43 protein-coding genes (2 of these 43 cut by a window edge) are annotated in these 57,671 nt (G+C 72.5%); 17 read left to right on the forward strand and 26 right to left on the reverse strand.

Translation table 11 applies throughout. From position 1 onward, the window contains the following. Positions 1-650: the beginning of an acetyl/propionyl/methylcrotonyl-CoA carboxylase subunit alpha gene (locus AW274_RS03120; RefSeq protein ID WP_062429137.1), read on the reverse strand. Its footprint begins 1,153 nt before the window's first position; the window shows 650 of its 1,803 coding nt (coding positions 1-650); it begins with the start codon at positions 648-650; the stop codon falls past the left edge of the window. A 5-nt stretch (positions 651-655) separates the two neighbouring features. Then, positions 656-2,176 carry a carboxyl transferase domain-containing protein gene (locus AW274_RS03125; RefSeq protein WP_232320006.1) on the reverse strand — a complete coding sequence of 507 codons (1,521 nt, stop codon included), beginning with the start codon at positions 2,174-2,176 and terminating at the stop codon, positions 656-658. A gap of 109 nt (positions 2,177-2,285) precedes the next feature. Here AW274_RS03125 and AW274_RS03130 point away from each other — a divergent pair, with 109 nt between their 5' ends. Beyond that, positions 2,286-2,858, forward strand: a complete 573-nt coding sequence (locus AW274_RS03130) for a TetR/AcrR family transcriptional regulator (RefSeq protein ID WP_062429139.1) — start codon at positions 2,286-2,288, stop codon at positions 2,856-2,858. Between the two features lie 36 nt (positions 2,859-2,894). Here AW274_RS03130 and AW274_RS03135 read toward each other — a convergent pair whose 3' ends face one another. The 3 genes from AW274_RS03135 to AW274_RS03150 all read right to left on the reverse strand — a co-directional run bounded on the left by AW274_RS03135 (position 2,895) and on the right by AW274_RS03150 (position 9,694). Then, complete coding sequence (locus AW274_RS03135; protein ID WP_063813059.1) at positions 2,895-6,233, reverse strand: coiled-coil domain-containing protein; 3,339 nt, start codon at positions 6,231-6,233, stop codon at positions 2,895-2,897. A gap of 624 nt (positions 6,234-6,857) precedes the next feature. After that, complete coding sequence (locus tag AW274_RS41720) at positions 6,858-8,009, reverse strand: hypothetical protein (RefSeq protein ID WP_232319953.1); 1,152 nt, start codon at positions 8,007-8,009, stop codon at positions 6,858-6,860. A 497-nt stretch (positions 8,010-8,506) separates the two neighbouring features. Continuing rightward, on the reverse strand, positions 8,507-9,694 hold the full coding sequence (locus AW274_RS03150) for a hypothetical protein (protein WP_232319954.1): 1,188 nt from the start codon (positions 9,692-9,694) through the stop codon (positions 8,507-8,509). Between the two features lie 52 nt (positions 9,695-9,746). Here AW274_RS03150 and AW274_RS03155 point away from each other — a divergent pair, with 52 nt between their 5' ends. Beyond that, positions 9,747-10,667 carry a winged helix DNA-binding domain-containing protein gene (locus tag AW274_RS03155; protein WP_083973795.1) on the forward strand — a complete coding sequence of 307 codons (921 nt, stop codon included), beginning with the start codon at positions 9,747-9,749 and terminating at the stop codon, positions 10,665-10,667. Here the strand turns inward: AW274_RS03155 and AW274_RS03160 are convergent. Beyond that, positions 10,649-11,344: a M50 family metallopeptidase gene (locus AW274_RS03160; protein WP_062429143.1), complete on the reverse strand. Its 696-nt coding sequence runs from the start codon at positions 11,342-11,344 to the stop codon at positions 10,649-10,651. The genes AW274_RS03155 and AW274_RS03160 overlap by 19 nt on opposite strands. A gap of 79 nt (positions 11,345-11,423) precedes the next feature. Here AW274_RS03160 and AW274_RS03165 point away from each other — a divergent pair, with 79 nt between their 5' ends. The 4 genes from AW274_RS03165 to AW274_RS03180 all read left to right on the forward strand — a co-directional run bounded on the left by AW274_RS03165 (position 11,424) and on the right by AW274_RS03180 (position 14,913). After that, positions 11,424-12,536, forward strand: coding sequence for a magnesium and cobalt transport protein CorA (locus AW274_RS03165; protein WP_232319956.1), 1,113 nt, complete (start codon positions 11,424-11,426; stop codon positions 12,534-12,536). A 66-nt stretch (positions 12,537-12,602) separates the two neighbouring features. Continuing rightward, positions 12,603-13,091: a PadR family transcriptional regulator gene (locus AW274_RS03170; protein WP_062429147.1), complete on the forward strand. Its 489-nt coding sequence runs from the start codon at positions 12,603-12,605 to the stop codon at positions 13,089-13,091. Further along, the gene (locus AW274_RS03175) at positions 13,088-14,059 is read left to right on the forward strand and encodes an ATP-binding cassette domain-containing protein (protein ID WP_062429149.1); all 972 of its coding nucleotides are present in this window, start codon (positions 13,088-13,090) and stop codon (positions 14,057-14,059) included. The genes AW274_RS03170 and AW274_RS03175 overlap by 4 nt, the downstream gene beginning before the upstream one ends. Further along, a complete protein-coding gene (locus AW274_RS03180; RefSeq protein WP_062429151.1) occupies positions 14,056-14,913 on the forward strand; it encodes an ABC transporter permease in 858 nt (285 codons plus the stop codon). The genes AW274_RS03175 and AW274_RS03180 overlap by 4 nt, the downstream gene beginning before the upstream one ends. Before the next feature lie 59 nt (positions 14,914-14,972). Here the strand turns inward: AW274_RS03180 and AW274_RS03185 are convergent, their stop codons facing one another. Then, positions 14,973-16,022, reverse strand: coding sequence for a hypothetical protein (locus tag AW274_RS03185; RefSeq protein ID WP_062429153.1), 1,050 nt, complete (start codon positions 16,020-16,022; stop codon positions 14,973-14,975). Positions 16,023-16,339: 317 nt separating this feature from the next. Here AW274_RS03185 and AW274_RS03190 point away from each other — a divergent pair, with 317 nt between their 5' ends. After that, on the forward strand, positions 16,340-18,421 hold the full coding sequence (locus AW274_RS03190) for a thiamine pyrophosphate-dependent enzyme (RefSeq protein ID WP_232319957.1): 2,082 nt from the start codon (positions 16,340-16,342) through the stop codon (positions 18,419-18,421). A gap of 8 nt (positions 18,422-18,429) precedes the next feature. Here AW274_RS03190 and AW274_RS03195 read toward each other — a convergent pair whose 3' ends face one another. Together AW274_RS03195 and AW274_RS03200 are read right to left on the reverse strand one after the other, a co-directional pair. Then, positions 18,430-22,287 carry an AAA family ATPase gene (locus AW274_RS03195; RefSeq protein ID WP_062429158.1) on the reverse strand — a complete coding sequence of 1,286 codons (3,858 nt, stop codon included), beginning with the start codon at positions 22,285-22,287 and terminating at the stop codon, positions 18,430-18,432. Further along, on the reverse strand, positions 22,287-23,378 hold the full coding sequence (locus tag AW274_RS03200) for an exonuclease SbcCD subunit D (RefSeq protein ID WP_062429160.1): 1,092 nt from the start codon (positions 23,376-23,378) through the stop codon (positions 22,287-22,289). Before AW274_RS03200 ends, AW274_RS03195 begins: the two co-directional genes overlap by 1 nt. Positions 23,379-23,524: 146 nt before the next feature. Here AW274_RS03200 and AW274_RS03205 point away from each other — a divergent pair, with 146 nt between their 5' ends. Beyond that, positions 23,525-25,003, forward strand: coding sequence for an alpha/beta hydrolase family protein (locus tag AW274_RS03205; protein WP_062429162.1), 1,479 nt, complete (start codon positions 23,525-23,527; stop codon positions 25,001-25,003). Here AW274_RS03205 and AW274_RS03210 read toward each other — a convergent pair. Continuing rightward, positions 24,923-25,930 carry an alpha/beta hydrolase gene (locus tag AW274_RS03210; protein ID WP_062429164.1) on the reverse strand — a complete coding sequence of 336 codons (1,008 nt, stop codon included), beginning with the start codon at positions 25,928-25,930 and terminating at the stop codon, positions 24,923-24,925. The genes AW274_RS03205 and AW274_RS03210 overlap by 81 nt on opposite strands. Before the next feature lie 162 nt (positions 25,931-26,092). Here AW274_RS03210 and AW274_RS03215 point away from each other — a divergent pair, with 162 nt between their 5' ends. Beyond that, on the forward strand, positions 26,093-27,397 hold the full coding sequence (locus AW274_RS03215) for an LCP family protein (protein WP_062429166.1): 1,305 nt from the start codon (positions 26,093-26,095) through the stop codon (positions 27,395-27,397). Here AW274_RS03215 and AW274_RS03220 read toward each other — a convergent pair. The 7 genes from AW274_RS03220 to AW274_RS03250 all read right to left on the reverse strand — a co-directional run bounded on the left by AW274_RS03220 (position 27,394) and on the right by AW274_RS03250 (position 37,199). Beyond that, positions 27,394-28,395 carry an enolase C-terminal domain-like protein gene (locus tag AW274_RS03220; protein WP_062429168.1) on the reverse strand — a complete coding sequence of 334 codons (1,002 nt, stop codon included), beginning with the start codon at positions 28,393-28,395 and terminating at the stop codon, positions 27,394-27,396. The genes AW274_RS03215 and AW274_RS03220 overlap by 4 nt on opposite strands. A 19-nt stretch (positions 28,396-28,414) precedes the next feature. Next, on the reverse strand, positions 28,415-29,749 hold the full coding sequence (locus AW274_RS03225; RefSeq protein ID WP_232319958.1) for an MFS transporter: 1,335 nt from the start codon (positions 29,747-29,749) through the stop codon (positions 28,415-28,417). Positions 29,750-30,047: 298 nt separating this feature from the next. Next, positions 30,048-31,235 (reverse strand): VWA domain-containing protein, encoded by a 1,188-nt coding sequence (locus AW274_RS03230; protein WP_062429171.1) that lies wholly within the window; start codon positions 31,233-31,235, stop codon positions 30,048-30,050. Then, a complete protein-coding gene (locus AW274_RS03235; RefSeq protein WP_062429173.1) occupies positions 31,235-33,400 on the reverse strand; it encodes a DUF5682 family protein in 2,166 nt (721 codons plus the stop codon). The genes AW274_RS03230 and AW274_RS03235 overlap by 1 nt, the downstream gene beginning before the upstream one ends. A gap of 3 nt (positions 33,401-33,403) precedes the next feature. Further along, positions 33,404-34,489 carry an ATP-binding protein gene (locus tag AW274_RS03240; protein ID WP_062429175.1) on the reverse strand — a complete coding sequence of 362 codons (1,086 nt, stop codon included), beginning with the start codon at positions 34,487-34,489 and terminating at the stop codon, positions 33,404-33,406. Then, positions 34,486-35,883: a DUF5691 domain-containing protein gene (locus AW274_RS03245; protein ID WP_062429177.1), complete on the reverse strand. Its 1,398-nt coding sequence runs from the start codon at positions 35,881-35,883 to the stop codon at positions 34,486-34,488. The genes AW274_RS03240 and AW274_RS03245 overlap by 4 nt, the downstream gene beginning before the upstream one ends. Further along, positions 35,880-37,199: an SWIM zinc finger family protein gene (locus AW274_RS03250; RefSeq protein ID WP_062430101.1), complete on the reverse strand. Its 1,320-nt coding sequence runs from the start codon at positions 37,197-37,199 to the stop codon at positions 35,880-35,882. The genes AW274_RS03245 and AW274_RS03250 overlap by 4 nt, the downstream gene beginning before the upstream one ends. A 91-nt stretch (positions 37,200-37,290) precedes the next feature. Between AW274_RS03250 and AW274_RS03255 the strand changes: the two genes are divergently transcribed. Then, the gene (locus AW274_RS03255) at positions 37,291-40,152 is read left to right on the forward strand and encodes an ATP-binding protein (protein ID WP_062429179.1); all 2,862 of its coding nucleotides are present in this window, start codon (positions 37,291-37,293) and stop codon (positions 40,150-40,152) included. 87 nt (positions 40,153-40,239) lie between these two features. Next, the gene (locus tag AW274_RS03260) at positions 40,240-40,815 is read left to right on the forward strand and encodes a cupin domain-containing protein (RefSeq protein ID WP_198168994.1); all 576 of its coding nucleotides are present in this window, start codon (positions 40,240-40,242) and stop codon (positions 40,813-40,815) included. Positions 40,816-40,850: 35 nt separating this feature from the next. On the opposite strand, the gene AW274_RS03265 is transcribed toward AW274_RS03260, so the two are convergent. After that, on the reverse strand, positions 40,851-41,429 hold the full coding sequence (locus AW274_RS03265; RefSeq protein ID WP_198168995.1) for a GNAT family N-acetyltransferase: 579 nt from the start codon (positions 41,427-41,429) through the stop codon (positions 40,851-40,853). Positions 41,430-41,489: 60 nt separating this feature from the next. On the opposite strand from AW274_RS03265, the gene AW274_RS03270 reads away from it, so the two are divergent. Next, positions 41,490-43,031, forward strand: coding sequence for an aldehyde dehydrogenase family protein (locus AW274_RS03270; RefSeq protein ID WP_062429182.1), 1,542 nt, complete (start codon positions 41,490-41,492; stop codon positions 43,029-43,031). Between the two features lie 364 nt (positions 43,032-43,395). Here AW274_RS03270 and AW274_RS03275 read toward each other — a convergent pair whose 3' ends face one another. The 5 genes from AW274_RS03275 to AW274_RS03295 form a co-directional block, all read right to left on the reverse strand. Continuing rightward, positions 43,396-44,922: a S8 family peptidase gene (locus tag AW274_RS03275; protein ID WP_063813061.1), complete on the reverse strand. Its 1,527-nt coding sequence runs from the start codon at positions 44,920-44,922 to the stop codon at positions 43,396-43,398. Between the two features lie 135 nt (positions 44,923-45,057). Beyond that, positions 45,058-45,486 (reverse strand): hypothetical protein, encoded by a 429-nt coding sequence (locus AW274_RS03280; protein ID WP_063813062.1) that lies wholly within the window; start codon positions 45,484-45,486, stop codon positions 45,058-45,060. A 37-nt stretch (positions 45,487-45,523) separates the two neighbouring features. Beyond that, complete coding sequence (locus AW274_RS03285) at positions 45,524-47,341, reverse strand: M14 family metallopeptidase (protein WP_062429184.1); 1,818 nt, start codon at positions 47,339-47,341, stop codon at positions 45,524-45,526. A gap of 114 nt (positions 47,342-47,455) precedes the next feature. Then, positions 47,456-50,395 carry an AAA family ATPase gene (locus AW274_RS03290; RefSeq protein WP_062429186.1) on the reverse strand — a complete coding sequence of 980 codons (2,940 nt, stop codon included), beginning with the start codon at positions 50,393-50,395 and terminating at the stop codon, positions 47,456-47,458. A gap of 9 nt (positions 50,396-50,404) precedes the next feature. Continuing rightward, positions 50,405-51,109, reverse strand: a complete 705-nt coding sequence (locus tag AW274_RS03295) for a hypothetical protein (protein ID WP_062429188.1) — start codon at positions 51,107-51,109, stop codon at positions 50,405-50,407. A gap of 421 nt (positions 51,110-51,530) precedes the next feature. On the opposite strand from AW274_RS03295, the gene AW274_RS03300 reads away from it, so the two are divergent. Then, positions 51,531-52,304, forward strand: coding sequence for a hypothetical protein (locus tag AW274_RS03300; protein WP_062429190.1), 774 nt, complete (start codon positions 51,531-51,533; stop codon positions 52,302-52,304). Between the two features lie 6 nt (positions 52,305-52,310). On the opposite strand, the gene AW274_RS03305 is transcribed toward AW274_RS03300, so the two are convergent. After that, positions 52,311-52,982 carry an FKBP-type peptidyl-prolyl cis-trans isomerase gene (locus AW274_RS03305; RefSeq protein WP_062429192.1) on the reverse strand — a complete coding sequence of 224 codons (672 nt, stop codon included), beginning with the start codon at positions 52,980-52,982 and terminating at the stop codon, positions 52,311-52,313. 75 nt (positions 52,983-53,057) lie between these two features. Between AW274_RS03305 and AW274_RS03310 the strand changes: the two genes are divergently transcribed. Continuing rightward, positions 53,058-53,816 (forward strand): SDR family NAD(P)-dependent oxidoreductase, encoded by a 759-nt coding sequence (locus AW274_RS03310; RefSeq protein WP_062429194.1) that lies wholly within the window; start codon positions 53,058-53,060, stop codon positions 53,814-53,816. Here the strand turns inward: AW274_RS03310 and AW274_RS03315 are convergent. Together AW274_RS03315 and AW274_RS03320 are read right to left on the reverse strand one after the other, a co-directional pair. Continuing rightward, the gene (locus AW274_RS03315; RefSeq protein WP_157519746.1) at positions 53,809-54,234 is read right to left on the reverse strand and encodes a DUF11 domain-containing protein; all 426 of its coding nucleotides are present in this window, start codon (positions 54,232-54,234) and stop codon (positions 53,809-53,811) included. The genes AW274_RS03310 and AW274_RS03315 overlap by 8 nt on opposite strands. Beyond that, on the reverse strand, positions 54,231-55,280 hold the full coding sequence (locus tag AW274_RS03320; RefSeq protein WP_062429197.1) for a glycosyltransferase: 1,050 nt from the start codon (positions 55,278-55,280) through the stop codon (positions 54,231-54,233). Before AW274_RS03320 ends, AW274_RS03315 begins: the two co-directional genes overlap by 4 nt. Before the next feature lie 308 nt (positions 55,281-55,588). Here AW274_RS03320 and AW274_RS42540 point away from each other — a divergent pair, with 308 nt between their 5' ends. The 3 genes in view from AW274_RS42540 to AW274_RS03335 are tightly spaced (each overlapping or abutting the next) and all read left to right on the forward strand, a layout consistent with a single transcriptional unit that may run on beyond the window. After that, on the forward strand, positions 55,589-56,383 hold the full coding sequence (locus AW274_RS42540) for an NAD-dependent epimerase/dehydratase family protein (protein WP_269750528.1): 795 nt from the start codon (positions 55,589-55,591) through the stop codon (positions 56,381-56,383). After that, positions 56,380-57,372, forward strand: coding sequence for a glycosyltransferase family 4 protein (locus AW274_RS03330; RefSeq protein ID WP_062429200.1), 993 nt, complete (start codon positions 56,380-56,382; stop codon positions 57,370-57,372). The genes AW274_RS42540 and AW274_RS03330 overlap by 4 nt, the downstream gene beginning before the upstream one ends. After that, on the forward strand, positions 57,369-57,671 hold the 5' portion of the coding sequence (locus AW274_RS03335) for a tyrosine-protein kinase domain-containing protein (RefSeq protein WP_083973802.1). Its footprint extends 957 nt past the window's final position; 303 of the gene's 1,260 nt are visible here — the first part of the coding sequence; its start codon is at positions 57,369-57,371; its stop codon lies off the right edge, out of view. The genes AW274_RS03330 and AW274_RS03335 overlap by 4 nt, the downstream gene beginning before the upstream one ends.

A 57,671-nucleotide genomic window follows, 5' to 3' on the forward strand; every position in this document is an offset into this window, starting at 1 on the left:
CGGCGCTGCAGGCTGCACTCGCGTTCGCCCAGGTGGACGATGTTGCCGTGCCCGTCGGCCAATACCTGGATCTCGATGTGGCGGGGGCTCTCGACGTACCGCTCGATGAGAAGGGTGTCGTCGCCGAAGGCGGCCAGCGCGGTGCGCGCGGCCGAGGCCAGGGCCTCGGGCAGCTCCTCCTCGGCGCGCACCAGCACCATGCCCTTGCCGCCGCCCCCGGCCGACGGCTTGATCAGCGCGGGGAAGTCGCGGAAGCTCTCCAGGTCGCTCGACGCGCCCGGCACGACCGGGACGCCCGCGGCGGCGACCGTCTCCTTGGCACGGATCTTGTCGCCCATGGCCTCGATCGCGGCGGCGGGCGGGCCGACGAACACGATGCCGTGGTCGGCGCACAGCTGGGAGAACCGCGTGTTCTCCGACAGGAAGCCGTAGCCGGGGTGGACGGCCTGGGCCCCGGTCCTGCGCGCCGCCTCGACCACCTCGGCGGCGTCGAGATAGCTGCCGATCAGCACCGACAGGTCGGCCTCGTCGGTGTGGGCGGTGTCGCCCTCGGTGTGGACGGCGACCGACCGGATGCCGAGACGGCGCAGCGTCGCGAAGACGCGGATCGCGATCTCGCCCCGGTTGGCGACCAGAACGGTGTCGAACATGGGCCTCACATCCGGAAGACGCCGTAGCCGACCGGCTCCAGCGGCGCGTTCGCGCAGGCCCCGAGGGCCAGGCCGAGGACGGTCCGGGTGTCGGCGGGGTCGATGACGCCGTCGTCCCACAGGCGCGCGGTCGAGTAGTAGGGGTTGCCCTGCGCTTCGTACTGGGCCCGGATCGCCTCCGGATCGGCGTCGCCGACCATCGACAACACGGTCGCGGCCTGCTCGCCGCCCATGACCGAGATGCGGGCGTTCGGCCACATCCACAGGAAACGCGGCGAGTAGGCCCGCCCGGCCATCGCGTAGTTGCCGGCCCCGAACGACCCGCCGACCACCACGGTCAGCTTCGGCACCCGCGCGCAGGCCACGGCGGTGACCATCTTCGCGCCGTGCTTGGCGATGCCGCCCTGCTCGTAAACCTTGCCGACCATGAACCCGCTGATGTTCTGCAGGAACACGAGCGGGATCTCGCGCCGGTCGCAGAGCTCGATGAAGTGGGCGCCCTTCAGCGCCGACTCGGCGAACAGGATGCCGTTGTTGGCGACGATCCCCACCGGATGCCCGTGGATGCGGGCGAACCCGGTCACGAGGGTCGGGCCGTACTCCTGCTTGAACTCCAGGAACCGGCTGCCGTCGGCGATGCGGGCGATGACCTCGCGCACGTCATAAGGGGTGCGCGAGTCGGGCGGCACGAGGCCGTAGAGCTCGCGGGCGTCGTACTTCGGGGCCTCGGTCTCGGTGCGTTGCCACGCCTTCGCCGCCGGGGCGAAGGTCGCCACGATGTCGCGGACGATGCGCAGCGCGTGGGCGTCGTCGTCGGCCAGGTGGTCGGTGACCCCGCTGATCCGCGAGTGCACCTCTCCCCCGCCCAGCTCCTCGGCGGTGACCTCCTCGCCGGTGGCGGCCTTCACCAGGGGCGGCCCGCCGAGGAAGATCGTGCCCTGGTTCCGGACGATCACCGCCTCGTCGCTCATCGCCGGGACGTAGGCGCCGCCGGCCGTACACGACCCGAGCACCGCCGCGACCTGCGGGATGCCCTTCGCGGACATGGTCGCCTGGTTGTAGAAGATCCGGCCGAAGTGCTCGCGGTCGGGGAAGACCTCGTCCTGCTTGGGGAGGAACGCGCCGCCGGAGTCGACCAGGTAGACGCACGGCAGCCGGTTGTCGAGGGCGACCTCCTGGGCCCGCAGGTGCTTCTTGACCGTCATCGGGTAGTAGGTGCCGCCCTTGACGGTCGCGTCGTTGGCGACGACCACCACCTCACGGCCGCTGACCCGGCCGACGCCGGTGATGATCCCGGCCGCCGGGGCGTCGTCGCCGTAGAGCCCCGTCGCCGCCAGCGGCGACAGCTCCAGGAACCGCGCGCCCGGGTCGAGCAGCGTGTCGACCCGGTCTCTGGGCAGCAGCTTGCCGCGCTCGACGTGCCGGATCCGCGACCGCTCGGGCCCGCCCTTCGCGGCCGTGTCGAGCCGCTCGCGCAACTCGGCGACGAGCCGCTCGTTGACCTCGGCGTTCTTCTTGTACGGCACCCCGCCCGGATCACCCGAACTGGACAGAACCGGCCACACGTCTTCTGCCACCTCCCCTTTAGGCGTTCACGTTAGTCGCCATTAACATTGACGTCTACCATGGGGGCTTGTGACCACACCTACCCGGAACAGGCGGGCCGAGATCCTCGACGCCGCGGCGGCCCTCTTCGCCGAACGCGGCTTCCACGGGGTCTCCATCGAGGAGATCGGCGCGGCCGTCGGGGTGTCGGGCCCCGCGCTCTACCGCCACTTCCGGGGCAAGGAGGCGCTGCTGACCGAGATCCTGCTCGACATCTCGGGCCGGCTCTCCTCCGCGGGCGCCTCCGCCGCCGCGCTCGATCCGGCCGAGGCGCTGGACGTGCTGCTCAGAGGCCATATCGAGTTCGCCCTCGGCCATCCCGAGCTGATCCGGGTGCACGAGCGGGAACTACACAACGTGCCTCCCGCCGATCAGCGGGCGATTCGGCGGCTTCAGCGGCTCTACGTCGAGGAGTGGGTCTCGGTGGTGCGGGACCTCCATCCGGGGTGCGCGGTGGCCCGGGTGCGGGCCGCGGTGCACGCCGTGTTCGGGCTGCTCAACTCGACGCCCCGCAGCGTCGGAGAGCTGGGGAACGCGGAGATGGCGGGTGTGCTGGAGGCCATGGCCCGGGCGTCGTTGCGGGCTGCTGTTAACGGCCGTTAACGTGCGCCGGGCCGACGCCTTTACAAAGTAGATTTCTTACGTGCGGGTGACGAAGTCGGCCAGCATCCTCACCCGGTCGGCGTGCTTGTCGTGGGCGATGATGATGGGCGGCTCGTTGTAGGCCATCGCGTCGGACGACCTTCGCAGCTTCACGTACTGGCCGCACGCGTCGATGGCGTAGGGTTCCATGTCGTCCTGGAGGGCGCCGATCACGGTGATGCCGTAGGTCTCCCCGATGCGCCGGAACAGGGCCACCGCCTCGCGGCGGTGCTCCTTGCCGAGGTTGCGGCCGAGCTCGTCGAGAACCAGCGTCAGGTGCTTGCCCCCGCTGGAGGCGATGGCCGCCGCGCAGACGAGCTTGACCGCCTTCTCGTCCATCAGCGCCGTGTTGGCCCGCCGGTTGTAGGGCACGAACCCCTGCCCCTCACCGCGCTTCCACTTCGGGATCACCCGCCACGACCAGCGCTGCTCCGGATCGGCCGGGGCGGCCGGGACGGGGAAGTCGAGCGAGGCGCCGTAGCCGCCGTAACCGGTGTCGAGCCGGTCGAACTCCTCGGCCACCCGGGTCAGCCGCGCCCGGATCGCCTCGGTGAGGGTCGCCCGGTGCACGGCGGTCGACTGGGCCGCCTCCTCGGCTCCGCGCGTGGCGGCGGCCAGGTCGCGCCGGCGGGTGGTGATCTGGGTCTCGATCTGGCGGCGCTGGTGGCGTTCGTACTCCTCCTGCGCGCGCAGGTAGGAACCGAGCGCGTTGCACACGGCCTGGAAGGTGGCCAGCTCCTCGGCCGCCCGCCCGTCCTTGCGGGCGGCGATGAGGTAGCCGAGCTCCTCGGGCATCTCGTCGCCGTCGTCGAAGGTGCCGCGCAGCGCGGCGTCGAGATGGCGTTCGGCGGCCCGCCACCACTCGTCGGCGGTCAGCTCGTCGTCGGCGAGCCACTCCTGCGCGCCCTCGACGGTCCCGCCCCAGTCTCTGACGAGCCGGTCGAGCCCGAGCGCAGTCCGCTGGGCCTCGATCCGGGCCGCGCCCGCGCGGGCCTCGTCGCGGCGCGCGGTCAGGGCGTGGCGGCGGCCGTCGAGCCGATCGGCCTCGACGTCGCGGGTGCGGGCCCTGAAGTCGAGCGCGCCGACCTGCTCCTCGGCGGCGTCGAGCGCCGGGGTGAGCTCCCCGGCGGCGGCGGTCAGCTCGGTGAGCCGCTCCCGCTGGGCGTCGAGCCGGGTGGCGAGCTCGGCCAGCCGGTCGGCGGCCTCGGCCCCCTCGACCCGGCGCTCGGCCTGGGCGACCCCGTCTTCGGCCCGCCGCACCGCCGAGGCGGCGGCCTCCTGCGCGGCGACGGCCCGCTCGACGCGTTTGGCGGCGGCCTTGAGACGCGACTCCCGCCCGGTGACCTGCGCCTCGGCGATCCCGACCACGGCCACTCCGGACGAGGAGACCACGACCGAACCGGGGAAGGCGGCCAGGGCCTTGGTTGCGGCGTCCATGTCGGCGGCGTCGACCACCACGGCATCACGGGCAGCGGCGTCACGGGCGTGCTCCGCGGCCGGCGCCGTGCGGACAGCCGCACCGCGGGCCTGACCGGGGCCGCCACCGAGCGTGGCCGGTCGGGCGGAATGGACGCCATCGCGGGCCTGACCGGGGCCACCACCGACCGCATCGGCAGCGAGCATGGTCCGCCCAGCGGAGTCGACGCCATCGCGGGCCTGAACGGGGCCACCACCGACCACGTCGGCAGCGAGCGTGGCCGAGCCGGCGGAGACGACGCCATCGCGGGCCTGAACGGGGCCACCACCGAGCGCGTCGGCGGCGAGCGCGGTCGGTGCGGCGGCCTGGAAGCCGTCGCGGGCCTGAACCGGGCCGCCACCGACCGCGTCGGCGGCGAGCGTGGCTGGTGCGGCGGCCTGGAAGCCGTCGCGGGCCTGTTCCGCGACGTCCAAGGCGTCGAGGAGGCCGGCGGCGGGGATGCCGGCCAGGCCCAGCGCGGTGAGCTGGACGGCGGCCGGTCCGTTCTCGGCGTCGCTGAGGGCGGCCTGGGCGGTCTCGTGTTCGCGGTCGGCGACGCCGAGGGCCTTGAGTGCCTCGGCGTGGACGGTCCGGGCTTCGGCCAGTTCGGCGCGGGCCTGGGCCGGGTCGCGGCCGTCGGCCCTGCGGCGCTGCTCCTCCAGGGCGGGGATCTGGGCGCGGAGCTGGTCGGCGGTGTTCTGGGCGACCGCGCGTTCGGCCTCGACGCGGGCGGCGCTCGCCTGGGCGGCGGCCAGCTCGCGGCGGGCGGTGGCCAGGGCGCGGTCGAGGGAGTCGTCGCGCAGGGCGGCGATCTCGGCCTTGACCTCGGCGATGGCCGACTCGGCCGTCTCGGCGGCGGCGTCGAACTCGGCGCGCTGCGCGGCCAGGGTGCCCTCGGCCTCCGCGGCGTCGGCGACGCGGCGGGCCAGGCGGCCGCGCCAGTGTTTCAGGGCGTCGGCCAGGCGTTCACGAGCCTTGTCGCGGCGGTCGAAGGCGGCCAGCAGATGGCGGGACTCGTCTTCGAACTCGGCCAGGCGCCGCTGGGCGTCTTCGGCCCTGACCCGTTTGGCGTGTTCGTCGCGGCGGGCCTCGCGTTCCTGGTCGAGCTCGGCGTCGAGACCGGTCAGGGCGGCGATAGCCTCGAAGATGCGGTCGGGCGAGATCTCGTTCAGGGGCTGGGAGAGCAGGTTGGTGGCGACCTTGCTGCGTACCGACGTGGAAAGGAAGGAAACGCACCTGACGCGGTCGCCGTAAAGGACCCGGGTCAGGTCGCGGGCGACGACGTCACGCCGCCCGGCGCTCTTGGGCAGCCCCGACCAGATGACGTCGGCATGGGTGACCCGCTCGGCCTCGGAGGCGGCGGTGGCCAGGTGCACCCCCTCGGCCCACCGCACCTCCAGGTGAGGAGCCTCCTGGTTGACCCGCACCCAGACGGTCACCGGCATGCCGGCGGACGGCACGTCGAAGACCCCGACGATGTACCCGTGATCGGCGCTGGCCCACTGCTGGTCGCCATGGGCGGCCAGCTCGGCGTTGAACAGCAGTTCGGAGACGGCCTTCGCCCCCGAGGCGAACCGCCACTGCTCGTCACCGAGCAACGCCGTGATCGCGGCGATGAACGACGACTTCCCGGCCCCGTTGGAGTCCTTCGGCCCGGCCCCCGCGACGACGACGAGCGTGCCCGGCACGATCGGGACGGTGTGGGTCGAAAGCCGCGAGATGTTGACGGCTTGGAAGGCCACCAGCACCCGATCGCCGACGACGTTGTCCTGCGCCGCCCGAACGGGCCGCACATCGTCGATCGGCACGACGACCTGGAACAACCCGGAGGCCCCGGGCTCGCCCGGCTTGTCCCCGCTCAGATCGACGACCTCAGTCATCCCACGCCCTTCTCGAACCGACCAACCCGAAGACATACCTGCGACCGGCCCCCATCACGGGAACCAAACCGCCCGCGACCGGCGCCGGTCGGCGGCCACATGGCCACCTTGCCGGAAACTCGGCACAACGACGCGGCGTGCGTTGGACACCCGCGGCGTCCCCTGGCCGCAAACACCGCGCATTGCGCATCGCGCTTCCCCGGCCTGGGCCACTGGCTCGTGGAGCCCCTCGGTCCGAAGCACCGCGCATCATGCTTTCCGGCCAAAGCCGACGGCTCCTGGCGCCCACGGCCAAAAGCGCCGCGCATCGCGCTTCCCCGGCCAAAACGCCACGCATCGCGCTTTCCCGGCCAAGACGCCACGCATCGCGCTTTCCCGGCGGGGCCACCAGTTCGTGCTGCTCCCCGACCGGAACCCCGCGCATCATGCTCCCTGCTCCAAGGTCACCGGCTCGTGCCGCTCCCCCGCCACCACTCATCGCGCTTCCTCGCCCAAAGCCAACCGCTCGTGGCGCTCCCCGGCCAAAAGCGCCGCGCATCGCGTTTACCTGGCCAAAACGCCACGCATCGTGCTTCCCGACCAGAGCCGACGGCTCGTGCCACTCCCCCGGCCATAGCACCCGCATCAGGCTTCCTCGGCCGGGGCCTGCGGCTCGTGGCGGCGGCGTTTCGCCCTGATGGCCACGGCCAGGGGCGTCTGGGGGCCGGCCGCGAGGATGAGCTCCTCCTGGAGCCGTGCCCGGGCCGCGCGCGTCAGCCGGTGGAACTGGGGGCCCGGTACGTAGCCGCCCGCGCCCTCCTCGTTGGTCTTCTGCTGGGCGATCAGGCCCGCCTGCCGCAGGGAGCGGAGCGCGGCTTCCAGTTCGCCGATGGGCAGCAGGGTGCGGCGGCGTAGTTCCTCGGTCGCGACCGGGTACTGCGACAACCAGGTGTCCTCGCCCAGCAGGCCCTCGGCCCGCGGGATCGCCACCGAGTGGACCAGCACCAGCGCCAGCACCGCCCGTTCGGCCTCGGGCAGGGAGGTGGCCCGGTAGGCGTCGGTGTAGCCGGAGATCCAGGCGTCGCGCCGTTGCTGCAGCACCCGGCCCCGGCGGGCCAGCATCTCCATCAGCGCCCGGCGCAGGGCGGGGTCGCGCAGAGCGGCGAAGCGGGCCTCGTGGACCGGCTCGGCCGCCGTCTCGACCGCCACGAACGCGGCCACCAGTTCGGCCCGCCGCCGCTCGTCGAACGCCCCGAGCAGGTCGGCGAACTCGTCGGGGCCCTCGTCGCGGGCTTCGACGACGGGGGTCAGCTCGCCCGATGGCGGGGGCGCGGCGATGCGGCGCATCAGTTCCCGTAGCTGGACGTGGCCGTCGGCCGTCCAGAGCACGCAGCGCGGCCCGAGCCGGAGGGTGCCGAACCCGGACAAAACAATCCAGCCGGTGTCGTGGAGCCGCCGCAGCGCGCCCACGGCCCAGCTGCGCACCGAGTCGTCGGTGCGCCCGACCATCGTGCGGTAGCAGGCGAGCACGTCGTCGACCGCCGCCCACACCCCCGGCCACGGCTCGGCGTCGAGGTCGGCCCAGCACATGCGCAGGCAGCAGGCCAGCACCCGCCGGGTCTCCCCCGCCCGCTCCACGGGCGCGGCGGCGATCTGGTACTCCTCCAGCAACGAGGGCGACGCCCCGTCGGGCCACACGGGCACCCCGACCTCGCCGACCCGGACGAACCCCGGCGGCACCGCCCCGGTCAGCGCGACCAGCCCGGTCGACCGCGCCTCGGCATGCGCCTCACCCATGGAACCGGCCCGTCACACCACACCCGCTCCGACCGGCCACCACCGCGCCACGACCCGCAGCCCGGCCGAAGACCGTCGCGTCACAACACCGGAACCGCTCAACCGGCCGCAGATCCCCATCAGCCCGACCCAGGATGACCGCCCGGCCACGGCCCGCAAACTGCCCGACCGGCGCCGGGCGCTCATCGACCCGGCTCAAGATCAACGCCTCACGACACGCGGCCCGGCCGAAAGCCTCCCCGTCACAGCCCGCAGACCGCCCGACCGACACCGAACGCTCGTCAACCCGGCTCAAGATCACCGCCTCACGACACGCGGTCCGCCCGGAAGCCGCCCGGTCACGGCCCGCAAACCGCCCGGCCGACACCGGGCGCTCATCGAGCCGGCTCAAGATCACCGCCTCACGACACGCGGCCCGCCCGAAAACCGCCCGGTCACGGCCCGCAGACGGCCCGGCCGGTGCCGGGCGCTCGTCTGCACGGTCGAAGACGGCCCCGTCATCCATCGGTTCGCTCCAGCCTGCCGTGGGACAACCAGCTCGGGTGGCCCGAAGGGTCGGCCGACAACGTGTCGGACCAGGCCAGCCGGTAGGGCGCCTCCGGGTGCAGGTCGGCCGAGGCCAGGTCGGCGAGCACGCGGCGGATCGTCGACCAGTCGCCCCGCAGCACCTCTTCCAAGGCCACCGTGTCCCGGTCGCCGAGCAGCGACTCGGCCACCTCCGTGAAGCGGCCCGGCGCGTTCGCCGCCAATGACGACGACGCGCCCTCGTCGGGCAGGGCCGAGCGTGGTGGTGCGGGGCGGACCGGAACGGGGCGGGGGGCCTCGTCGACCGCGCGGACGATCGCGGCCGGGTCGTGCCAGGGCGCGGCGGCGTCGAAGACGAAGCCGTCGAGGACGGCGGCGAGGCGTTCCCTGGTCGCCGTCTGGGCGAAGGTGCGCCACGTCTCGGCCGGGAGCAGGGTCAGGTTGCGGGTGGTGCCGGCCGAGTCGGCCAGGCGGCCGGCGGCGCGGCGGGAGGCGTCGCTGTAGGCGTAGATGGCCGAGCGGAGGTCGGTGCAGACGCGGTCGAGGTCGGGCCAGCGGGTGAGGATCGTGGTGTGCAGGCTCTGGGCTCTGCGGGCGATCTCCTCGGTGCCCCACAACTTGGGGGCCTGTTCGCGCAGTTCCTCGATGGTGCCGGTGGTCAGGGTGACGAGTTCGAGGGCCCACAGGCGGAAGGCGCGGGCCAGCATGTCGGCCGAGCGGCGGGCCTGTTCCATCGTGGTGCGGGGGCCGGCGACCGTGAGGTCTTCGAGGGCGAGCAGGCGGTGCATCTCGCTCTGGCCGCCGTCGTCCATCATGCGGCGGATGAACATCAGGCCGACGACCGAGGTGAACGACGCGCGGTAACGCAGCTGGTTGGGCTTGGGGAACACCTCACGGATCGCGCCGAGGCCGCGCAGCACGCGGAGCCGGTTCTCGAACTGCTCGACCGGATGGGCGCGGCAGGCGTGGCGCATCTGCTCGTGGGTCAGCCACTCCTCGCCCGCCTCGGCGAACGCCGCGAACAGGGTCTCGGCGATGTCGACCAGGGCGGGGTCGTCGACGACGGCGCCGCTGTCGCGGGCCAGCGCGGCGAACATGCGGCGGTAGGTGACCAGCACCGCCTCGTCGGACAGCGCCGAGTCGAGCGTCTCGGGTAGCACGCGCCCCACCGTAGGGCACCCCTCCGACATTCCGTGTTCCTAGGATCGTTCCGTGAACGATCCATGGCCGAGACGGGCCGCCGCGCAACTTCTCGACCGGCCCCGCACGACCGTGCCGGAGCTGGTGCGGCAGCTTCTGGCCGTACAGGCGCAGGATTCGAGGGCGGCGGCGCTGGCGCTGCGCGCCCGGGGCACCGGGTTCACCAGGCAGGACGTCGAACAGGCGATCCGGGCCAGGGAGATCACCCGGGCCTGGGGGCCGCGCGGCACGCTGCACCTGATCAGGACCGACGACCTGCCCTGGCTGCTGTCGCTCACCCGGCCGTCGACGGCCACCATCGCCCGGCGTCTCAGGCAGCTCGGGGTCACCGGCGACGATTTGGCCGGACGGGTCGAGAAGGCCACCTACGGGCAGGGGCCGCTCACCAAGGCCGAGCTCGGCGAACGGCTGGGGGCCGAAGGGCAGGCGATCATCCATCTGGCCGCGCTGGCGGCGGAGCGGGGGCGGCTGGTGCTCGGGCCCGACCGCGACGGGAAGGCGACCTACGTCCACGCCGCCGACTGGCTGGGCGCGCCGATCGCCTTCGAGCCCGACCGTGACAAGGCGCTGAAGGAGCTCGGGAAACGCTACGCGCACGCACACGCCCCGGCCACACCCGAGGACCTCGCCTACTGGTCGGGGGTGAGCCTGAAAGACGCGCGGCGGGCGCATCATGACGTACCGGAGAAAGAACCCTGGGAAGGAACCCGGCTGGTGCCCGCCTTCGATGAGTTTCTGCTCGGGTGGAAGGAACGTGCCCCGATGACCGTTCCAACGGCCGTGATCGTGCCGGGCGGGGGAATGATCCGCCCGGCCGTTGTCAAGGACGGGAAGATCGTCGGGACGTGGTCGCTCGGCGGAAATGATCTGGAAATTCCCGTCGATCAGGAAATCGCGGACATCGCGAATTTCCTTCACATCACCAGCAAATAGCCGCCATATCCCAATGCCACCACGGACACCACGAAAAACAGAAACACCCATAACGCGCCGGGGACCCGCGTTAGCCGGGCGAGCTGGTCGGCGTCGGAGTCGGGGGCCCGGCCGCGCCGCCGTTTGCGCTGCAGTTCGAGGATCGGCCGCACCCCGCCGAGCATGAGGAACCAGGCCGCGCCGTAGGCCACCACGCCCTGGATGTCGGGCGTGGCCAGCCACGACACGCAGAAGACCGCGCCGCCGACGGCCAGCAGCGAGACCACCCCGAACACGTTCCTGATCAGCAGGAGCATGCAGGTGAGCAGCACGAGCACCAGCCAGAGCAGCAGCGTGACGTGGCCGGCGTCGGTCAGCCACGCGGCGCCCAGCCCGACGAGCGAGGGGGCGATGTAGCCGGCCGCGGCCGTCAGCACCATGCCCGGACCCGTCGGACGGCCGCGCGTCAGCGTCACCCCCGAGGTGTCGGAGTGGAGCCGGATGCCGCGCAGCTTGCGCCGGGTCAGCACCGCCATCAGGGCGTGGCCGCCCTCGTGGGCGATCGTGATCAGGCCGCGCGACAGATGCCAGGTCTGCGGATAGGCCACGATGCCGAACGCCACGACTCCCGCGACGGCGATCACCCACAGCGGCGGCGCCGGATGGGTGTCGATCAGCTGGTTCCAGAGGGCTTTCAGGGGGCCACCTCCCGGGAGAAGCCTAGGGGCTTCGGCGCCTCAGAGGATTGATCCGGGTATGGAGGGATAACGTCACCCTGTGGCAAAGCTGCGAATGCGGACCTGGATGAGACGAGACGCCTCCCCCGAGGCCTCGATGGACCCCCGTAAGCCTGAAGACGCGCTGGTCAGACAGAGCGTCATCGACAACGCGATCTACCTGAACGGGCACCGGATCGACTCACCCCTGTCCCTCGCGGGCGCGTTCGCCTCGCTGCGCGCCAACCCGGGGTCGATGGCGTGGATAGGGCTCTATCGCCCCGAGGACACCGAACTGCTCAAGGTCGCCGAGGAGTTCGGGCTGCACGACCTCGCCATCGAGGACGCCATCGTGGCCCACCAGCGGCCCAAGGCCGACCGCTACGGCGACACCCTGTTCATGGTGCTGCGGGCCGCCAACTACCTCGACGCCGAGGAGGAGGTCGCCTTCGGCGAGCTGCACATCTTCCTCGGCCCCGACTTCGTGATCACCGTCCGCCACAGCGAGGCCCCCGACCTGTCGCTGGTCCGCAAGCGCATGGAGAACGACCCCGACCTGCTCCGCCAGGGTCCGCAGGCGGTCCTGTACGCCATCCTCGACGCCGTCGTCGACGCCTACGCCCCCGTGGTCGCCGGCCTGCAGAACGACATCGACGAGATCGAGGTGCAGGTCTTCGGCGGCGACCCGGCGGCCCCCCGGCGCATCTACGAGTTGTCGCGCGAGGTCATCGAGTTCCAGCGGGCCACCCTGCCGCTCACCCAGATGCTCGACGGGTTCATCCAGCACGCCCCCAAGTTCGGCGTCGACGAGGAGCTGCAGAGCTACCTGCGCGACGTGGCCGACCATGCGATCACCGTCACCGAGCGGGTGGCCGGGTTCCGGCAGATGCTCCAGGACATCCTGATCGTCAACTCGACCCTGGTCAGCCAGGCGCAGAACGAGGAGATGACCAAGCTCACCGGCGCCAGCATCGCCCAGGGCGACGAGGTCAAGAAGATCTCGGCGTGGGCGGCCATCCTGTTCGCCCCCACCCTGGTCGGCACGATCTACGGGATGAACTTCGACCACATGCCCGAGCTGCACTGGGCGTTCGGCTACCCGTTCGCGGTGCTGCTCATGGGGTGCGTCTGCCTGACGCTCTACATCGTGTTCAAGCGCCGCGACTGGTTGTAAATCCGTCGACACGTCCGACTATCGAGATATATCTTTGAGAATATCTAGATAGTCGGAGGTTGAGTCATGCCCGCTCCCCCCATACCGTCGCTCCTGCAGATCAGGCGCGGCAACGTCCGGGCGGCGCTGCTCGCGCTGCTCGCCGAGGAGCCCCGCAACGGCCACCAGATGATTGAGGAGATCGCCCGCCGCAGCGGCGGGCTCTGGCGGCCCTCCCCCGGGTCGGTCTACCCGTCGCTCCAGCAGCTGGAGGACGAGGGCCTGGTCGCCGCCGGGGAGTCGGCCGGCGCCCGCGTCTACCGGCTGACCGACGAGGGCCGCGCGGCGGCCGGCAGCCGTACCGGACCCGAACCCTGGACCGAGGTGGCCCAGGGGATGACCGAAGACCGCCACGAGATGCGGCTGCTCTGGGGCCAGCTCGCCGAGGCGTTCATCCACCTCACCCACGTCGCCACCGACGAGCAGGTGGCCCAGACGAAGAAGCTGCTGAAGAGCACCCGCCGCGAGATGTTCCGCATCCTGGCCGGCGACGACGACGAGGACGGAGATCGATGAACGCCGTCGAGGTCACCGGATTGGAGAAGTCCTACGGCAAGGTCGACGCGGTCAAGGGCATCGACTTCACGGTCGCGCACGGCGAGGTGTTCGGCTTCCTCGGCCCCAACGGCGCCGGCAAGTCGACCACGATCAGCATGCTCTGCACCCTGATCAACCCCACCGGCGGATCGGCCCGGGTGGCCGGTCACGACGTCGTCAGGGAACGCGACGACGTGCGCCGCAACATCGGCCTGGTCTTCCAGGACCCCACGCTCGACTCCTACCTCACCGCCGAGCAGAACCTCCGTTTCCACGCCGAGCTCTACGGCGTGCCCAAGCCGGTCGTGCACGACCGGCTGAAGCAGGTCATGGAGATGGTGGCCCTGTGGGACCGCCGCGACAGCAAGGTGCAGACCTTCTCCGGCGGCATGAAGCGCCGCCTGGAGATCGCCCGCGGGCTGCTCCACTCCCCCCGCGTGTTGTTCCTCGACGAGCCCACGGTCGGGCTCGACCCGCAGACCCGCTCGGCCATCTGGGGCTACATCAACGAGCTGCGCCGGACCGAGGACATCACGATCTTCATGACCACCCACTACATGGACGAGGCCGAGTACTGCGACCGCATCGCGATCATCGACCACGGTGAGATCGTCGTCATCGACTCCCCCGAGGCGCTGAAGGCCAGCGTCGGCAAGGACCGGGTGCAGATCCACACCACCGACGACCAGGCCGCCATCGCGGCCCTGAAGGAACGGTTCGACCTCGACGCCGGCGTCCACGACGGCGCGGTGACCTTCGCGGTGGCCTCAGGAGAGGAGTTCGTGCCGAGACTGTTCGCCGAACTCGGGCTGCCGATCACCGGGGTCAGCGTGCACCGGCCCACGCTCGACGACGTGTTCATGAACTACACCGGCTCCACGATCCGCGACGCCGAAGAGGAGTCGGGCGGGATGAACCAGATGATGAGAGCGAGGTTGCGCCGATGACGGCGACCGAGATCGCGTCGGTACGACTGCCCACGGGCGGCCTGGCCCACGACGTGCGCGCCGTGAAGGTCGTGCTGCGCCGGGAGATGCTGCGGTTCGTCAACGACCACACGCGGCTGGTGTCGTCGCTGGCCCAGCCGATCCTGTTCCTGTTCGTGCTCGGTACGGGTCTGGGCTCCATCGTCGGGAACGCCATCCCCGGCCTCGACTACCGCACCTTCATCTACCCGGGCGTGCTCGCCATGACGGTGATCACGACCGCCATGTTCTCGGCCGCCTCGATCGTGTGGGACCGCGAGTTCGGGTTCCTGCGCGAGATGCTGGTCGCGCCGGTCAGCCGGGGCGCGATCGTGCTCGGCAAGTGCCTGGGCGGGGCGATCGTGGCCACCGCGCAGGGCCTGATCATCCTGGCCATGGCCGGGCTGGTCGGGGTGCCCTACGACCCCGTCCTGATCGTCACTCTGATGGCCGAGATGCTGCTGGCGGCGTTCACGATCACCGCGTTCGGCACGCTGCTGGCCGCCGGGATGAAGAACATGCAGACCTTCTTCGGCATCATGCAGATGGCGATCATGCCGATGATCTTCCTGTCGGGCGCGATGTACCCCCTGGCCAACCTCCCGGCCTGGCTGCACGTCCTGACGGTGGTCAACCCGCTGACCTACGCCGTCGACCCGATGCGCGAGGCCGTCTTCGCCCACCTGACCGTGGAACCCCACGTCATGGCCCTGCTGAACCCCGGCATCCGCTGGTTCGACTGGCGGCTGCCGGTCTGGTTCGAGCTGGTCATCGTGGCGGTGATCGGGTTCGTGCTGCTCCAGCTCGCGGTCGCGCGGTTCCGGCGTACCGAATAACAAGCACGCGAAAGAGCCCGGGACGCGTGGGGTGTCCCGGGCTCTCTCATGTACGGGTGTTACTTGACGAGCACCCAGTCGGACTTGCTGCTGCTGGGCTTGGTGTCCTTGTCGCCCGCGAAGACGACCTTCCAGTCACCCGACGCCTTGGCCGTGGCCGTGGTCGAGAACTCGCCGGAGCCGTCGGTCCACGCGGTCTTCACGTAGACCCACTTGCCCGACTTCGCCTTGAACCAGACGCTGACCTTGGACTTGTAGCCGTCCCAGCGGCCGTGGTCCCAGGTCTGCAGCTCGCCGGTGAGGGAGAGCTTCTTGCCCTTCTTCACCGGTTCGGGGGAGGCGTTGAAGTCGACGAGACGACTGGCGGCGTCGTGCTTCGGCGGCCTCGGGCGGAAGACGGTGACCTGGTCACTGTCGCTGCTCGAACCGTGGGTGAAGCCCTTGACGCCGTCGTACTCGGCCTTCCACCAGCCCGACTTCAGGGCCTTGACGCGGACCGAGAAGTCACCACGCCAGTTGGTGCGGTCCCAGGCGACGGTCTTCCAGCGCCAGGAGCCCTTCTCCTTGAACAGGATCTTGACCCGCTGGTTCTTCAGGCCGTCGTGGCCCTTCGAACCGTGGATGACGAGCCGGCCCGACACGGTCAGGGCGTGTCCGAACTTGGCCGGCTCGGGGCCGGCGCCGAACCTGACGATGTCGGTCGACCAGACCTGGATCACCTTGAAGTCCTTGGAGGCTTCGGTGGTGCCGGTCTCGTTGCCCGCCTTGATGGAGAGCTTCCAGTCGCCGGCGGACTCGCCGCGGCCGAACGAGAAGGTCCCGGTGTACTTGCCGTCCGGGGTCCCGGTCGGGGCGGTCAGGGTCAGCGCCCTGGCGTGACCGTGCCGGGGCGCGATCGAGGCCTCGACCTTGTCCGCCTCCTTGCCCACGACGAAGGAGAACGTCGCGGTGACCTTGTCACGGCTGGTCACGACCACGGGACTGGGGTTGATCGTGATGTCGGACACGGTCGGCTTCTCCGCCGTGGAGGCGTTCGCCGCGGTGCCGGTGACTAATCCCACCGACGCCACGGCAGCCGCGAGAATCACGGCGCTGATGCGTTTCAACATGCGGGTTTTTTCCTTCCCCGTGTGTGTCGAACGCGACGTGAGGGTGCCGCGCTTTTGCCTTTCTAGTAGACGGCTTTTGCGGCGGAATGGTTTGATCTCCTGACATGTTGTGATGAAAACTTGTCAAATCGGGCCGGACTGCGCAAGGGGCGGGACGGCACGCACGAGGTGACGACATAATCGGGCATGTGGCGCGGGACACTGTTGAGACGCATTTCGCCGAGGTCGTCGGGGCGCTTCGCCCCCCGGCTCAGAAGGGAGACCCGGAGCGTCCAGTTCGTCTAGGTTCACCACTGACCGGCAAACAGGCCAGAAAGGTGTACGACGCCCAGCTGGCCAGCCGCCTCTGCGATGTGGCCGCGCGCTGGATGCGCGAGAACGACCTGGGCTACTACACGATCGGCTCGGCCGGCCACGAGGGCAACGCGGCCGTCGCCCTGGCGGTGCGGGCCACCGACCCGGCGCTGCTCCACTACCGGTCGGGGGCGTTCTACCTGGCCCGGTCGTCGCAGGCGGGCCGGGTCGCCAACGAGGGGCTGCGCGACATCCTGCTCGGCCTGGCCGCCTCGTCCGAGGAACCGATCGCGGGCGGGCGGCACAAGGTCTTCGGCCATCCGTCCCTGGCGGTGATCCCGCAGACGTCCACGATCGCCAGCCATCTGCCGCGCGCGGTCGGCGTGGCGTTCGCGATCGAGCGGGGCCGCCAGCTCGGCGCGCCCGGCCCGTGGGCCCCCGACTCCATCGCGGTGTGCAGCTTCGGCGACGCCTCGGTCAACCACGCCAGCGCCCTGTCGGGCTTCAACACGGCCGCCTACGGCGCCTACCGGGGCCTGTCGCTGCCGGTCCTGTTCGTCTGCGAGGACAACGGCATCGGCATCAGCGTCCGCACCCCTCCCGGCTGGGTCGAGGCGTCGCGGCAGTCGCTGATCGAGTACTTCACCGCCGACGGCTCCGACGTCGCCGAGACCTACGAGGCCGCGCGCAAGGCCGCGGCCCACGTGCGCGAGAACCGCTCCCCCGCCTACCTCCACCTGAAGACGGTCCGCCTGATGGGCCACGCCGGCTCCGACGTCGAGATCGGCTACCGCACCCGCCGCGAGATGACCGCCGACCTCGCGCACGACCCGCTCGTGGCGACCGCCCGGCTCCTGGTCGAGGCCGGCCTGGAGACCCCCGAGGGTCTTCTCTCCCGGTACGAGGCCGAGCGCGACCACGTGCTCAAGCTCGCGGCCGAAGCCGGCCGCCGCCCGAAGCTGACCAGCCCCCACGAGATCATGGCCCCGATCTCCCCCCGCGACCCGCAGCGCGCCGCGACGGAGTCGGCCAAGGCCCCGAAGGGCCGCGAGGAGCTCTTCCGCACCCTCCCCGAAGACGAGGGCCGCCTCACCCTGGCCCAGGCGATCAACCGCACCCTCGCCGACCAGATGCTCGACGACCCCGGCCTGATCGTCTTCGGCGAGGACGTCGCCCGCAAGGGCGGCGTCTACGGCGTCACCCGCGGCCTGGTGCGCCAGTTCGGCACCGAGCGCGTCTTCGACACCCTCCTCGACGAACAGGCGATCCTCGGGCTGGCCCTGGGTTCGGGCGTCTCGGGCCTGACCCCGGTCCCCGAGATCCAATACCTGGCCTACCTGCACAACGCCCTCGACCAGATCCGCGGCGAGGCGTCGTCGCTGAGCTTCTTCTCCCAGGGCGCGTACAAGAACCCGCTGGTGGTGCGGGTGCCGGGCCTCGCCTACCAGAAGGGCTTCGGCGGCCACTTCCACAACGACAACTCCGTCGCCGCCCTCCGCGACATCCCCGGCCTGGTCGTCGCCGCCCCCGCCCGCCCCGACGACGCGGCCGCGATGCTCCGCACCTGCCTGGCCACCGCCCGCGCCCAGGGCACGGTCTGCGTCTTCCTCGAACCGATCGCGCTCTACCACACGCGCGACCTGTTCGACGAGGGCGACAACGGCTGGCTGGCCCCCTACGCCCCGCCGTCACGCTGGGCGGAGACCCACGTGCCGGTGGGCCGCGCCCGCTCCTACGGCGACGGCCGCGACCTGACGATCGTCACCTTCGGCAACGGCCTGCGCATGAGCCTGCGCGCGGCGGTCAGGCTGACGCAGGAGGAGAAGAGCTGCCGCGTCCTCGACCTGCGCTGGTTGTCCCCCCTCCCGATCGACGACCTGATGCGCTCGGCCGAACTGACCGGCAACGTCCTGATAGCCGACGAGACCCGCCGGACGGGCGGCGTGTCGGAGGCGATCGTGACGGCGCTGATCGACAACGGCTTCACGGGGCGGATCGCCCGGGTGACGTCGCAGGACAGCTTCGTGCCCCTGGGCGCGGCCGCGGAACAGGTGCTGCTGAGCGAGCAGGAGATCGAGCACGCCGCCCACAAACTCCTCTCCTGACACGCGGCTCAGCGCAGGGTCGAGCCCGCTCTGCCCTTGTGGACGCGGAGTTGCGCCGGGATGCGGACCCGGAGTTCGGCCACGTGGCTGACCACGCCGACCGCGCGGCCTCCCTCGCGCAGGGAGTCGAGGATGTCGAGGACGTCGTCGAGGGTCTCCTCGTCGAGGGTGCCGAAGCCCTCGTCGACGAAGAGGGTGCCGATCTCCGCGCCGCCCGCTTCGGCCGCGACCACGTCGGCGAGGCCCAGGGCCAGGGCCAGTGACGTGATGAAGCTTTCGCCGCCCGAGAGGGTGGCGGGGTCGCGGTCGACGCCGGTCCAGGCGTCGAGGACGCGCAGGCCCAGGCCGCCGCCCGAGCGGCCCCGGTGCCCTGCCGTCTTCTTCACGTCGTACTGCAGCAGGTAGCGGCCGTCGGACATGTGGGTGAGGCGTTCGTTGGCGGCGTCGGCGACCTGGCGGAGGCGTTCGCCGAGCACGTAGGACGACAGCGGCATGTCCCACTGGTTGTCGGGCGAGGTGCCGTTCGCGAGTTCGGCCATCCGGCGGGCCAGCCGGTGGCGGCGCTCCGCCGGGGCGCGGCGGGCCTGGGCCTCGGCGAGTTCGGCCGCCAGCGCCGTGAGCTGGGTAAGGCGGGCGACGGCGCTGTCGCGGGCGGAGACCTGGACCGACCGGGCCGCGTCGGCCTCGTCGTGGGCCTGCTGGAGACCGTGGAGGTCGGGCGGGGGCTGGGCGGCGGCGGCCGTCAGCTCCGGGTCGGCGAGGGTGCGGACGACGGCGGCCAGTTCGGCGGCCAGTTCGCGCAGGCGGCGGCCCATCTCGTCGATCTCGGCGGGGGTGCGGCGGGCGGCGGCCAGGTCGTCGAGGCCGGCGAAGCCCGCGTCGACGGCGGCGGCCAGCGCGGCGGTCCTGGCGGCGGCGAGTTCGCGCCGCGCCTCGGTCAGGGCCTCGGAGACCTCGGCGGCGTGGCGGTGGGCCTCGGCTTCGGCGCGGAGACGTTCGGCCCGCTCGTAGATGGAGGCGTCGTCGCCGCGCAGCCGGCCGAGGCGGGTCGTGAGGTCGGACTCCTCGAGGGCGAACCGGCCCCGGGCCGCGCGGGTCTCCATGAGGAGCGTGGTGTCGGCGCTCTCCTTGACCTTCAGCTCGCCGACCTCGCGGGTCAGGTGCTCGGCGGCCTCGCGGGCGGCGAGCCGGCCGTCGAGAACGGCGGCGAGCTCCTCGACCGCCTGCCGCGTTCTGGCCAGCAGGGCCTGCGCGGCCGGAACATCGGGCCAGACCGCAGGGTCAGCCCTCAGGGGGCGGACGTCGCTCCCGAGGTCGACGGCCTCGGCCTGCTTTTCACCCGCGAGCTCCCGACCGCCCCCCACACGAACCGGGTCATCGTCAGGATCGGTCTCGATGCCCAAGCCGGCGCCGTCAGGACTGGCGAGGCCGGTGCCCCTCGTCGTGGCCGCGACCTGGCGGCGTGCTTCGTCGAGGAGGCCGGTCAGGGTGGTCGTCTTCGTCTCGGCCGCCAGGGCCGCGCCGATCGCCATCGCCTCTGCGGTCAGGCGGGTGCGGCGGGAGGAGACCGTCTCGCCCGGGTCGAGCGCCGCCGACAGCCGGACCTCGATGCGGCCTTCCTCCTCGGCGAAGGTCTGCTGCCGGGTCTGGAGTTCCCGCAGGGCGAGGGCGGTCTCTGCCTCCGCTTCGCGGACGTCGCCGAGGGCCGCTTCCAGGCGGGTGACCTCGTCGCGGTGGGCAGGTTCGCGGGCGGCGGCGGCCTCCACGACCGCGAGGTCGGTTCGGGCCTCCTCGCGGGCCTGTTCGGCTTCGGCCTGGGACAGGCCGTCGGCGGTGTCGGCGGCGCGTTCGTGGCGGCCTTCGAGGCTCGCGACCGTCGACTCGGCCGCCTCTCTGGCCGACTGGGCGGCGTCGGCCTCCGCCTGGGCGGCCTCCTCGTCGTCGGCGGTGGCCATCTCGGACGACGGCTCGGCCGGGGCCGGGTGGTCGGGTGAGCCGCAGACGGCGCACGGGTCGCCCTCGGCCAGGCGGGCGGCCAGTTCGGCGGCCATGCCGTCGATTCTGGCCTGGCGGATCTCCTGCAGGCGGTCGACGGCCGACTGGGCGGCGTCGACGGCGACGCGGCGGGCGTCTTCGGCCAGGGCCAGGTCGGCGGCGAGTTCGTCGCGGCGGATCACCGCTTCGAGGCGCTCCTCGGCGGCGACCAGGCGGGCTCGGGCCGAAGGCAGGGCCGCGGCCTGTTCGCGGCTGCTCGCCAGGCGGGCGGCGGCCTCGGCCAGGAGGCCGGGCAGGGTGGTCAGGCGGTCGGCTAGTTCGGCCTCCACGCCCGCCAGGCGGGCGGCCTCGGTTTCGGCGGACTCGCGGTCGGCTCTGAGCGCGGTGAGGCGTGCTTCTTCGCCGTCGAGGGCGTCGAGGCGGGCGAGTTCGTCGCGGCGGTCGCGTTCGAGGGCGGTCAGCTCCGGTTCCGACAGGGCCGGGTGGCCCGCCGCCTCGCGGTCGGCCATGGCGGCGGCCAGGTCGGCGGTGATCGTGTCGCGGCGGCGTACGGCTTCGAGCAGGTCGGCGGCGCGCGAGCGGGCGGCCTCGGCTCCGGGCAGGGCGGCCTCGGCGACCGCGGCGGCGGCGCGGCGCTGCTCGGCCTCGGAGAGCTCGGCGGTGGCGGCCTCCAGGCGGTCGGCCGTCTCGCGGAGGCCCTTCTCCAGGGTGGCGATCTCGGCGTTGAGGTAGGCCTGTTCGCGGATCACGCCGTGGAGGCGGGCCTCGTCGCCGAGGGCCTCCTCGAGGCGGATCAGTTCGTCGCGGCGGGTGCGTTCGGCGCGGCGGTGGTCGGTCTCGGCGAGGCCCGACGTGCCCGACTCGAAGGCCGCCGAGGCGGTCGACGCGGTCTGTTCGCGGGCGGTCAGCTGGTCGAGCAGCGGGACGACGCGGGACGCCGACGCGGCCTCTTCCAGGATCGTCTCCAGGTCGGCGCGTTCGTCGGCGCGGGCCTCCAGCTCGTCGTGGCGGATGCGGGCCGCCGTGTGGCGGCGCTGCCGGTCGGCCAGGTCGCGGGCCTCGGCCAGGCGGTCGCGGGCCTGCCGGAGGGCCTCGTCGGAGACCGCCGCCTCGGCCGAGGTGACGGCGGCAGAGGCGGCGGAGAGCAGGGCCGACGACCATTCGAGCGGGTCGTCGGATTCGCCGGCGAGCGCGGCCAGTTCGGGGCCGGCCGCGCCGCGCATGCGGTCGGCGCGGGCGCGGACCTCGTCGGCGAGGTGCTCGGCGACCCGGCCGGTCTCGCGGCGGTGGTCGGCGAGCCACCTCTCCATGTCGGTGAACACCCGGACGGTGAACAGCCGCTCCAGCAGCTTGCGGCGGTCGTCGCCGGAGGCGCGCAGGAACCGGGCGAACTCGCCCTGCGGCAACATCACGACCTGGCCGAACTGCTCGGCGTTCATGCCGAGCAGGCCGCCGATGAAGTCGCCGGCCTCGTCGATGCGGGTCGTCACCGGGGCCCAGTCGCCGTCGCGCAGCTCCTGGACGATCACCTTCGCCTGCTCCTGGGTGGTGCCCTGCCCCCGGAGCTTCGGCCGGGCCCAGGCGGGCGAGCGGGTGACGCGCAGGGTGCGGCCCCGGATCGTGGTCTCCAGCACCACCTGCGGCCCCCGGCCCGGGGGCGCGTGGTCGCAGCGCAGCGACCGGGCGTCGTTGCGCCGGCCGGGCACGACCCCGAACAGGGCGCAGCAGACGGCGTCGAGGATGGTGGTCTTGCCCGCGCCCGTGGGGCCGTGGATCAGGAAGAGCCCGGCCTCGCCGAGCCGGTCGAAGTCGACCTCCTCGGTGCCGGGGAAGGACCCGAAGGCCGAGATCGTCAGCCGGTGGAGGCGCATCAGGCCATCGTCTCCCTGATGCGGCAGGCCATCGCGGCTTCTTCGAGCACACGTCTCTCGTCGGGGTCGGCCGCCTCGCCGCGGACCTCGCGGACGAAGTCGAGCGCCACGTCGATCTCGGGCCGCCCGGCCAGCCGGGGACGCGCGGGCGCGGCCTCGGGCACGTCGTCGGGGGCGAACTGGAGGTCGACGGTGTGCGGGAAGCGGGCCCGCAGCCGCTCCATCGCGGCCTTGGGCCGGACCGGGTCGGTGAGGGTGGCCTGGATCCAGTCGTCGGAGGGCGGGAGCGCGAGCAGGTCGTCGATCCGGCCCCGGAGCCGGGCCAGCCGGCGCGGCACCGGCGCGGGCACGAAGTCGATCGGGCCGCCGAGCTCGACCAGCCACGACCCCTTCACGTGGTCGGTCTCGGAGAAGGAGTAGGCGATCGGGGAGCCGGAGTAGCGGACCGTCTCGCTCATGGTCTGGCGGCCGTGGAGGTGGCCGAGGGCCGTGTAGGCGGCGCCGTCGAAGACCCGCAGCGGCACGTGGGCCACCCCGCCGACGGTGATGTCGCGCTCGCTGTCGCTGGCCGCGCCCCCGGTGACGAAGGCGTGGGCCAGCACCACCTTCTCGGGGGCGGCGTCGTCGAGACGTACCCGGTCCATGACGTGGGTCATGGCGGCCGTGTGGGTGCGCTCGGGCAGGTTCCACGGGGTGCGGACGAGCTCGGGCTCCAGGTAGGGAATCCCGTAGAAGGCGACGTCGTTCACGACGATTGGGGACCACGCGCGGTGGGGGTCGGTGCGCAGGTGGATGCGGTCCATCAGACCGGCGCCGAACCCGAGCCGGACGGGCGAGTCGTGGTTGCCGCTGATGATCACGGTGTGGACGCCGAGACCGCGTAAGCGGCGCAGCGTCTCGTCGAACAGGGCCACCGCGTCGACCGGCGGGAGCGCCCGGTCGTAGACGTCACCGGCCACCAGCACGACGTCGACCCGCTCGGACCTGGCGGTCTCGACCAGGTGGTCGGCGAACGCCGCCTGGGCCGAGAGCAGGCTCTCGCGGTGGAAGGACCGGCCCAGGTGCCAGTCGGACGTGTGCAGCAGCCGCATGGCGCACGAAGCTAACAGGTCTCACCGACAAATTGGGCCTCCCCTGAGACAACGGGATCACGTAATGACTTAACCTGGCGACCAGGGGGCATCGTAAGGAGGAAGGCACGACTCGGAATATGGACCATCCATCGGGGAGCGGCCTGATGACCATTGGGCGGGGCACGCTGACGATTCTCGCCGGCGTCCTCGTGGCGCTGCTCGGAGTGATCGGCTACCTCCTGCCGCCGCCCGCGTTCGATCCGCCGCCCCTGGAGCCCCCGGCCGCCTTCCGCGACCTGCCGGCCCAGCCCGCCGCCGAGACCCGCGCTCCGGCGACGGTCTATCCGGTGACCACCGAGACGATCACCGTGCCGGTCGAGGGCGACAACCTGGTCACCACGATCCGCACCCCGCAGGGCCCCGGCCCGTTCCCGGCGATGGTGTTCGTGCAGGGTTCGGGCTCCGGCGACCGGGGCGAGTTCACCTCCCAGGCCGAGTGGCTGGCCCAGCACGGCATCGTGACCCTCGCCTACGACAAGCGCACCCACGGCTACTCCTTCCGCAGCCGCGACTTCGCCCTGCTCGCCGACGACGCGGTGACCATGATCGACCTGCTGCGCGAGCGGCCGTCCACCGACCCGGCGCGCACCGGGTTGTGGGGGGTCAGCGAGGGCGGCTGGGTGGTGCCGATCGCGGCGTCCCGGCACCCCGAGATCGCCTACACGGTGCTGGTCTCCTCCCCCAACGTGTCGCCGATGCGGCAGGTCGCCTGGGCGCTGAACGAGCAGCTCCTGCGGCTGCACGCGCCGACCGGGGTGCGCGACCTGCTGACCCGGGCCATGGGCGGGGTCGGTTTCGACTTCCTCCGGTACGACAGCGCGCCCGCCCTCCACGGCATGCGCCAGCCCACCCTCGCCCTCTACGGCACCGGCGACCCGTCGATCCCGTTCGTCGAGAGCACCCAGACCCTCATCGACGCCAAGCCGGTCGACAACTACACGATCCGCTTCCTCGCCGGGGCCGACCACGCGATGCGGCGGCACGGCGGCCCGTTCGTGCCCGACTACCTGCCGACCCTGGCCAACTGGATCAACGGCGTGCCGGCGCAGTCGCCGGTCAAGATCGCCGGCGCGAAACCGGTCCAGCGCTACGAGGCCACCGACGTGCCCGCCGCCCCCTGGTACGGCGCCAGCACCTTCCTCGGCCTCACTTTGACCCTGGCCGCCTTCGGCTACGTCGCGGCGCCGGTGACCGAGATGTTCGTCCGGTTGCGCGGCCGTGACCTGCGGCACCAGACCAACACCCACGTGTGGCCGCCGATCCGGCGGCGGTTGTGGCGGATGATCTGGACCAGCCTGGCGCTGCTCGCCTCGGTGCTGGCCTTCATCATGCTGATCGTGCTGTTCTCGGTGAACCAGGCGGGCGCCTGGCCCGCGGTGCAGGCCGGCTGGCTGGTGGTGCGGGTGCTGGCGGTGGTGATGCTGGCGCAGGTGGTGGGCGCCACCGGGGCCGTGCTCGTGGGGCTGCGCGACGGCTGGGAGGTGACCCCGTCGCAGCAGGTGTCACTGACCGGCGTGCTCGGCGGCACCGCGCTGATGCTGGTCACCGCCGCCTACTACGGGCTGTTCGGCTTCCCCTGGTAGGGCGTAGGCCAGCCAGCGGTCCATCTCGTCGAACACCTGCTTGCGCACGGGTTCGGCCGACAGCACCAGGTCGTGGACGCCGCCCGCCACCCGGACCACCGTGACGCGGGGTCCGATGCGGGTGGCGTACCGGGCGATCTGCTCGACGTCGAGCACGGTGTCGCTGTTGCGCACCTCCGGCGCGAAGTCCTTGACCCGCAGGCTCTGGTCGGAGCAGAGCACGAGCACCGGCGCGTCGACCCTGAGGCCGCCCTGCAGCCGGTGGTGGGCGCGGCGGATCGCGGCCAGCCAGGCGGCGTGGACGGGGAAGCCGCCGAGGGGCTTCCAGTCGAGGTCGTAGTCCCATTCGCCTTCACGGGACAGGTGGATGCTGTCGCCGTAGACCGTGGAGACGCCCACGGGCAGCACCGCGCGGGCGGGCAGCCGGGCGAACACCCCCTTCAGCGCGTCGGCGACGCCCTTGACCAGGACCGGCACGTTCAGATCGAGGAACGGGCTGTTCAGCAGCAGCGCCTGGACCAGCCCCCGGCCGCGCACCCGGTCGGCCCACAACGCGGCGACCAGCCCGCCGGTGGAGTGCCCGTTGACGACCAGTTCGTCGTGGTCGGCCCGGATGATCGCGACGGCGGCGTCGATCTCCGGGAAGTACTCGGTGACGCTCCGGACGAATCCCCGCGTCTGGTACGGCAGCAGCGACCGGCCGTACTTGCGCAGGTCGAGGGCGAAGAACGAGACGCCCTGGTCGACGTAGTGGTCGGCCAGGTGGGCCTGGAAGAAGTAGTCGGTGAAGCCGTGCAGGTAGAGCACCGCGCGGCGGGCTCCCGGCACGACCCGGCGGACCAGCGTCGCGACGACCTCGCCCTCGTCGTCGGGCGGAAGGGGGATGGCGACGACGTCGTAGTCAGCGCCCAGGATGTCCTCCGACATGGGGTCAGAGTACGCGAACCGGGTGAATCGGCCGCGAACTCGCCGGTGTCTGGAAGGTAAAGGCGTTCGGCGTCCTCGGACGGTTCAATGTAATCGTGGCGACACGGTCCGTGACCACGTAATCGAGCATCTTCGGGGATGGGCGTGCGGAAACCAGGTCAGGTGATCGGATGGGTCGCGTTGTCGGTGCTGTTCCCGGGGGTGGCCCATCTGCGGGCGGGCTGGCGGCGGACCGGCGCGTCGGTGCTGGCGGTCTATCTGTCGGGCGTCGCGGTGGTCATCACGGTGGCGGCCCTCGCGGGGGCCGACCTGGCCGGGCGGCTGATCGGCCGGCTCGGGCTGCTGGCGGTGATGTCGGGCACGCTGGGCGTGGCCTGGTTCGTGCTCGTGGTGCACTCCTACGTCGTCCTGCGGCCCGGCCGGTTGTCGATGCCGGGGCAGCTGATCTCCGGGGTGCTGACGGGCGTGCTGGCGGTCGGGTCGGCGCTGCCGTTCGGGCTGACCGCCCACTACGCGGCCGTCTCGCAGCGCACCATCGACGGCCTGTTCAAGAGCTCGGGCGAGATGCCGGCCGGTGAGCCGTTCGGCGGCCGCGACCGGGTCAACATCCTGCTGCTCGGCGGCGACCTGGCCGGCAACCGGGTCGGGGTGCGGACCGACAGCATCAACCTGGCCAGCGTCGACGTGCGCACCGGCCACACGGTCATGTTCGGGCTGCCGCGCAACCTCGAAGGGGTGCGCTTCCCCGAGGGCAGCCCGATGTACAACCACTTCCCCTTCGGCTTCCGGCTGCCGAGCGGCCCCGACGGCGCCCGCGAGGACCTGCTGTTCTCGGTCTGGGAGTACGCCGACCAGCACCCCGAGATCTTCGGCGGGCGCACCGGCATGGGCCCGGCGACCCTCAAGGAGACGGTCGGGGAGATCCTCGGGCTGCACGTCGACTGGTACACGCTGGTCAACATCGGCGGCTTCGCCAAGATCATCGACGCGATCGGCGGCCTGGAGCTGACCGTCGACCGCAACGTCGTCTACGGCCGCCGCAACGAGGGCCTCATCCCGGCCGGCACCCGCAGGCTGACCGGCGAGCAGGCGTTGTGGTTCGCCCGCTCGCGCACCTTCTCCGACGACTACGCGCGGATGAAGCGGCAGAAGTGCGTGTTCGCGGCCCTGCTGGCCCAGGCCGAACCCGCCACGGTGCTGGCCCGCTTCACCGAGATCGCGGGCGCGACCGAGGGGCTGCTGCAGACCGACATTCCCGGCCCGATGCTCGAACACCTGGTGCCGCTCGCGGCCAAGGCCAAGAAGGCCGGGGTGACGAGCATCCAGTTCGTCCCGCCGATGATCAGCACCGCCTCGCCCGACTGGACGTTGATCAGGAACACCGCCGCGCGGGCCCTCACGGGCGGCGGCGGCGCGTCGAGCAGCTCGCCGAAGGCCCCGCGACTGGCCGAGGGCTGTGCGCCCTAACGAAGGGCGAAGCTGTCGCGGGCCATCCGCCTGACCCGCTCCTCGTCGACCGTGTGGCCCAGCCCCGGCTGGGTCAGCGGGATGGCGACCACTCCCCCCGACGCGCCGACCGGCGGGTCGACGATCTGGGCGTTCCTCGGGGGCTCGGTCACGTCGCTCGGGAGGGTGCAGCCCGGCAGGGCCGCCACCGCGACGGTCGCCGCGCGGGCCAGGCCCGCGCCCCGGCCGTCGGCGCAGGTGATGTCCCAGCCGGCCCGGCGGGCGCGGTCGTGGGCGGTCTTCACGGCGGCCAGCGAGCCGAAGAGCGAGGGCCGGAGCATGAGGGCCCGCCCGGCCCGCGCCGCGATCGCCTCGTCGAGCTCGGCCAGCGACCGGGCCTCCACGACGACCGGGATGGACAACCGCGACTGCAGCTCGGCGCTCAGGTCGAGGTCGTCGCAGGGCCGCTCGATGCCCGACAGGTCGTATCCGGCCAGCGATTCGAGCTGCCCGATCTCCGTGTACGCCCGCCGCGCGTCGACCGTGATCGCCAGCGCCGGGTAGGCGGCCCGGATCGCGCGCAGCGGCTCGACGTCCCAGCCCGGGTGGATCTCGACGGTGACGTGGGCGTACCCGGCCCCGACGAAGCGGTTGACGCCGTCGACCGCCGACTGCAGCGACCGCACGGCGGGCAGCCGGACGGTGGCCATGAGCGAGGTGCGGGTGCCGCCGATCGCGTGGGCCAGCGGCACGCCCGTCATCCGGGTCGCCAGATCCCAGCAGGCCATGTCGGCGGCGGTGCCCAGCGCGGGCAGGTCGTGGGGGGTCTCCCAGTCGACCCCGATGAGGATCTGGGCGAGGCTCTCCTCGAGAGTGCTCCAGACCTTGGGATCGGGGTGGACGACCTCGCCCCACCCGGCCATCCCGCCGTGATCGGTGAGCTTGACCAGGATGCTCTCCGGACGCCTGCCGTAGGGCAGGACCAGCCGGAACACATCGACCTCACGGACACGCGGCACGGACGGCTCCCCCTCGTTCTCAGGCTTCCATGGTGACACGCCGGGACAGCAGCGCCCCCGCCAGCGCCATCGCCACGAGCAGGGCGAAGCAGACGGCGTAGGCCCCGGTCGAGGTCAGGATCGCCCCCGTGACGGCCACCGCGACCACGGTCACGCCCGACTCGCCGACGCTGAGCGAGGCGCTGTTCCTGCCCTCCTCGCCGGGCTTGGAGAGCTCCAGGACCAGCACCGACAGCGTCGGGTAGATCATCCCGATGCCGAGCCCGCAGACCACCCAGCCGATGAACGCCACCCACACCGGCACGGCCGGCAGGAACGCCAGCGCGGTCACCGAGATCCCGGCGACGACCAGCAGGTGGCCCGCCCAGAGCCGCAGCACCCGGCCGCCGGGGTACTTGCCCTGCAACCACGACCCGGCCGACCAGGCCAGCGCGCCGCCGGTGAGCGCGATGCCCGCCTCGGTCAGCGTCAGGCCGCGCTCCCTGGTCAGCATCAGCGGCACGAGGACCTCGGCGGCGAAGAACGCGGCCATGCTCAGGCCGCGGAGCGCGACCACGGTCGGCAGGCCGCGGGCGGCCCGCAGGGTCCCGCCCGGCACCAGCATCGGCAGCGCGACCAGCAGCACGGCCAGGCCGACCGCCATCAGCGCGTAGTTCGACTCGCCCGACCCGTATTGGAGCACCGCCGCGCCCACGGCCGCGCCGCCGCCCCAGGCGAGCCGCGCGGCGAACGGGCCGGTGTCGGCCCGCTCCCCGTCGCCGGTGGAGGGCTCCCGGGAGGCCAGGCCGCGCCAGAAGATCGCCGCGGCCGGGAGCGCGATCACGGCGACGCCCAGGAAGACGGCCCGCCAGGTCCACGCCTCGGTGACCGTGCCGGTGATGGCCGGGCCGACCACCGACGGCAGCACCCAGGCGGCGGCCAGCAGCGAGAAGACCTTCGGGTGCATCGCGCCCGGGTAGACCCGCGCGACCAGGACGTAGACGGCCACGTTGAACAGGCCGCCGCCCAGGCCCTGGAGCAGCCGCCCGGCGATGAAGACCTCCATCGTGGGGGCCAGCCCGGCGATGACGAGGCCGGTCACGAACATGCCGAGGCCGGCCCAGAGGGGCTTGTCGGGGCCGGAGACGTCGCCCCACCGGCCGCCGGCGACCGTGCCGACGAGGGCGGCGGCGACCGCGCCGCTGAAGGCGAGGCTGTAGAGGCCGAAGCCCTGCAGCTCCTTGCCGATCTCGGGCATGGCGGTCGCGACCGCCAGGTATTCGAACGCGACCAGGACCATGAGCGCGGTGATGCCGGTGCTCAGGGCGCGGTAGCGGGCCGAGAAGACGGCCGGCGGCGGCGACGTGGATGTCATGACGGAAACCATGATTCGGACATTACGGAAGGAGAGCGTACCGGGCATCGGGCCGTGGCCCCAGGGGCCATGGGACCTTGGTCGGACGCCGTTTGGACCCTTCTGACCTGGTGACGCCGGGGTGGCCGGGCCCCTGACGTGGGGTTCGCATCGTCGTGATCCTCCGTTGTGGTGGTCCTAGGTCTGCAGGTCCGCCGTCGCGGCGCGGGGCGGGAGCGGGTGGCCGGCGCCGGATGCGGCGGGACGCGGGGGCGGCGGGCGGGGCCGGGGTGGGCGGAGCCGTAACGGAAAGCGCCTTTCAGCTGGTTCGCCGGCCCTCGCCCAGGTTGCGTTCGGCCCAGGCGGTGAGGTCGCGGCGTTCGATCGCGGCGGCCATGAGGTCGGGGAAGGCGTCGGGGGTGCAGGCGAAGGCCGGGACCCCCATCGCCGCCAGGGCGGCCGCGTTCTCGTGGTCGTAGAAGGGCGCGCCCTCGTCGGACAGGGCCAGCAGGACGACCACCTGGACGCCGGCCGCCGTCATCGCGGCCACCCGCCTGAGCATCTCGGCGCGCACGCCGCCCTCGTAGAGGTCGCTGATCAGGATGAAGATCGAGTTGGCCGGGCGGGTGATGAGGCCCTGCGAGTAGGCGATGGCGCGGTTGATGTCGGTGCCGCCGCCGAGCTGGGTGCCGAACAGCAGCTCGACCGGGTCGTGGAGCTGGTCGGTGAGGTCGACGACGGCGGTGTCGAAGACGACCAGGGACGTCTTCAGCGACCGCATCGAGGCCAGCACCGCGCCGAACACGCTCGAATAGACCACCGAGGCGGCCATCGAGCCGCTCTGGTCGATGCACAGCACCACCTCGCGCTGCACCGACTGCTGCTTGCGGGCGTAGCCGACCAGGCGCGACGGCACGACCGTGTTGCGGTCGGGCAGGTAGTTCTTGAGGTTGGCCCGGATGGTCCGGTCCCAGTCGATGTCGGCCGGGCGCCGGGGGCGGTTGGTGCGGGCGGCCCGGTTGAGCGCGCCGGTCACCGCCGCGCGGGTGCGGTGCTGGAGCTTGCGTTCGAGCTCGTGGACGACCTTGCGGACCACCACCCGGGCCGACTCGCGGGCCTGCTCGGGCATCACCCGGTTCAGCGACAGCAGGGTGCCGACGAGGTGGACGTCGGGCTCCACCGCCTCGAGCATCTCGGGCTCCAGGAGCAGGCGGCTCAGGTCGAGGCGGTCGATGGCGTCCTTCTGCATGACCTGGACGACCGTCGACGGGAAGTAGGTGCGGATGTCGCCCAGCCAGCGCGACACCCGGGGCGCCGAACCGCCCAGCCCGGCCGAGCGGGGCGCCGACTCGCCGTCGCCGTCGAGGTCGTAGAGGGCGGCCAGGGCGGCGTCCATGCCGGCGTCGTCGCCCGTCAGGCCGCCGAGGCCGCCGCCGGCGCAGTTCTCGGCCTCGCCGCCCAGGACCAGCCGCCAGCGGCGGGCCCGCTCGTCGTCGTGCACGTCCATCAGCCGCTCCCCAGGATGCCCATGACGGTGCGCACGGCCGGGGCGGCGCGCTCGTCGTCGTACACGGTGTCTTTCTCGGTGGCCGCGCCCGAGCGGACGCGGCTCGCGATCGAGCGCCGCTCGGGCGGCGCGAAGGAGCCGAAGGTGCGCCGCAGCAGCGGCAGGACCTCCACGAACGCGTCGCCGCGCAGCCCCACGAGCCAGTCGTCGACCATGGCGAGCAGGCGCGGGTCGTGGACCAGCAGCAGGCCGCCGCCCGACAGGAAGCCCTCGATCCAGGCCGCCGCCCGCGCGGGCGGGTGGGCCAGCGAGACGGCCCGCGACATGCGCGCGTCGGCGTCGGCGAGCCGGTCGCCGTCGAACAGGATCCGGACGATCCGGCCCTCGATGATCCCGGGCAGGCCGGTCCGGTCGGCGAGGCCGCGCAGCGCGCCCAGCCAGCGCTCGCGCCCCTCGTCGAGCAGCGCGGAGGCGCCGGTCACGGCGTCGATGTGGGCGACCATGCCGCGCGCGTTCTCGTCGTCGAGGCCCGACACGGCGGCCGACAACCCGGCGCAGATCCGGGCCAGCAGCGACGTCGCGATCACGGCCAGCCCCTCGGCCGGGGTGCCCCGGACGTCGCCGTAGCGCTGGGCCCTGACCAGCGCGGGCAGGGCGGCCATGAGGTGGCGGATGTCGGTGTCGACGGCGGCCCGGTCGCCGATCGCGGCCAGCACGGCCGGCAGCGATTCCGGCAGGTCGGCGAGCAGCGCCCGCTCGACGAGCCCGGTCAGGTCGGCCAGCGCCGCGCCCTCACGAGCCGCCACCTCGGCGATCCTCGCGGTCGCGGCGGCCGGCACGGTCACCCCGAGCGGCGCGGCCTCGATGAGCGAGATGTCGAACTCGGGCCGCCACTGGAGCGCCCACGCCTCCTTGAACGTGCCCTTGCCCCGGGTGTGGCGGGGCTCGCCCCACGGGACGTTGAGCAGCCGGAGCCGGTGCAGCAGGCGGCTGCGGTCGAGGTCGAGCGGCTTGCGCAGGTCGAGTTCGAGCTCCCGGTCGAGCGCCTCGGGCTTGAGGCGGAGCCGCCGCTGCTCCTCGCGCAGGTGCCGTTGCAGCGGCACCATCGGCGTCGAGTCGGGCACGTGGCCGAGCCGCTCCCCCACGACCATGCGCCGCTGGATCAGCTCGACCGGCAGTTCGTCGCCCTCGCACAACACGGCGCGGGCGGCCTCGGTGACCTCGGCGAGCCCGGCGAGCGGCCGGTCGCGGACGACCGCCAGGCTCTGGGCCAGCCGGACCGACTCGATGACGTGGGCCGAGGAGACCGGGATGCCCTCGTCGCGCAGCACCCCGGCGGCGGCGGCCAGCCAGCGTTCGACCGGGCGGTCGGGGGTGGCGAACAGGTGGGCGTACCAGCCGGGCGAGGTGACGCCCGCGCCGTATCCGCCCCAGTGGGCGAGCCGGCCGTGGGTCCACGGCACCCAGGTCATCTCGGCCTTGACCTTCGGCAGGCCCTTGAGGATCCGGTCGTCGGCGGCGGCCGGGCCGATCGTGGTCAGCGCCGGGACGTGCCACGCGCCGCACACGACCGCGATGTTCCCGAACCCCTCCTTGATCGCGACCCGGACGGTCCGGCGCATGTACGCCTCCCGCCGGGCCTCCCGCTCGTCGGGGGTGTAGCCCTCGCGGACGGCCGCCATGGCCTCGGCGATGACCTCGAAGGGGGTGTCGCCCCGGTGCTCGACGGCGTCCTCCCACCAGCGCTCGGGGTCGTCGTACCCGGCGGCCGCGGCGAGCGAGGCGATGGGGTCGACCCGGACGACCTGGGCCGGGGTGACGTCGCCGTCGCCCTCCTCGGGCTCCTTCTCGGCCAGCGAGTGGGCCGCCGGGAGGTCGCAGAAACGGGCCGGGATCCCGGCCTCGGCCGCGTAGCGCAGGGCCTGCCATTCGGGGGAGAAGGTCGCGAACGGCCAGAAGGCGGCCTTGGCCGGGTCGCCCGGCACGTGGGCCAGCAGCGCCACCGGCGGTTCCATGCCGGGGTCGGCGGCCAGGGCGACCAGGCCGTCGGCCTCCGGCGGGCCCTCGATCAGCACGAGGTCGGGCTTGAGTCGGGCGAGTTCGGCCACCACGGCGCGTGCGGAACCAGGGCCGTGGTGGCGGACGCCCAGCAGGGTGATGGTCATCGGTCAGCCGGCGTCCCGGCAGGCGCGGTAGAAGTCACGCCACTCCTCGCGTTCCCGGACGACCGTCTCCAGGTACTCCTGCCAGACGACCCGGTCGGACACCGGGTCCTGCACGACCGCGCCGAGGATGCCGGCCGCGACGTCGGAGGGCCGCAGCACCCCGTCGCCGAAGTGGGCCGCGAGGGCGATCCCGCTGGTCAGGACCGAGATCGCCTCGGCGGTCGACAGGGTGCCGCTGGGCGACTTGACCTTGGTGCGGCCGTCGGAGGTCACCCCCGAGCGCAGCTCGCGGAAGACCGTGACGACGCGGCGGATCTCCTCCAGGCCCGCCGGGGTCTCGGGCAGCTCCAGCGAGCGGCCGAGCTGGGCGACCCGGCGGGAGACGATCTCCACCTCCTCCTCGGCCGAGGCCGGGACGGGCAGCACGACCGTGTTGAAGCGGCGGCGCAGCGCGCTCGACAACTCGTTGACACCCCGGTCGCGGTCGTTGGCGGTGGCGATGACGTTGAAGCCCTTGGCCGCCTGGACCTCCTCGTTGAGCTCGGGGATCGGCAGCGTCTTCTCCGACAGCACGGTGATCAGCGCGTCTTGCACGTCGGAGGGCATGCGGGTCAGCTCCTCGACCCGGGCCAGCCGGCCTTCGGCCATCGCCCGCATCACGGGGCTGGGGGTGAGCGCCTCCCGTGAGGGGCCCTCGGCGAGCAGGCGGGCGTAGTTCCAGCCGTACCGGACGGCCTCTTCGGCGGTTCCCGCGGTGCCCTGCACGAGCAGGGTCGAGTCGCCGGAGACGGCGGCGGCCAGGTGTTCGGACAACCAGGTCTTGGCGGTGCCGGGCACGCCGAGCAGCAGCAGCGCGCGGTCGGTGGCCAGGGTGGCGACGGCGACCTCGACGATGCGGCGCGGGCCGATGTACTTCGGCGTGATCACCCCGCCGGGGTGGCTCGCGTCGCCCAGGATGTAGGTGGTCACCGCCCACGGCGACAACCGCCAGCCGGGCGGGCGGGGCCGGTCGTCGTGCTTGGCCAGGACGGCCAGTTCGTCGGCGTACTGGTCTTCCGCGTGGGGCCGCAGGACGGTGGGGGTCGTCACGAGAACTCCTTGATCATGTCGGAACGGAAGCGGAGCAGGGCGGCGGCGGTCTGCAGTTCGCCGATGTCGGGCAGCTGGTCGAGGTCGTAGTGGCCGGCCGGGTCGAGCCGCTCGCCCGCCAGGCGGGCCAGTTCGCCCGCGTTCCACGGCTGGGCGGCGGCGATGTCGGCGACCCGCTGGAGCACGGCGGCGGCGAGCGGGCCGCTCCAGGGGCCGGGCACCCCGCCGAGCATCATGATCAGCTGGCCGTCGACGTTCCCGGCGCGGACGATCTCGGCCGCCCGCCACGACCGTTCGTCGGGCGGCAGCACGGCCAGCAGGTCGGTCAGCGGCTCGACGTCGAACAGGGCGCGGGCCCAGACCGGGTCCTCCTGCAGGATGGCGGCCCGGATCCAGCCCATGTGGATCTCCCGGGCCCAGTCGCCGATGGTCATCCGGACCAGCTCGGCGGGGTCGGCCCCGAGGTGGCCCGGCCAGAACCGCAGCGGGGTGTGCGCGACGACCTGCTGCAACCACCAGCTGCGCGGCCCGGTGCCGGCCGGCGGCCGCGACCGCACGCCGTCGCGCTCCATGACGGAGTCGCAGGCCGTCGGCGCGACCGCGCTGAGCCGGGAGCCGTCGCGGACGAGCAGCGGCGCGGCCCGCGCGGCCATGCGCTGCCCGAGCCGGGAGTCGGGCAGCTTGGTGAGCAGGTCGGCGGCGGCCTGCCGGACCTCGCGGCGGCGGTCGTCGAGCGCCTTCTCCAGGAAGGGCTCGTCGGCCATGGTCAAACCGTCGGCCAGGACCGCGACGAAGGCGGCCCGGTCGTCGGGGTTCTCCTTCGCCCAGGTGACTTCGAGCAGGTCTCTGGCCTCGCCGGCGGAGGCGGCGCGCAGCGCGGCGAGGAACGCCTGGCGGTCGCCGCGGGTGCCGAACTCCCACGGGCCGTGGTCGAGCCCGGCCGGCACGTCGCCGGAGCTCTCCTGGAGCAGGTAGCCCCACTCGGGGTTGAGCCCGGCGAGCCAGCGCCCCCGGGCCCCCGCCACGACGGCGAGGTCGGCCCTGATCGACCGGTCGCGCGCCCCGGCCGTGAGCAGCTGCGGCAGCAGCCGCGCCGGGACCCGCAGCGACCGGCGGGCCGCCAGGCCCAGCCATTCGGGCAGCACCCGGGGGAACTCCCCGCCGAGCAGCCGGGCCAGCCGGTCGGCGGCCTTCGCCGGGACCGGGGCCGCGCCGTCGCCGGGCGCCTCGGCGAGCGGGCTCCCGCCGCCGGGCTGCTCCCCCGCCCTGCGGGCGACGACCTGCGCGGCGGCCTGTTCCAGCAGGTCGAACGGGGAGTCGAGGCCGCGCCGCTCGGTCCCGACGAGAGCGGTGGAGACGAGCTCGTTCCACCCGTTGCGCCGATCGAGCCTCACAGGACCACCACCTCGTCGTTTTCGTCCCACGTCGTGAGTGGACGCAGGCCGTCGGGAGTCCATTCCACGGCGACCGTCACCGGACGGCCGCCCGAGACGGCGACCAGCTTCCACGGGTCGCCCGCCGACGCGTGGAGCCGCAGGCCCTGGCCCGAGTCGCCCAGCAGGCACCAGGCCTTGCCGTCGCGGCCGACCCGGGCGCCGGTGATCACCAGCGGCCACGACTCGGTCCACGGGTCGCGGGTCAGCACGTCGGCGACCAGCTGCGGCACGCCCTCGACGGCCACCCCCGAGGCGGGCGACCGGGCGGGCACGGCCGCGCCGTAGCGGTCGGCGATCAGGGCCCGCAGCGGCGCCGCGCCCGGGTAGTAGGAGACGTCGGCGTCGACCCGGGTGCCGAGCACCAGGGAGGCGTCGAGCGGCTGGCCGGGCGGCGCGAACGACAACACCAGGGCCAGGCGGCCGGTCGCCCGGCCGTGCAGCCAGACGCGGCGCGAGAGCAGCCGGTCGCGTTCCTCGTCTCGGAGGGCGATGACCTGCCATTCGTCGCGGATCGGCGGCAGGGCCAGCACGGTCTCCTTGGGCACCTGGTAGCCGACGCGCTGGCGTACGGTCTCGCGCAGGTCGCCGGGCAGTTCGGCGGCCCGCCGGTGGGCCACGGCCAGCAGGTGGACCATGGCGTATTCGCCGAGCAGCCGCCCCGGCCAGTTCTCGTCGCGGAAGACCCGGGTGAGGCCGGAGAAGGTGCCGGCCAGGCCGGGGGCCTGCGCGTCGACGAGGCGTTTGGCCAGGTCGCTCCACTCGGCCAGGCCCGTCTGGCGGGCGTCGGACAAACCGCTCGCGACCTGGTCGGACAACCAGCGTTCGAGCTCGGCCAGGCCGGCGGTGACACGTTCTTCGCGCTGCCGGGCGCGGTTCTCGTCGGGCTTGGCGGCGGCGGGTTCGGCTCTCTCGGCGGCCTTCTTCTCGGCGGCCTTCTCGGCCTTGGCGGCGCGCTGGCCGAACCACTCGGCCGCCCAGGGGGCGAGTTCGGCGGCGGGCGGGACCCCGTCGGCCGACCACAGGAGGAGCAGGCCCAGCGCGTGTTTGCACGGGAACTTGCGGCTGGGACAGCTGCACCGGTAGGCGGGCTCGGACAGGTCGACGCACGCCTGGTAGGGCTTCGAACCGGACCCGGCGCACTCGCCCCACAACGCCGATCCGTTCACCCCCATGGCGGACCACTTCCTGGGCGCGCTCACCCCGCCGGCCGCCTTCTGGGAGGCGGCGTCGGGCGCGAGCGCCAGCACCTGGTCTCGACTCCATCGTTCGGTCACGCGCCGCACCCTAGCCGCGCCGGGCGACAAAACGTGCAAGATCACAAAGAGGGCCCGGGGTTCTGTCGGTGTGACGTGCCATACTCGCAGCGTGGTGGGCCGAAAGACACAAACCGGGCTTGTCGGGCGCGGGTTCCAACTCGACCGGCTGTCCCGGGTGCTCGACGCCGCGACCGGGCGGATGGCCGGGGTGGCGCTCGTCGGCGGCGACGCCGGCATCGGGAAGACCCGCATCGTCTGCGAGCTGAGCGAGATCGCGCGCGAGCGCGGATTCACCGTCCTGGTCGGGCAGTGCGCCGAACTGGGCAACGCGCTGCCCTATCTGCCGCTCGCCGACGCGCTGCGCAGCGCCGATCTCCGGTCGGCGCTCGAATCGCGGCCGGTGCTGCGGCGGCTGCTGCCGGGCGCCGACCCCGACGGGTCCGACGCGCTCAGCGGCGCGCTGGCCCAGCAGCGGCTGTTCGGGGCGACGCTGAGCCTGCTGGGCGAGCTGGCCGACGAGCGGCCGGTGCTGATGGTGTTCGAAGACCTCCACTGGGCCGACCACTCGACGCGCGACCTGCTGGTCTTCCTGACCCGCATGCTGCAGCGCGAGCGGGTGGTCCTGGTCGGCACCTACCGGACCGACGACCTGCACCGCCGCCACCCGCTGCGGCCGGTGCTCGCCGAGCTCCAGCGGCTGCCGCTGGTCGTGCCGGTCGAGCTGCCGCCGCTCGACGACGAGGCGATGGCGACCCACCTGACCGCCCTCGGCGGCGGCAACGCGGGCCTGATCGGCGGGGTCGTCGGGCGGGCCGGCGGCAATCCGTTCTTCGCCGAGGAACTGCTCCAGGCCGCGTCGAGCGGCGACCGGCTGCCGGCGACGCTGGCCGACCTGCTGATGGCCCGGGTCGAGGGGCTGTCCGACACCGCCCAGCAGGTGCTCCGGGTCGCGGCCGTGGCCGGGCGGCGGGTCGACCACGACGTGCTGCGCGCGGCGGCGGGGCTTGCCGACCGGCCCCTCGAGGAGGCGCTGCGCGAGATCGTCTCGCGCGGGCTGCTCACCGTCGACCAGCACATCGGCTACGACTTCCGCCACGCCCTGCTCCAGGAGGCCGTCTACGACGACCTGCTGCCGGGCGAGCGCACCCGCCTGCACATGACCTTCGCGGCGCTGCTGACCGAGTCGGGCGGCCGGGCGGCCGAGCTGGCCCACCACTACTCTGCCGCCCACGACGTGCGGGGCGCGCTGATCACCTCGCTGGAGGCGGGCCTGCGGGCCACCCAGATGGGCGCCCCGGCCGAGGCCAACCGCCACTTCGACCGGGCGCTCGAGGTGTGGGAGCAGGTGCCCGACGCCGACGCGCTCACCGGCACCACGCGGGCGCGGCTGATCCTCGACAGCGCCGCGGCGGCGGCCGACAGCGGCGACAACCACCGCGCCATCGCCCACCTGCGGCGGCTGCGCCAGCTCGTCACCGAGCCGCTGCTGGTGGCCGAGACCAACGAGCGGCTGGCCTGGTACCAGGCCGACGGCGACGACTTCCACGGCATGGCCGAGGCGGCCCAGGCGGCGGTCGACGCCGTCGACGACGGCCCGGAGACGCCGCTGCTGGCCCGCGCGCTGGCCACCCACGCCCGCACCCTGTGGATCGCCGAGCGGGTGACCGACGCCCAGGAGGCCGCCGCCCGCGCGCTCGAGGTGGCGCGGCGCACCGGGTCGATCGAGGCCGAGTCGGCGGCGCTGGTGGCGCTGGGCATCCAGCAGGAGTCGCTCGGCGACCCCGACATGGCCGAGGAGCTGCTGTCGATGGCGGCGGCCAAGACGTCGGGGTCGTTGTCGATGGACCTGCGTGCCCATTTCAGCCTTGCCCGGCTGCAATACGAGCGGGGCGACCTCGACGCGGCGGCCGAATCCGCCGAGGCGGGGTTGCAGGTGGCCCGCGAGAACGGCCTGATGTGGAGCACGTTCGGCACCGACCTGCGGTTCCTGCGCTACCTGATCTCGTTCGCGGCCGGCGACTGGGACGCCGCCGAGAAGCGGGCCGCGATGTTCGGCGTCCGGGTCGGCACCCCGCCCGAGGCGCTTTTGTCGTCGTTCGCCCTGTTCGTCGAGGTCGGCCGGGGACGGGCGGTGGCGGCCGAGCGGCTGCGCTGGCTGGAGCCGTTCTGGGGCGCCGACGACCTGGTGACCTACATGACCCGCGGCATGGCGGCCGAACTCGCCCTCTGGAAGGGCGACCCGAAGGAGGCCCTCGGCCACGTCGACGCGGTCGTGGCCGTGCAGCAGCCCTACGACTCGGGCCTGATCCGCATCTCGGCGGTCGGCCTGGCCGCCCTCGCCGACCTGCCCCCGGGCGACCCCGCCCGCGAACGCGGCGACGAGTTCATCGAACGCGCCCGCTACGCCGCCACCCACGGCCCCACCGGCCCGTGGACCACACTCGGCCCCGAGGGCCGCGGCTGGGCGGCCCGCGCCGAGGCCGAATGGCACCGCTTGTCCGGCACCGCCACCCCCGAGGCGTGGGAGAAGGCGGTGACCGCCTTCGACGGCGGCTTCCCCTACGAACAGGCCCGCAACCGCTGGAGGCTGGCCGAGACCCTGCTCGAAGCGGGCGACCGCGACCGCGCCCGCGCCGAGTGGCGGCAGGCCGTCGAGGTGGCCGACCACCTGGGCGCCGCCCCCCTGCGCCACGCCCTCGACCTCCTGGGCCGCCGCGCCCGCTTCACCATGCCCGACACGACCGAACCGGAACGGGCGAGCGTGCTCGACACCCTGACCGGCCGCGAACGCGAGGTCCTGGCCCAGGTGGCCGCGGGCCGCTCCAACCGCGAAATCGGCGAACGCCTGTTCATCAGCCAGAAGACGGCGAGCGTCCACGTCTCCAACATCCTGGCCAAACTCGGCGCGGCGACCCGCACCCAGGCCGCCGCCATCGCCCACCAGGAAGGCGTCACACCCCCCACCGACTGAACCGCCGTCGTCGATGCGGGCCCGCTCAGCCGCTGAGGTCCCGCGCGCCGTCGTTGATCCGGGCCGCTGAACCGCTGGGGTTCGCGCATGGGCGTTTTCTTTACGGCTCCCGCCCACCCCAAGACGCCACGACCACCCGGCATCACGACCGCCGAACCGCCCACGCACCGCGCCCCGGCCGTGGGGAAGATCGATACGCTCGGCACGCACGTGACGCTGGAGGGAGCCGACATGCAGAAGCCGCCGCTGGCCGAGGAGCTCGGGCTGGAACCCCACCCCGAAGGGGGATGGTTCGCCGAGACCTGGCGGTCGCCGGTGATGTTCTCCCCCGACGGCTACGACGGCCCGAGGCACAGCGCGACCGCGATCTACTTCCTCCTCGAATCCGGCGAGGAGTCCGCCTGGCACGTCGTCGCCTCGGCCGAACTCTGGTTCTGGCACCGGGGCGGCCCGCTGGTCCTCACCTTCGGCGGCGACGGCGACCAGCCGGAGCCCGGGGAGAGCGTCGTCCTGGGCCCGGACGTCGAGCAGGGCCAGCGACCCCAAGTGCTCATCCCACCGGGCGTCTGGCAGGCGGCCCGGCCGGCGGGCGACGAGGGTGTGCTGGTCAGCTGCGTCGTCTCCCCCGGCTTCGAGTTCGGCGACTTCCGCCTGGCCGAGTAACCCGAACTCAGAGCCGGGCGAACAGGCTGAACGCCTCAGGCCGGCCGTGTGGTGATCCTCGCGTGGAGATGCATGTCGTGCCAGCCGTTGGCATGCAGCAGGGCGCTGTGCAGGATGCCCTCCAGGACGAAGCCCGAGCGTTCGGCCACCCGGCACGATGCCGGGTTGGCGATGGCGTGGCGGAGTTCGAGGCGGTGCAGGCCCAGGTCCTCGAGGGCCCAGCGGGTCACCTCGGAGACGGCGGCGGTGGTGCCGCCGCGGCCTCGGCCCTCGCGGAGGGTCCAGTAGGCGATCTCGCCCAGGCCCAGGCCGAGGTCGACCAGGCGGAGGGCCACCCGGCCGACGGGCCGGCCGGCGTGTTCGACCACCCAGGACGCGCCGGTCTCCAGGGTCCAGCGGGCGCGCCAGCGGGCGATGACGGTCGCGGCCCTGGCGGTGTCGGCCTCGTGTTCCAGGTTCCACAGGCGGATGTCGGGGTCGGCGAAGGCGGCCATGACGATCGGCTCGTCGCCCGACTCGCGGAAGGGGCGCAGCCGCAGGTCGCCGGTGGTCAGCGTGGGCTGGGGGCGGTCGCGCATGGAACCGGCGGGGACGACCTCGGGGATGACGTACACCCGCCCATCCTGCCGCCCGGAATAGGGTGAACAGCACGCGCACGACGAGGAGGTCGCACGATGACCCGGCAGATCGTTTCCGTCATCGGGGGGAAGGACGAGCCGACCGGCACGCCCTATCTGTCCCGGAACCCCGCCCGGTTGAAGGAGGTCGTCGCCGAGGTCGCCCTGGCCGACGCGGCGACGTTCGCGGCGGCGTGCCGGAACGCCGCCGCGGCGCAGCACGACTGGGCGAAGGTGCCGGCGCCGGTGCGCGGACGGGTGATCGCCTCGATCGGGCGGCTCGTGGAGGCCAACGCCGAGGCGCTGGCGCGGCTGGTCAGCGAGGAGATCGGCAAGCCCTACGCCGAGGCGCTCGGCGAGGTGCGGGAGATCGTCGACACCTGTGACTTCTTCATCGGCGAGGGGCGGCGCCTCTACGGGCAGACCGTTCCGTCGGAGATGCCCGACAAGAACCTCTTCACGTTCCGGACCCCGGTCGGGGTCGCGGCGGTGATCACGGCCGGGAACTTCCCGGTGGCGGTGCCGTCGTGGTATCTGGTGCCGGCCCTGCTGTGCGGGAACGCGGTGGTGTGGAAGCCCGCCGAGTACGCCGCCGCCTCGGCCGCCGCGCTGCACCGGATCTTCTCGGCCGCCGGGCTGCCCGACGGCGTGTTCAACGTGGTGTTCGCCGACGGGGCGCAGACGTTCGCCGGGCTGGAGGCGGCGCTCGGCGAGGGGACCGTCCACAAGGTCGGTTTCACCGGCTCCTCCGAGGTCGGGCGCACGATCGGCGAGCTGTGCGGGCGGCACCTGCAGTCGCCGTGCCTGGAGCTGGGCGGCAAGAACCCGATGGTCGTCATGGCCGACGCCGACCTGACCCTCGCCACCGAGGGCGCCCTGTTCTCCGGGTTCGGCACCGCCGGTCAGCGCTGCACCTCGCTGGGGACGGTGATCGTCCACGAGTCGATCCACAACGACTTCGTGGCCCGGTTCACCGCCGCCGCGCAGTCGGCCTATGTCGGCGATCCGGCCCGCAAGGTGCTGATGGGCCCGATGCTCGACCAGAAGTTCGCCGACCGTTACGAGGAGTTCCTGACCTGGATCGGCGACCACCACACCGTCACCGGCCCGGTCGGCCGCATCACCGAGTCGAACCCGTGCGGCCACTTCCTCGGCGACGACCCCAACGAGGGCCTCTTCTACCACCCGGTGATCGTCGACGGGGTCAGGCCGACCGACCGGCTGTTCCTGGAGGAGACGTTCGGCCCGATCGTCGGCGTGACCACCTTCTCCACCCTCGACGAGGCGATCGAGCTCGCCAACCTCCCCGGCTACGGCCTGTCGTCGTCGATCTACACCCGCGACCCGCAGTCGGCGTTCCGCTTCCGGGCCGGGGTGTCGGCCGGCATGGTCAGCGTCAACAACTCGACCTCGGGCGCGGAGGCGCACCTGCCGTTCGGCGGAAACGGCAAATCGGGCAACGGGAGCCGCCAGTCGGGCATGTGGGTACTCGACCAGTTCACCCGCTGGCAGGCGATGAACTGGGACTTCTCGGGCCGCCTCCAGAAGGCGCAGATGGACGTGGCGGAGATCGTCCCCGACCTGGAATACAAAATCTGAAAGGCTCCTTTCCGTTACGGCTCCGCCCACCCCGGCCCCGCCCGCCGCCCGGCCCCGCGCCGCATCCGGCGGCAACCACCCGCTCATGTCATCTCGCCGCAACGACGAATGCCAGGCCGAAGAACTCGGTGGCAGAGGGCGCGAACGCGGTCGCGCGGGAAAGGTCCGGTCTCACGCCGGAGCCGGACCTTCTCAAACTGTGGCCACAGACGGCGCGAACGGTCGCCCGGTGCCACGACGTGAAAGGCGCGGTCCGACACGGGGCCAGACCTGCTCAGACAGCGGTCACAGAAGGCGCGAACGCGGTCTCCACAAGTGAAAAGGTCCGGCCCCCACGCCGGAGCCGGACCTTTTCAGCCTGGGGTCACGCGCAGCGGGAGACCAGGTCCCAGTAGCCCGAACGGGTCTCCTGGAGGCTGCGCTGGGTGCTGCCGGTGAGGCCGAGGTAGTCGTTGGAGCCCTCGGCGTAGACGAGGAAGAAGAACTCCACGTAGGCCCGGCCGGCCGAGACGTGCGCGTTGTTCGTCGCGGTCACGCACTTCTTCGCGGGCGCGCTCGGCGTCGGCAACGCGGACGGACGCGGCGAGGGGGTGGGACTCGCACTCGGGCTCGCGCTTGGACTCGTGCTGGGGCTCGCGCTCGGCGAAGCCGAAGGAGACGGCGAAGCTGAAGGTGAGGGCGTGGCCGAGGGCGATGGGGAGGGCGACGGCGGGGTCGTGCCGCCTGACGTGTTCAGCAGGACGTTCGGGGAGCCGCTGCCCGGGTTGGTCACCGCGCCGGTGACGCCGTTCTTGACCAGGGTGTCCCTGATCTGCGCCGGGGTCGCGGTCGGCGTACCGGAAAGGATCAAAGCGGCCGCCCCCACGACATGAGGGGTGGCCATGCTCGTGCCGCTGATGGTGCTCTTGGCGGTCGGCGAGTTGTACCAGGCCGAGGTGATGTCGGTGCCGGGCGCGAACAGGTCGAGGCAGTCGCCGTAGTTGGAGTAGGACGCGCGGGCGTCGTTCTTCGCCGTCGCCCCGACCGTGATGCCCTCGGGCACCCGCGACGGCGACGACGAGCAGGCGTTCACGCTGCTGTTGCCCGCCGCCAGGCCGTAGGTGACGCCCGACTTGATGGAGTTCTTCACGGCCGTGTCGACGGCGGTCGAGGCCGAGCCGCCCAGCGACATGTTGGCGACGGCGGGCTTGGCCGCGTTGGCGGTCACCCAGTCGATGCCGGCGATGACGCCGGAGTTGCTGCCGCGCCCGGCGCAGTCGAGCACCCGCACGCCGACCAGTTTGACCTGCTTGGCCACGCCGTAGACGGTGCCGCCGACGGTCCCGGCGACGTGGGTGCCGTGGCCGTTGCAGTCGGTCGCGTCGTTGTCGCCCGAGACGAAGTCCTTGCCGGAGACGGCCCGGCCGCCGAAGTCCTGGTGCGTGGTGAGGATGCCGGTGTCGATGATGTACGCCGTCACCCCCGCCCCCGTCCCGGAGTAGGTGTAGCGGGAGTTCAGCGGAAGGGCGCGCTGGTCGATGCGGTCGAGGCCCCACGACGGCGGGTTGGCCTGCTCGGCGTCGACCGTCACCACGGCGTCCTGCTCGACGTAGGCGACGTCGGGGTCGGCGGCGAGGGCGCGGGCCTCTTTCGCGGTGGCGTTGATGGAGAAGCCCTTGATGGCCCGGTTGTACACGTTCTTCACCTGGCCGCCGTTCTCGGCGGCGAGGTCGCGGGACTGGGCGCGGACGTCCGCCGTCGGCTTCAGCACGACGATGTAGCTGCCGGGGATCGCGCCGGGGTTGTCCGTCCCCGCCACCACGGCCGTGCGGGCCTGGGCGGGGGCGGCGAGCGACGCGCCCGCGAGCGCGGTGGCCGCAAGCAGCGCCGCGACCCGGGGGATTCGGTGCATCGGGGGTCCTTTCCTGGGTGGCGCACGCATACGAAAGGCCCGAATGAGGGCATGACGAAACGCCAGGTCAGATAGGGCGGAACTAATCGCCTGTGCTGAGCTTCCAGGAAATTTCCGGTCAAAACCGGCGGTATATCATTTCCGGTCTGAGGCCCGGAGGGCGCGCACGACTGCTAGTACAGTCGGCAGTTCGTCGTCGTCGAGCGCCTCGACGAGGTCCCGCAACTGCTGCCGGACCGCCCCCGGATCGTGCGCCAGCCAGCGTCCCCGTGGCCGCCTGGGCCCGAGCAGCGCGACGAGCGAGTCGGCCGGCAACCCGAGGATCGACTCCAGCTCCCGCACCGCCGCGAGCGAGTGCGACCGCTCCGGACGGGACCGCCCGCGCTGCCAGTTGCTCAGGCTGGCCAGGCTGACGTGCGCGCCCCGCTCGGCGAGGCGCGCGTGCAGCCGCTCAAGGGACAGACCCCGGGCCGCGATGGCGGCCCGGAGCGCACGTTCGAACGGTCCGGTGCGGAGCAGGACGGCGAGCTCCCGTTCGGGGCTCCGCGACCGGTCGTTAATCACACATGCCACGTTTACACCGGTAAGGGTAGCTAGTCCATTACTGCTGGGTGATCTTCACATCATCGACGGCGGCCTCGACCAGTGAGGCGCTGCCGGCGTCGGCGGCGCTGACCGTGATCTGCACGTTCTGGCCGGCGAAGGCCGCCAGGTTGACCGACGCCGACGCCCAGGCGCCGTTGCGGTTGCTGGCCGCGCCGAGCTGCTGGAAGACCTGGGTGCCGTTGACCGACACGCGCAGGTAGTCGGTGTTGGAGGAGTTGCTGCCGTGGGCTAAGTACCAGGAGAACGACAACGTCAGGGTGCCCGAGGAGGGCAGGGCGATCTGCGGGGAGCGGATCGAGGTGACGCCGCCGTCGAGGTCGTAGTCGCCCGCCGCGGAGCCGGCCAGCGGGCCGGTGACCAGGTCGAAGGAGCCGCTCGTGGTGGTGCCGAGCTGCTTGGCGCCGCTGGAGCTGGTCGCGTCGGGGTTGGCGCGCGTGAACTGGCCGATGGTGGCGGTGTCGGTGCCGAGCGGGTTGGCGGTCCAGCCGGTGGCGGACTCGAAGTCGTCGGTGTAGACGGTGGTGGCGGGCGGGCCGCCGCCGCAGTACTGCGACTGCTTGCCGATCACCTTGTAGACGCAGTCGGCGTTCTCCAGGAGCAGCAGCGTGGCCTCGCGGTTGCGGGTGGTCTGCGGCACGATCGCCTCGTCGGGCGGGTAGAAGCCGGGGTTGGAGGCGACCGGGTACATCTCGAAGGTGTAGGAGAAGATCTTGTACGCGCCCCACATCCAGTCGTCGATCGAGCCGTCGGTGATGTAGAGGTCGCTGGCCTGCTCGGGGGTGTAGTTGTTGGTGGCGGCCATCTGCTGGCCGAGCACGGCGTGCGCGTCGCGGTCGTCCTGGGTGAGGCCGGGGGCGGTGTTGGCGGTGGTGTAGCCGTAGGGCCACAGGATCAGCTCGCCGTAGGAGTGCCAGTCGATGTGCGCCTTGATCTGCTGCGTGCCGCCGACGACGCGGCCGCGCACGAAGTCGGCGACGGCCTTGACCTCGGGCGCCGACTCGGCCGACGGGCCCCGGTAGGTGTCGGAGGAGGTGGTGCCCGACGAGCCGCCGCAGCAGCCCCAGTTGTAGCCCCAGTTGCGGTTCAGGTCGGTGCCGACCGCGCTCGACCCGCTGTTGGGCTGGCGGTTCTTGCGCCAGCTGCGGTAGGAGCCGGTGGCGATGTCGTACTCGCTGCCGTCGGGGTTCATGTTCGGGACGATCCAGATCTCCCGCGAGTCGACGATGTTGGTGATGCGGGAGTCGGACCCGTAGGAGTCGGTGAGCAGGTTCATCAGGTAGATCGCCATCTCGACGGTCAGGTGCTCCCGCGCGTGCTGGCTGTGGGTGAACAGCACCTCGGGCTCGTTCTCGTCGGTGGCGACGTTGTCGCTGATCTTGAGGGCGAACAGCTCCCTGCCCTGGTACGACGTGCCGATCGACACCTTGCGGATGATCGACGGGTGGGCCGACAGGGCGGCGTTCACCACCGTGTTGAGCTCGGCGAAGTTGTGGTAGGCGCTGTCGGCGGCCGGGAAGTCGAGCGGCTTGGGCACGACGGGGGCGAGCCGGTTCGGGGCGGCCGTGACGGTGTGGCCCAGGGCCCTGATGGCCGCGACCTCCTCGGCCGAGGCGGTGACGACGATCCGGTCGGCGGCGACCTCGTCGATGGCGGCGCCCGTCCCGGAGACGGCGGTGCGCTGCTCCTGGGTGCTCACCCCCTCGACGACGTACTGGCGGTTGGGCGGGGGTTCCGACCCCGCTCCGGCGCTCGTCAGGCCCGTGGTCAGGACCAGGACGATCAGCGTGAGGACGACTGTCAGGCGCTGCTTCATGTCGACAAAAGTGAATCGGCCCCGCCACGGAGGCAAGGCCGACGCACGATCTTCCGGCAAGTCCGTCGTCCCGGGTGCTCAGGACGGCGGGGGCTTGCGGCAATTCTGTGTTTTCTACTTCTCCTTGCCGTCGTACCCGAGCAACCTCATGGCGACTTCGGGGTCCATCGCGGCGGCGAGGAGCTGGGCCCGCTCGTTCGCCCGGTCCCTGGCCTCCTCGGCGCGCCGCCGGTTGGCCTGCTGGGCCCGGATGACCCCGACCACGATGGCCAGGATGGCGACGATCCCGAGCAGGATGAGGAAGAACACGATGACCGTGCCGGTCGCCAGGCCCGGCACGACCTCGGTCGCGCCGTTCATGGAACCGCCGGACGCGGCGATCACCACGAGCACCAGCGCGGCCAGCGCGAGCGCCGCCCCGAACAGGCCCCAGAGCAGGCCGCGCGAACGCGAGCTCTCGGGCTTGACCGCCGCCGCGCCGGGTGGCGGCGGCGGAGGCAGCGGCACGCCGTTGCCGTTGGTGTTCGCCCACGGGACGAAGTCGACCGACCCGTTCCCGTTGCCGTTGACCGGGACGATCTCGCCGGTCGCCGGGGCGAAGACCGGCATTCCGGCGCCGGTGTGCAGGAGCACCGCCGCCGGTTCGAGCGCCAGCAGGCGCGACGACGTGGGCTGCGGCAGCGCGACCGTGACCTTGGTGTGTTCACGGTGGGCCGTGACGGCCGCCTCGTGGTAGTCCTCGAGCTCGCGCTGGAAGTCCTCGTCGGCGTAGACGGTGCCGTCGATGAGCGGGCCGGCGGTCCGCTCGATGACGGCCATGACGTCTTCGCCGTTGAGGGTCTTGTGGGTCTCCAGGGCGTGGGCGACGGCCAGCACCTCGGCGCGGTTCTCCTTGAGGAGTTCCTCGGTCTTCTCCAGCATCCGGGTGAGCAGGAACTCGATGCGGGTCGAGGCGCCGCCCGGCTCGATCTCGTTCTGCCGGTCGGACAGGTTGGGCGCGAGGAACCCGATCGTCCCGCCCGGCGACTTGCGCCGCTGGTCGGGGCTGCCCATGCCGAGGCCGAGTTCCTGCAGCGCGGGCAGCGCGGAGACGCCGGCGCCCATGCCCCAGTGGGTCTCCATGAGGCCCGCGACGTAGGTCGCGTTCATCAGGTCGCCCGAGACGCCCGAGGAGTTGTCGTCGCCGAAGAACATGCGCTCCCCGGCCAGCGAGGCGACCGACACCATGATGTCGCTCTCGTGCTCCGACCTCCAGCGGGTGAACTGGTCCTCCGGCTTGATGCTGGAGACCATGCCCAGGTAGTCGGCGCCCTTCTCGATCGTCGCGATGTCGATCTCGAGGTGCTGGCGGGTGCGGTAGGCGACCACCGCGTGGCAGGCCTCGTGGACGGCGACCGCGTGCCGCTCGCGCTCGATGTACTCGACGTCCTCGGGCGGGCCGAGCTGCTTGAGCCGCTTGGCCTTGGTGACGTCGGCCCAGGTGATCACCTCGCGGCCGTCGCGGATCGCGGTGATCAGGGACTCGTTCACCAGGTCCTTGATGGTCGCGCCGGTGGCGTAGGGGGTGATCGTGGAGAGCTTGTCGATCTGCTCGTCGGTCAGCTCGTGGCGCACCTTGTCGAAGTAGCCCTGGTAGGTGCGGATGCGTCCGGGCTTGGACGGATAGCCCACCTTGTAGATCCGGTCGATACGGCCGGGCCGCAGGAGCGCCTCATCGAGCGCGTTGGGCATGTTCGTCGCCATCATGACGAGGATGCGGTACTTGGGCGGCGGCTTCGGGCGCATGCCGAGCAGTCGCCGCACGTGGCGGTTGACGATGCCGCGCGGCTTCTTCAGGCCCGACAGCTCGGTGAGCAGGGCCTGCAGGGTGCCCATGTCACCGCCGCCGCCCATCATGTTGCCGCCCATCATGAACCGGCTGCGGCGGCCCGTGTCGGGCGCCTCGGTCGCGTGGGAGGCGGTGAACGACTGGCGGAACAGGGTGTTCTGGGCGCCTTCGGACAGGTAGGAGAACCCGTGGCAGCCGTCGCCGAACGCGGGGCTGAAGCCGCGGCCGGTCTGCGGGCCCTGCTGGGCGAGCGAACCGCGGCGGCCCAGCGAGTCGGCCTCGTCGAAGAAGACGATGACGCCGCCGTACCGGAGGGCGAGCTTGCGCAGCTTGCGGAACAGCGACTTGACCTTGAGGATGCCGATGCCCATGAACATGTTCGTGAACGCGCCCGGGTCGACGAACACGTAGGGCTTGCCGGTCTCGCCGGCGACGGCCTCGGCCATCAGGGTCTTGCCGGTGCCGGGTGGGCCCCACAGGAGCAGGCCGCTGGGCACGTAGCCGCCGCGCTGCTCGATCTCGTCGGGGCGCTCCAGGAAGACGATGTTCTCCTTGACGCGCTCGACCACGTGGTCCTGGCCCCAGACGTCGTCGAAGCGCGTCTTGATGTCGTCGGGGAAGTAGGTCTCGACGCCGCCGCGCGAGAGGAACCAGAACAGGCCGATGAACTGGAACACGATGAAGAAGAACGCGAAGGCGAGCTGCGCGATCATCGGCATCGCCTGCCACAGCAGCGCCGGGGCCTGGAACAGCGCCATGACGGGCGACACGTCCCCTGGCAGGACCTCGGCGAGGATGAAGGCGATGAGCGTGATCCAGAAGACGACCTTGATCGCCCGGGACAGCCGGTAGCGGGTCCAGTCGCTGAACCTGCGGTGCACCCAGCGGTCGAAGCCGCCGAAGATGCCCTTGGTCCACAGGCGGTGGTAGCCGGCGGAGCGTTCGGAGATCAGGAAGTGCAACTGGCGGATGAGGTCGATGCCGATCAGCCAGAGGATCCAGCCGGTCGCGTCGGCCTGGTAGACCAGGGCGTCCCAGAAGGTCATGACGCCTTCGAACTCACCCATCGTCTTGACGGTGAGGATGAGGAAGGCGGCGGTGAGGAAGATGATGATCTTGGCGCGATCCCAGAACGCCATCTTCTTGCGGGTGCGTGGATCCCTGTCGTCGGGACCTGTTCCGGGTGGCCGGAGGCCCTCGTATTGCGGCGGGGAAGCCGTCTTCATATGGGCTCCTTACCCGAAGTTGTTCTTCACCTTGAACGACTGCGCGATGGAGTCGAGCTCCGCCTGACGCTGCTGGAAACAGGTCGCCGAGCAGCGGATCAGGAACGTCGACATGGTGCTTCCGTCGGCCGACAGGTAGCCCGTCTGCTGGAACGTCTGCAGCGGGCCGCCCATGTAACGGAGGCTGAACTGCACCCGCACGCCCTTCGCGCCGTTGTCGCCTTCGAGCACGTCGTCACGGGTGAGCTCGAAGTCCTTGTACGGGTATTCCTTGTTCTCCTCGTTCTTCGCGTGTTCGGCGGCGGTGGCCGTGACGGGGAAGCCCATCACGTTGCGCAGGGCGTTAAGGGAGACGTCCTGCTGCTGTTCCTCGGAGAGGGTGTGCACCATCGCGAACGCGAACGGCTCGTCGAGCCCCCCGGGGCCGGCGGTCATGATGTGGTCGATCGACGGCTGAGTGTGGCCGTCGTAGGCGACGGTCCAGATCTTCTGTTTCAGCACCTGGGCGGTCGCCGAGGATGGATCCCCGAGGAGCGCGGCGTCCACCGCGTCCTGATCGACTTTGTGCCAGGTGACGGGGACTTTGAAGTAGGTGCTGCCGCCCGAGTCACGGACGAATGTGTATTGCGAGCCGCCGCATCCGGCCAATCCGGCGATCATCGCGACGACCCCGAAGGCCGCCGCCGCGCCGGACCCCGCCCGCCATCTCTTCACAGGGCCATACCTCCGCTTTGCGGGTCTACGAGGTAGTAGTGCCCGTTTTCCAAGTATCCCCTTACCGGGACTGTTGTTACATCTTGGAAAACTTGACCAAATCTTGCCCGGAGCTTAGCTGCATTTGTGACGTGATCATAGAGCGGCGGGGACCGCCCGCGTCAAAGTCAACTTTTTGCGGCAGCGTAGGCAGCATGCCGTAAGCCGGGCGTAAGCGGCACTTTCCCCCAGATCGACCGTTGATGCACGAACTGGCGAAGCCTATGTGATGGGAGCCGTCCGGACGAATCGGCACCGCCTCCGACCTGCGACGTCCCGGAATCCTCGCCGATTATTGACGCCCGCTTATGCCTGGGATCTCACGATGCGGCCGATACCTGCAACAGAAAGGCAATAACGGCCCTATCGAAAGGTATGAATCGTGGCATACCGGATCCTCGGCCTGGCGGTAACGCTGGCGCTCACCGTCGTCCCCGCGCACGCGGACAGCGAATGGGGCGTGGTGCTGCCGGACGCCGGGTGCGCGCAGTCGCAGTCGTGGGTGGCGCGGGTGCGGGGGCAGAGCGGGGTGCTCGACGCGACCGTCCTGGCCGCCCACTCCCCCGCCGTCCCGCTCGCGCCGAAGGAGCAGGGCGCGGCCGGGGCCCGGACCATCCCTGGGGTCGGCACGGTGATCGGCGGGTACGCCCGCACCCTCGTCGGCGCCGGCTGCTCGGCCCACGCCGAGGCGGGCGGCTCGGCCCTGGAGGTCGGGGTGCCGCACGTCGCCGGTCCCGGGGTGTCGTTGTCACCGGTGGGGCTGCGGTTCGACGGGTTCGCGGTGACCGCGACGTCGGTCCCGGGCGAGGGCGCGCGGTTCGGCGGGCAGATCGTCAACGGCGTGGTGACCTCGCTCGGCCGCACGGTGCTGACGCTGCCGGCGAGCCTGCGCGCCAACGTCGGCCTGCGCGTCCCGGCCGACCCGGCGCTCCCGGCCATCGCCCAGGTCGTGTTCAACGAGCAGGTCTCCACGGCCGCCGACGGCACGCCCGTGAGCGGGGCGACCGGGAGCGGCTGGGTCAACGCGGCCCGCGTCACCCTGCTCGGGCCGGTCGCCGCCGACGTGACCATCGGGCACGCGGCCGTGATCGGCGCCGGTCCCGACGGGGTGCTGGAGTTCCCGTGCGCCGAAGGGGCCGCCCGCTGCGGCCGATAGAGCCGGTCAGTGAGCGACGTCGAGCACGTCGAAGACGTAGGCGAGGCGGCCCGCCGGGGCGGCCATCCCTCCGGGGGTGGTCGCCACGGCGGCCGACTCGGTCAGCAGCAGCACGCGGTCGCCGACCCGGGCGCCTTCGAGGGCGTCGGTCCAGCCGGGCAGGACCGCGCCCGGCTCGACCAGGAAACCCTGGGGACCGGCGCCGAAGGTGGAGGCGAAGGGGCGCGCGTCCTCCCAGCGGGTGCCGGCCCACTGCACGACCACCCGGTCGCCGCGCCGGACGACCGCGCCCGCGCCCCTGACCGGCCTCGACACGCCCGGCGTGAACGGGCCGAAGGCGAAGCCGCCGAACGGGGCCACCCGGGCGGTGCGGTCGTAGCCGCCGATCACGTCGAACGTGAGCGTCATCCGCTCGGTCGCCGGCACGTTGGCGGGCGGCCGGCCGTCGGGGCCGAAGGCCGTACCGGACGGGGAGACGAGGCGGACCCGGGCGCCCGGACGGCGGCCGACCAGCGCGCGGTCCCACGATCTCGACACCTGGGTGCCGTCGAGGACGGCCGAGGTCGGCTGGCGGGTGCTCAGCGTGTCGAGGTAGTCGCGCGCGCCCACGTCCATGTCGACGTCGACGACCACGACCTGGCCGGCCCTGATCGGCGGGCCGTGGCCCTCGGCGAGCACGGTGACCGACTCGGGGGCGGCCGCGCAGCCCGCGAGCAGGAGCAGGGTGATCAGCAGGCGGCTAGGCTGCGGGCCATGCCCACCGCACTCGTCACCGGCGCGACCGCCGGCATCGGCGCGGCGTTCACCCGCCGCCTGGCCGCCGACGGCTTCTCTCTCGTGCTGGTCGCCCGCGACCACGACCGGCTGGCCGAGCAGGCCGCGTTCCTCGGCCGCCGCTACGGCGTGCGCGCCGAGGTGCTGCCCGCCGACCTGTCGGCCGACGACGGCCTGAAGACCGTCGAAGACCGGCTGCGCGAGGGGGTCGACCTGCTGGTGAACAACGCCGGGTTCGGCAACCGGGCGATGTTCCTCAGCGCGCCCGTCGAAGACGAGCTCACCATGATGAAGGTGCACTGCGAGGCGGTGCTGCGGCTCACCTACGCGGCCCTGCCGCACATGCGGGCGAAGGGCCGGGGCGGGGTGATCAACGTGGCCTCGGTGGCGGCGTTCTTCACCCGGGGCACCTACGGCGCGTCCAAGGCGTGGGTGGTCAACTTCAGCGGCGCGGTGGCCGCCGAGACCTCCGGCGACGGCGTGCGGGTGATGGCGTTGTGCCCCGGTTTCGTGCACACCGAGTTCCACCAGCGGGCCGGCATGGACACCACCAGCATCCCGGAGTTCCTCTGGCTGGAGGCCGACCCGGTGGTGAAGGCGGCCATGCGCGACCTGGCCCTCGGCAAGGTGGTCAGCGTGCCCGACCTGCGTTACAAGCTGGTCGTCGGCGTGGGCCGGCTGCTGCCGCAGAACCTCACCGCGCGCATCTCCACCCACATCGGCCGCCGGTTCAGGTAGCGGGACCGGCCGCCATGGTGGCCTCGCAGGGGTCCTCCGGCGAGCACCGCGAACCGGGCGCCGCCACGCTGATGACCGCCGCATAGGTGCCGCTGGTCCTTTCGGGCATCGTGCAGGTCAGGGTGTACGTCAGCGTGCCGCCCCCGGGCAGGTCGGTGACGACGTGCATGGCTCCCCGGCCCTTGGTCGCCGGGCAGACCGCGCCGCCGGAGGCCCGGCAGGTCCAGGTCAGCGGCCGGAAGGCCGGCGGCCAGGCGAGCTTGATCTCGGCGGCGCCGAGCGGGCCCGGCCCGGGGTTGGCGACGGTGGCGGTGAAGGTGAAGCGCTCACCCGGGACGTACCGGGCCGGCTCGGCCAGCACCGCGACCGTCGGCTGCGGCACGACCGCCGTGAGAAGGGCCACCACAAGCGGGATCATGACCGGGTCTCCTCGTGGAGTCGCAGGTAGAGGGCCGAGACGTCGTCGACGAACCGCGACCGGCCGAAGTAGAGCCCGGCCCGCTGGGCGGCGGCGTCGCCCAGGCGGCCCGCGTAGCCGGGGTCGCGCAGGATCCGCACCACCGAGGCGGCCAGCAGCCCCGGGTCGGGCTCGGTGAGCAGCCCGGTCACCCGGTCCTCGACGACCTCGGCCACCCCGCCGACCCGCGTGGCGACCGCCGGGACCCCCGAGGCGGCGGCCCGGAGCAGGTCGAGCGGGATGCCCTCGTAGTCGCTGGTCAGCAGCATGACGTCGGCGGCGGCGTGGATGATCTCCAGGTCGGTGCGGCGGCTGAGCCAGGCGACGGCGTCGCCGAACCTGACCGCCTTGGCCCGCAGGTCGGCGGCCAGGTCACCGCCGCCGCAGACGAGGATCTTGGTCATCGGCAGGCCGCGCAGCACCAGCGCGACGGTGTCGAGGAATCGGTCGGGCCTGCGGTTCTTGGTGACCTTCCCGACGAACGCGACGACCGGGATGTCGGCCGGCAGTCCCAGCCGGGCCCGCGCCACCTCCCGGGGCGGCCGGTCGGCCATCCGCACGCCGGGCCGGACGACGGCGTACTGACGCGGGGTGCCGACCCCGGCGGCGAGCAGGTCGTCGCGGACCCGGGCGCAGTCGGCGACCAGCCGGTCGCTGACCCGGGCCAGCCGCCGCTCGATCGCGGGCCGGCGCGGGTGCGCGTCGAAGGTGTGCACCCGCGCCGGGACCCGGGCCATCGTCGCGGCCATCCGGCCGAGCGCGCCCGCCCTGGCGGTGTGGGTGTGCACGATGTCCGGCCGGAACCGGCGCATCTCGGTGACCAGCCGGGTCAGCGCGCGGGGGCTGTCGCCCGGGATGGTGTGCGCGCGTTCGTGCATGGTCGTGGTGTAGAGCCGCTGCTCGAACCGGCCGGGATCGAGGTGGTCGAGCAGCGTGACGGCCTGGAGCGCGGGCCCGCCCGCGTCCAGTCCGGTGATCACCCGCATGACCCTGATGCGCTCGCCCATCACTGGCCCCCGTTTCGACCCTGTTCCGGTATGTCTGCCCGGCGGGCAGTCTTGTCGAGCGAGGGGCGCCGTGGCGGCTCTGAGCAGCGCGAATGTCATGCGCTTGCGAAGGATTAGCGGCTCGTTTGCCATGGTGGGCCGGTTTGCCCCGATATATGACGCGCGGCCGGGCGGGCGGCGGCTCTCCCGGGTACGTGCGCGGGTCGCCAATAATCCGCAAAAGGCGGCGCAAGCCCGCGCGTGGCTGCGCCGGCCGGTGTCGGCGGCGTCTCTACCGTCTCTCTCGCCCACTGACAGCGAGGAGCACCGTGGCGCACCATCTGATCACCGGGGGCGGCGGCTTCGTCGGCTCGCACCTGACCGGGGCCCTGCTCGCCCGGGGCGACACGGTCACCGTGCTGGACGATCTGTCCACCGGGTCCCCCGCCAACCTCCGGCACCTGCGCGGGCATCCGTCGTTGCGGTTCGTCCAGGGGTCGGCGCTGGACCACGCGCTGGTCGGCGACCTGGTCGGCGGGTGCGACGCGGTCGTCCACCTGACCGGCGGCGAGGTGGTGCTCGACGCGGCCCGGCGGCACGACCGCAAGGTGCTGGTGGCCACCGGCGACCACGCCGCGGCCTTCTCCACCGGGGACGCGCCGCGCGGGGCGACGTACCGGACCGAGAAGGACCTGCTCGTCGTGGTGGCCCGGCTGTTCGACGTGGCCGGGCCGCGCCAGCGCGACGAGCACCTGGTGCCGAGGCTGGTCCGGCAGGCGCTGGCCGGGGTCGACCTGGTGCTGCCCGGCGACGGGTCGCAACCACGCTGCCTCACGCACGTCCGCGACGTCGTCGAGGCGCTGACGCTGCTGCTCGACGAGCCGTTCGCGCTCGGCGGCATCTTCGACGTGGGCGCCGACGAGCCGGTCAGCGTGCTGGAGCTGGCCAAGGCGATCGTCGAACTGGCCGGGAGCGCCTCGGGCCTCACCTTCCACGGCGGCGCGCCCGAGCCCGGCTTCCGGGTCGCCGACGCCTCCCGGCTGCGGGTGCTGACCGGCTGGCGGCCCCGCCGCAGCCTCGACGAGATCCTGCTCGACACGATCAGCGAGGCCCGCGTCCGGTGAACCCCGCGATCGTGCTCGGCACGGCCGTCTCCGCGACCGTCGTCGGCGCCCTGGCCGTCGAGCCGCTGCGCCGCCTGGCCCTGCGGGTCGGGCTGGTCGACCACCCCGGCGGGCACAAGGCGCACCGCGCGCCGACCCCGTGCCTGGGCGGCCCGGCCATCATCCTCGGCACGGCCGTCGCGGGCGTCGCCGACGACCCCCGCGTCAACGCCCTGTTCTTCGGCGGCCTGGTGTTCGCCCTGGTCGGCCTGGTAGACGACGCCCGCCCGCTCGGCCGGGTGCCGCGCCTGGCCGTGGAGACCCCGACCGCCCTGCTGGTCGCCGTCAACGGCGTCAGGGCCGACCTGACCGGCGTGTCGTGGCTCGACGTGACGCTGACGGCGACCTGGCTGGTGTTCGCCGCCAACGCCTTCAACCTGCTCGACAACATGGACGGCGCGCTCGGCGCGGTCACGACGGCGACCGGCCTGACCCTGGGCGCCGCCGCGCTGGCCGCCGGGAGCGGGCCGGTCGCCCTGGTGCCGTTCGCGCTGGCCGGGGCCTCGGCCGGGTTCCTCCTCCACAACTGGGCGCCGGCGCGTGTCTTCATGGGCGACTGCGGCTCGTTGTTCGTCGGCTTCACCGTCGCCGGATCCGCGCTGCTGATCTTCGACGGCCCCTTCCACGCCCCGGCCGGGGCGCTGCTGGCGACGTTCACCGCGACCGTCGACACGGGCGTCGTGCTGCTCGCCCGCGCCCTCCACCGCCGGCCGCTGACCTGCGGCGGCACCGACCACGTGGCGCACCGGCTGCGCCGGGTCGGGCTGCCGGCGCCGGTGATCGTCGCCGCGCTCGCGACCAGCGCGGCCGTCAGCGGCGTGCTCGCGGTGGCGATGACGCTGGGCGTCTTGTCGCCCCTGGTCGCCCTGTTCGGCGCCGGGGCCGCGGCGGTCGCCGGGGTGCTCGCGTTCCAGCAGGTGGACGTCTACCGGGTGGCGGTGACGGCATGAGGGACCATCTGCGCCTCGTGCGCCGGGGCTGGTGGATCCTGCTCCTGGCCGCCGCCTGCGGCGCGGGCGGCGCGCTGCTGGTGACCGGCCAGATGCCGGTCAGGTACGCCGCCGCGGTGTCCCTGATGGTCGACCAGAAGGGCTCGGCCGACCCGCTGTCGCAGCAGCGGGTGAAGTCGTACGCCCGCCTGGCCACCAGCCGCCGCGTGCTGAAGGAGGTCGCGGCGGCCGAGCTCGTCGATCCGGCCACCCTCGACGTGCGGTCGGAGGTCGTGCCCGGCACGGTGCTGCTCCGCGCG

This window comes from Herbidospora daliensis (assembly GCF_001570585.1).
GTDB classification, from domain to species: Bacteria; Actinomycetota; Actinomycetes; order Streptosporangiales; family Streptosporangiaceae; genus Herbidospora; species Herbidospora daliensis.

Excerpts from the sequence above, each read along its gene's own strand:
- AW274_RS03135 (WP_063813059.1), bottom strand. The coding sequence starts at position 6,233 with ATGACTGAGGTCGTCGATCTGAGCGGGGACAAGCCGGGCGAGCCCGGG.
- AW274_RS41720 (WP_232319953.1), bottom strand. The coding sequence starts at position 8,009 with ATGGGTGAGGCGCATGCCGAGGCGCGGTCGACCGGGCTGGTCGCGCTG.
- AW274_RS03170 (WP_062429147.1), top strand. The coding sequence starts at position 12,603 with ATGCCCGCTCCCCCCATACCGTCGCTCCTGCAGATCAGGCGCGGCAAC.
- AW274_RS03175 (WP_062429149.1), top strand. The coding sequence starts at position 13,088 with ATGAACGCCGTCGAGGTCACCGGATTGGAGAAGTCCTACGGCAAGGTC.
- AW274_RS03180 (WP_062429151.1), top strand. The coding sequence starts at position 14,056 with ATGACGGCGACCGAGATCGCGTCGGTACGACTGCCCACGGGCGGCCTG.
- AW274_RS03185 (WP_062429153.1), bottom strand. The coding sequence starts at position 16,022 with ATGTTGAAACGCATCAGCGCCGTGATTCTCGCGGCTGCCGTGGCGTCG.
- AW274_RS03195 (WP_062429158.1), bottom strand. The coding sequence starts at position 22,287 with ATGCGCCTCCACCGGCTGACGATCTCGGCCTTCGGGTCCTTCCCCGGC.
- AW274_RS03200 (WP_062429160.1), bottom strand. The coding sequence starts at position 23,378 with ATGCGGCTGCTGCACACGTCCGACTGGCACCTGGGCCGGTCCTTCCAC.
- AW274_RS03205 (WP_062429162.1), top strand. The coding sequence starts at position 23,525 with ATGACCATTGGGCGGGGCACGCTGACGATTCTCGCCGGCGTCCTCGTG.
- AW274_RS03210 (WP_062429164.1), bottom strand. The coding sequence starts at position 25,930 with ATGTCGGAGGACATCCTGGGCGCTGACTACGACGTCGTCGCCATCCCC.
- AW274_RS03225 (WP_232319958.1), bottom strand. The coding sequence starts at position 29,749 with ATGACATCCACGTCGCCGCCGCCGGCCGTCTTCTCGGCCCGCTACCGC.
- AW274_RS03230 (WP_062429171.1), bottom strand. The coding sequence starts at position 31,235 with ATGGACGTGCACGACGACGAGCGGGCCCGCCGCTGGCGGCTGGTCCTG.
- AW274_RS03235 (WP_062429173.1), bottom strand. The coding sequence starts at position 33,400 with ATGACCATCACCCTGCTGGGCGTCCGCCACCACGGCCCTGGTTCCGCA.
- AW274_RS03260 (WP_198168994.1), top strand. The coding sequence starts at position 40,240 with ATGGGCGTTTTCTTTACGGCTCCCGCCCACCCCAAGACGCCACGACCA.
- AW274_RS03270 (WP_062429182.1), top strand. The coding sequence starts at position 41,490 with ATGACCCGGCAGATCGTTTCCGTCATCGGGGGGAAGGACGAGCCGACC.
- AW274_RS03275 (WP_063813061.1), bottom strand. The coding sequence starts at position 44,922 with ATGCACCGAATCCCCCGGGTCGCGGCGCTGCTTGCGGCCACCGCGCTC.
- AW274_RS03285 (WP_062429184.1), bottom strand. The coding sequence starts at position 47,341 with ATGAAGCAGCGCCTGACAGTCGTCCTCACGCTGATCGTCCTGGTCCTG.
- AW274_RS03290 (WP_062429186.1), bottom strand. The coding sequence starts at position 50,395 with ATGAAGACGGCTTCCCCGCCGCAATACGAGGGCCTCCGGCCACCCGGA.
- AW274_RS03310 (WP_062429194.1), top strand. The coding sequence starts at position 53,058 with ATGCCCACCGCACTCGTCACCGGCGCGACCGCCGGCATCGGCGCGGCG.
- AW274_RS03315 (WP_157519746.1), bottom strand. The coding sequence starts at position 54,234 with ATGATCCCGCTTGTGGTGGCCCTTCTCACGGCGGTCGTGCCGCAGCCG.
- AW274_RS03320 (WP_062429197.1), bottom strand. The coding sequence starts at position 55,280 with ATGGGCGAGCGCATCAGGGTCATGCGGGTGATCACCGGACTGGACGCG.